Source organism: Enterobacter sp. DC1 (assembly GCF_000568075.1).
GTDB lineage: Bacteria > Pseudomonadota > Gammaproteobacteria > Enterobacterales > Enterobacteriaceae > Enterobacter > Enterobacter asburiae.
The window spans coordinates 631234-688064 of sequence record NZ_AZUA01000001.1 but is presented as its reverse complement, the minus strand read 5'-3'; the positions used below and the strand labels follow the sequence as shown (position 1 = coordinate 688064).

The window sequence follows — 56831 nt, the reverse complement described above, 5'->3', positions numbered from 1 at the left end:
GTGCTCCGCGGCCGCCATAATTGCGGCATCGTTTGCCATCCCCTGAGCAAGATTGCTGTCAACCTCGCTAATCAATATCACCGCGTTGCGTACGATCATCCCCGCCAGGGCGATGACGCCCAGCAGCGCGACAAACCCCATCGGCGTGCCGCCGGGCAGCATAGCCAGCACGATCCCCGGCAAGCCAAACGGGGCCATCAGGAGGGCCAGCAGCATCCGGGAATATCGCCGCAGCTGAAGCATCAGCAGCAACAGCATGAGGACCAGCGTCACCGGAAGAACGGTAAAGACTGAGCTGTTCCCCTTATCTGATTCGGCAACCGCGCCGCCCTCTTCAATGCTGTAACCTGCGGGCAGGCTCGCGCGCAGCTTGTCGACCGCCGGACGAAGCGCCGCGGATACCGCTTCAGCCTTCAGCCCCGGAGCAAGATCCGTTTGCACCGTGATAAAGGGCACGCGCTGGCGACGCCAGATGACCGGGTCGTCCACGCCCCAGACCGGCGTCGCAACGGCGCTGAGCGGAATTTTTTTACCGTCATTCCCCTGAATCGTGAGCGAGGAGAGTGTGGCGGTGCTGTGACGCGCATCGTCCGTGGCCCGCAGCACCACGTCGACAAGGCGGTCGTTATCCCTGATAGACGTGACAACGCTGCCGGACCAGACGGTGTTCAGCGTGCGGGCGAGGCTTTCTGACGATATTCCCGCCGCCCTGGCCGCCGTCTGATTCACCTCAAGGGTTATGACCCTCTCCGGCTCTCCGGCCGTCTGGTTAACGTCGCGTGAGAACGGGGACTGGCCAATCGCGTCCGTGAGACGGTTCGCCAACGCCCGGACCTGCAGATAATCTGGCCCGCTCACCCGGTATTTGATGGGCCAGCCGACGGGCGGCCCCAGCTCAAGGGGCGACACGCGCGTGATGATGTCGCTAAACTGCGTCGCCAGGATCCTGTTGAGCTGCGCATGCAGACGATCCCGCGCCTCAAGATCCTTAGCCACCACGACCATCTGGGCGATATTTTCATTTTCCAGCAGCACGTCCATCGGCAGGTAAAAACGGATGGCGCCCGACCCGACGTACGTCGAATAGCGATTGATGTTGCCGTTGCCGGCCAGCGCCTTTTCCAGCTTTTCCACCTCTCTTAACGTTTCCGGCTGCGACGCGTTGGCCGGAAGCGTCAGGCTGACCAGCAGCTCAGGCCGGTCCGAAGCGGGGAAAAACTCGCCCTGCATAAACGTCGTGCCGTACACGGACAGCCCCAGCGCGGAAAGAGCGAGCAGCACGGTAGCGGCCCGTTGACGCAGTGCCAGACGTAAAAGCCGTCCGTACCCGCGCGCGATCCTGCCGGGTCCCGCCGCGTGATGTCTGACTTTTTCCGGCAGCAGCCACGTGCCCGTCAGCGGCGAAAACAGGATCGCGACAGCCCAGGAGCAGAGCAGGGCAATGAGCACCACCGCAAACAGGGAAAAACAGTATTCACCGGCGCTGGAGGCCGCAAAACCAACGGGAATAAAGCCGGCAATCATCACCAGAGTACCGGTGAGCATCGGGAAGGCCGTCGTTTTGAATGCATGGGTAGCCGCGTGCCGACGGGAATCCCCCGCCTCCAGCCGGGAGACCATCGTTTCGACGGCGATCATGGCGTCATCCACCAGCAGGCCCAGGGCAATAATCAGCGCCCCGAGCGAGATACGCTGAAGGCCAATACCTGCGAGCATCATCCCGGCAAACGTCATGGCGAGCACCAGCGGGATGGCCGTCGCCACCACCAGTCCGGCCCGTAAGCCCAGTGAGACAAATGAAACCGCCAGCACGATAATAACGGCTTCGATAAGCACCCGGATAAACCCGCTTACCGCGTCGCTGACCACCGCTGACTGATCGGCGACTTTCACCATCTCGATACCGTGCGGCAGCCCGACGCTGAGGGCCGCCATTCTGGCGTTCAGCGCCGCACCGAAACGCAGCATGTTGCCCGTTGGCGCCATCGACACCGCCAGCCCGATAGCCGGCTTGCCGTTCACCCGGTAGGCCGGGGCCGGTGGCTCGGCGATTTCCCGGGTGACGGTGGCAATGTCGGTCAGCGGAATGTAGCGATTGTTTACGTGCAGCGTGACGGCCCGTAAACTCTCTTCGGTCGTGAGCGCCCCGCTGACCTTTATTGCCATGTTCTCCTGCCCGGTACGCAGTGTTCCTGCCGGAACAACCGCGTTTTGCGCCCGGAGGGCGTCAGCAATCTCCTGAATATCGAGCCCCATCCCGGCCAGGCGCGCCGGAGAAAAGGCGAGGACCCACTGCTCCTGCTGTTCGCCCAGCTGGGTGGTTTTGCCCATATCCGGCAGGGACATCAGCTCGCGCCGTATTGTCTCTACGCGATCCCGCACCTCCCGCAGGGTGAAGCCCTCGGGAATAAAGGCATAAATTGTGCCGAACGTGTCGTCAAACTCGTCGTCCACGGCAGGGCCCTGCACCCCTTCAGGCAGGGACGGCGCGATGTCCTGCATTTTTTTGCGAACCTGATACCAGATATCCTGCACGCGTTGCGGGGGCGTATCGTCACGGAGGTTGACGTGGATAACGGTGCGTCCGGCCCGGGTTTCACTTTCGAGATAGTCCAGCCAGGGCGTTTCCTGCAGCTTTTTTTCAAGCGTATCGGTCAGCAGGCGGGTGGTATCCGCCACGGAGGCTCCCGGCCACTGCGCGGAGACGACGGCCGTTTTAATGGTAAAAGCCGGATCTTCGTTACGCGGCAGCTTCTCATAGCAGAACACGCCCATCGCAATCACCAGCAGCATAAAAAAGCTGACCATCTGCTGGTTCTTCAGCGCCCAGGCGGAGAGGTTAAATTTGGCTTCCTGTCCTGTGTTCATGGCTGAACCTCTCCGACCATCACCGGCTCGCCGGACCGCAATGTGCTCACGCCCGCCGTAATCACCCTGTCGCCCGGCTCAAGGCCGGAGGCAATCATGACGGAGGAGGCCGTATAGCTCGCGGGCACCACCGCGCGCAGCTGCGCCCGCGACTGCGGGGTAATCACAAAAACGGCCGGTTTGTCGCCAATGCGGGTCAGCGCGGACGCGGGAAGGGTGTACCCCTGCGGGGCTGACGATGGCAACGTGACGGTAACGCTGGCGCCCAGCGCCATGGCCGCGGGCGGGTTTTGCAGGGTGGCCCTGACGCGCCAGGTGCGGGTCTGAGGATCGGCCTGCGGGGTGATATCCCGCAGCACGGCAGACGCCTGTACCGACGGGTCGCTGAGGAGGGAAACCTGCAAAACCGCCTTATTCAGAGGCGGGATCGCATCCGGAGTGGCAATATCAAACGCCACGTCGCGGGCTTCACCCGTTGCCAGCGTCAGCACGGACTGACCGTCGCTGACAACCTGTCCCGCAGAGGCGTTCACGGCCGTGATGACGCCCGCCTGCGGCGCGATCAGGCGCGTCCAGCCGAGGCTTTCGCGGGCATTTCGCCGCGCGGCCTCGCTGCTTTTTAAGCGCGCGCTGGCGACAAGCCAGTCCGCACGGGCGCTGTCGAGCTGCGTGCGGGCTATCGCACCCGTTGGCATGAGCTTTTGCATTCGACTGACGTTAAGCGCGGCGACCTGCGCCGAGGCTTTGGCGCCTTCATAGTCGGCCTCAGCGCCGTCGAGCTGGTTTTGCCCGGTCGTGTTGTCAAGCGTGGCCAGCAGCTGTCCGGCGGTGACACCGTCACCAATATCGACGCTACGCGTCAGTATCCGGCCCCCGGTGCGAAAGCTCAGGGTCGTTTCATCGTGGGCATGGATCTCACCGGTTCTTTCCAGCGCGGGAAGGGTTTGGGCGGTGCCAACCACGACGTAGCGTACCGTTCGCACAGGATCGGGCTTATTTTCGTGTTTATCACCGCAGCCGGTCAGCGGAAAAATCGCCAGCGCAAGCAGGGCCAGGGGAAGAAAATGCAGCCAGGAAAGGGTGCGCGCCACGCCGTACAAATGATGCAGGCAGTGGCGGAGGGAGAGAAAAAATTCGTCTGACATAACGCCGCTCCATAAAGGGAATGGCGTTATTAAATGCGGGCTACGTCGAGAAAGATTCGATGTTCTGTCAAGGCTTTATCAAGAGTGGAGATTTTCATTACCGGACGGGTGCCAGGGCAATAAAATGCGCACGGCAAGGCCGCCGCTTTCCGGTAACGACGCGCTAATCTCACCCCCATGCGCCTGACAAATCGCCCGGGCGATGGACAAGCCGAGGCCGCTGCCGCCGGAATGCCGCGCGCGGGACTGCTCCTCGCGGCTAAAGCGTTTAAACATTTCCGGTAGGAACTGAGGCGATACCCCCGGCCCGTCATCGGTAAATTCGAGGGTGTAATGACCGCTGGCGTAGTGCAGCGCCACCTCAAGATGGCCGCCATCGCGTCCGTAACGTAGCGCATTTTCCATGAGGATGGTAACAACCTGGCCCAGACGGAACGCATCGCCTCTGAAGGGACAGGTGCGCGGGTTGCGAAGCGTTATCCGGAAATGATGCGCATCAGCCTCGGGCATGATCCAGGCAGCCCGCTCCTGAATCAGCTCATCGAGACAAAACGGCTGGTCCTCCAGCACGAGGTTACCCGCGTCGGCGAGCGACAGAAGGTGAAGCTCATCGGTGAGGCGGTTGAGGTGCTGGAGCTGTTTCATCACCATGCCCAGCTGCGCCGGGCTGGCATCAAACACGCCGTCTAACATGCCCTGCAGACGCCCGATGGCGGCCGTCAGGGGCGAGCGCAGCTCGTGCGCCATCGCGACGTGCGAGGCGCGGAGCTCTTTTTCATAGCGGGCGAGTTGCCCCGTCATGGAGTTAAAGTCGGTCGCAAAGCTGACCATTTCAGCCGGCGCATTCTTGATAAGTTCCGCCTGGCGGCCAAACTGCCCGTCGGCGACATCCTTTGCCGCATCGCGAAGGCGGCTGAACTGCAGCGCAAGCGGCCGGGCGTGTTTGAGCCCCATCACCACAATAAACGGGATCATCACCAGCACCAGCAGGGCCACCGTAGCCCAGTCGGCTGAGGCGATAGACGGCGTGGAATAGCTCAGGCCCCACCAGGTGTCCACAATCGAGTGGAAGCGGGCCGGATTGGCCTGCGGGTTCTGGCTGAGCGTCAGAAACTCCTGGCGGACCGCCGCTGGCATCCTGCCCATTATCCAGTAGTTCTGAACCGCATAGCGCAGCCACATGCAGGTGGCAATGACGATCACGCTGCCGATAGCCAGCGCCAGGATACGCGCGCAAATCCAGCGCCACAGAGAGGAGTGCTGATTTTTAATCATGGCTGTCTGAACCTGTAACCCACGCCGCGAACGTTGATCAGCACGCCGGAGATCCCCGCCGCTTCCAGTTTTTTACGCAGGTTATAAATATGGGTGTCCACCACGCGCTCCAGCGCCTCGCTTTCCGGCAAACAGTGCTCCAGTAAATACTGACGGGAAAACGGGTGCGCAGGAGAACGCAGCAGCGTTGCCAGAAGCGAGAATTCCGTTGGCGTAAGATCGAGCATCACGGGCGCGTCGCCGCCGTTATCCACGCTCGCCACAATGGCGGCCACGTCCACCTCCAGCGTTTGCCAGCGAAGGATTGCTTCGTCCGTCTCTTTTTTACTGCTGCGCCGCAGCACCGCCTGCACCCGAGCCACCACTTCTCCCGGATGATAAGGTTTCACAACGTAATCATCGGCACCGTACCGCAGGGCGCCAATACGGTCGGGGGTATCCCCCATGGCCGTGACCATGATCACCGGCACGTCGCTTTTACGACGCAGGCCTGCCAGCACCTCGGTGCCGTTAAGCCCCGGCAGCATCACGTCCAGCAGGATGAGGTCGGGCTTCCACCGCTGCGCCATATCCAGCCCGGAATGACCGTCCCCGGTAATGGTCACGTCGTAATTTTCTCGCCGTAAATAGGCCTCGAGCACGCCAGCCGCATCGGCGTCATCTTCAATAATCAGCACTCTTCTGGACAACATCCGTTCACCTTGACCATTTCTTAACACTATCCCGACGATTCATTGATTCAGCCAAATCATACTGCGCCAACGTTGTGTGGCCGCCCCCGTATCAGGAGGCGCCAGCGTCCGTATGGAGAGCAGTATGATAGCGATAAAAAAAGTCCTGTATATGTCCGTCCCGCTTCTGATGGCCGTGAGTTCCGGCGTGCAGGCGGATGATGGCGCCGCGTCCGATTCCCTCACCGTCGGGCTTGGGGGGCAGTATGCCCCGCGTTACTCAGGCTCAGACAAGCAGGTGTGGCAGGTGGTTCCGGTGCTGCAGGGTCGTAAAGGCGCTTTCTTTATTGATGCGCAAAAAGGGGTGGGATATGACCTGCAAAACGACAGCGGCTGGTATTTCGAACACTCGCTGGGCTACGACTTCGGAAGGGCTGAGAAAAATTCTGGCTGGCGTGAGGGCGCAAACAATCTGAAAGGGATGGGGGACATCGATGCCACCCTGAATACCGGCCTTGCCGTGGGCTGGCAGGCCGCGCCCTGGCTGAGTGTGGAAGGCAAAGCGACGCTGCCGTTAACGGACAGCCAGGGGGCAAGCTATCAGGCTTCCGTTACGCTGATCCCGGTACAAAATAACCAGGACACGGTCGCCTTTCAGTCTGCTGCTCTGTTTGGCGACGGCCGTTATCTGAATACCTGGTATGGGGTCAGCGAGCAGCAGAGCCGCCGAACCGGCTATCGCCGCTATTCTGCGCCGGGTGGATTTTACAGCGTCGACACCAGTCTGACCTGGAGCCATCAGTTCGATGCCCACTGGGGGACGGTGCTGAGCGCGGACTATACCTGGCTGGGCGATCGTGCGAATGACAGCCCGATCGTGATGCGGCGTAATGAAGGGTCTGCAACCGCCGCTATCACCTGGACATTTTAACCAGGAAAGGATCAGGCAAAGAGTCCCTTAATAAGCATCCAGAAAAGTGAGAGCAGGCAGAGGAGTTGTACGGTTCGCAATGATCAGAGCTGAAAACGCCATTGATACCGCTCCCGGGCATCGGCTTCTGCGATCGGGCCAGCGGCATCAGCAGCGTTTTTCCCTGGGCGGCGCAGAATATCATGGCACAGCCAGACCAGAAGTATGAGGCTAAGTATTCTCGTGAAAAGTAAACCGTAGGCGGTATAAAACATATCCCAGTAGCAGCGGAGGGTGTCCATGGCCTTTATCCTTTCCTGAGCCGCCCATACGGCAGGTACGGGCGGTGAAAGATTATTTCTTCTTATCCATCATCGCTTTTAAATCGGCAAACGGGTTAAACGTGGCGACGCCCACGTCTTTTTGCGCGTCTTCCCCTGCGACCACGGTGGTGCCGTACTGATCCGCTTCGGTGTATTTCGAATGCTCGTGGTCGTGGCAAAACAGGCACAACAGCTCCCAGTTGCTGCCATCTTCCGGGTTGTTGGTATGGTCGTGATCGATATGGTGAACCGTCAATTCACGCAGATTGGAATAGACGAACTCCCGCGAGCAGCGTCCGCAGACCCAGGGATAGATTTTTAATGCCTTCTCGCGATAGCCGCTTTCCAGCCGCGCGTAGTTTTTAGGGATCAGAGCCATTGCCGGTTTTACCTGCCATGAAAAAAGTGGGGGATATTATATCCCATTATGAGGCGGAATGACGAACCACGCTATTCTGTCAATTTATTTGATGCTTTCCGTTAAATAAACGCCATTTATTCTCACCCGGTAATGCGTAAAGTAGGTACAACGCAAAGCATTATCAGGACACAGGGTTATGAAAAAGATCGGGTTTTTATCCTTTGGCCACTGGACGCCTTCACCGCAGTCCGGCACGCGCTCGGCGGCAGACACGCTGCTGCAGTCCATCGATTTAGCCGTGGCGGCTGAAGAGCTGGGGGCAGACGGCGCGTATTTCCGCGTGCACCACTTTGCCCGACAGCTTAGCTCGCCGTTCCCTCTGCTGGCGGCAATAGGCGCAAAAACGAAAACCATCGAAATCGGTACCGGCGTGATTGATATGCGCTATGAAAATCCGATGTACATGGCCGAAGATGCGGGCGCGGCGGATCTGATTTCCGGCGGTCGTCTGCAGCTTGGCATCAGCCGCGGCTCGCCGGAGCAGGTCATTGATGGCTGGCGTCATTTCGGCTATGTCCCGCAGGAAGGGGAAGACGAATCGGATATGGCGCGCCGTCATACCGAGGTGCTGCTTGAGGTGCTGCGCGGTGAAGGGTTTGCCAAACCTAACCCACAGCCTATGTTCCCGAATCCGCCGGGGCTGCTGCGCCTGGAGCCGTATTCTGAAGGGCTGCGCGAGCGTATCTGGTGGGGCGCCGGTTCAAATGCGACGGCCGTATGGGCCGCAAAGCTCGGAATGAACCTGCAAAGCTCAACCCTGAAGGACGATGAAACCGGCGAGCCGTTCCATATTCAGCAGGCAAAACAGATCCGCGCGTACCGTCAGGCCTGGAAAGAGGCAGGGCATACGCGCCAGCCGCGGGTGTCGGTCAGCCGCAGTATTTTTGCGCTGATGGACGACCGCGACCGGATGTATTTCGGTGCCAGCCGCAACGACAGCGATAGCGTGGGCTACCTCGATGAGAAAACGCGCGCCATCTTCGGACGCAGCTATGCGGCGGAGCCGGACAAGCTGATCGAACAGCTGAAAAAGGACGACGCGATCGCCGAAGCCGATACGTTATTACTGACCGTGCCGAACCAGCTGGGTGTGGATTATAATGCGCACGTGATTGAGTCTATTCTCAAACATGTCGCACCGGCAATGGGCTGGCGCGAGTAGTCGTTCCGCTATCAGCCGTGAGATCGTAATGGAAAATCTGGCCCTCCGGTATCGCCGTTTTGGCGAGCCAGAAACCGTTCTGCAACCTGAAACCGCGCCGCTGGGGGCGCTTGCGCCGGGTCATCTTCGCGTGCAAATGCTGTTTTCTCCGGTGAACGCGTCCGATCTCATTCCCATCACCGGCGCCTACCGCCACCGAACCCCGCTACCGGCGGTAGCGGGGTATGAAGGTGTCGGCGTTGTCACCGACGCGCCCGCGTCGTTTGCGCATCTGCTGGGTAAACGCGTCCTGCCGCTGCGCGGTCAAGGCACCTGGCAGCGCTATGTTGATTGCCCGGCAGAGTACGCCATCTCCGTTCCGGACGCTGTTGACGCACGTCTGGCCGCGCGGGCCTATATCAACCCGCTGGCGGCGCAGATGATGCTTACCCGCTATCCGCCTCAGGGTAAGCGGGTGCTGCTGACGGCTGCCGGGTCGGATTGCGCCATTCTGCTGGGGCAGTGGGCGCGTCAGGCGGGAGCGGAAGCGGTGTACGGAATTCACCGTTCCGCCGTTCACGCTGAACGGCTGGAGGCAATGGGGATCATTCCCGTCGCGCAGCATGACGCGCAGCGGATTGGCGCCGTCGCCGCACGTACCGACGTCGTCTACGATGCCACCGGCGGGCCGCTTGCGGAAGCGATCCTCAGCGTGATGCCCGAGCAGGGCATGTTTGTCTGCTACGGGCTGCTCTCCGGGCAAACGTTCAGACAGCAACGGCCCGCGCCGCGCGTGGCGTGGTTCCATATCCGAAACGGTCTGGATGCGCTCAGCGCTGAGGCGTGGCGCGCGGAGTTTGACCGCATCTGGCTTAATTTGCCCGCCAGCGGGTACAGCGACGTTACGGTGTATCCACTGGCGGAATGGCGGAGGGCGATCGGTACGTATCGCGAAGGGGGAAGGACCCGCAAGCCCCTCCTGTCGATGGCGGACTGACCGCTATTTGTGGCTCATATCGCTCAGCAGCACGGCGATGGTTTGCCCGCCCGCCGTCTGTTCAAGGCCAATCTTGACGATAATGGTCAGCGGGACGGAGAGCAGCATCCCAACGGGCCCGAGCAGCCAGCCCCAGAAAATCAGGGACAAAAAGACCACCAGCGTGGAGAGTCCCAGCCCTCGTCCCATCATGCGTGGCTCAAGAATGTTGCCGAACACCAGGTTGATGACCAGATAGCCGGCCAGCAGGATCAGCGCGTCATAAAGCCCGCTGAAAACCAGCACCTGAAGGATAGGGGGGATCGCCGCCAGCACGGAGCCGATGTTGGGAATGTAGTTAAGCGCAAACGCCAGTAACCCCCAGACAAACGCAAAGCGAACGTCCAGCGCCAGAAGCATCATCCAGACGACGCCGCCCGTGACCAGGCTAATCGCCGTTTTCAGCACCAGATAGCGGGAGACGCTGTCCAGCGCGCGTTGAATCGCTCCCATGCCTTCAACCGGACGGACCATCATCTGCTGCAGCTTTGCCGGCAGCTGCGGCACCTCCAGCAGCATGAACACCACCGTTAAAAACAGCAGGAAAATGGAGGTCATGGCATTGGAAAGCTGCGCCAGCAGGCTGGTGACGATCGTCATGGCCGCGTTGGGGTCGATATATTTCAGGAGCTCCTCAACCGAGACTTCGATACCCGCGCGCTGCAGCCAGGGTTCCAGCTGGAGCAGCGGTATCGCCAGCGAAGAGCGGTATTTCGGCAGCGTTCGCGCCAGCTCATTGAGCGAGGTCCCCAGATACGCCACCAGCAAGACCATCGCCACAATAATGATGCTGATAAGCAGCGTGATGGCCAGCACGCGCGGGATGCGCAGGCGCGTCATGCGCTGTACCAGCGGGTTAAGGATCACCGCAACAAACAGGGCCAGAATAAAAGGCACAATAATGTCGGCGGCAAAACGAACGCCTGTCAGTATGATCACCAGCATGCCCAGCATGATGACAATTTTTAACCCGTTCAGGGTAATAATGGGTTTAGCCATGGTGACTCCGAAATTTTCTTTATATTTATAATAAAGGTGAAAGGCATTGCAATAAACTAACCAAAATCAAACGGGATGGGTAAAGAATTGCAAAGACTTTGAGTAAAATCCTGGCTTATGGTACAAATCTGGTGTGTTTAACTACTGAGGACAATTTTCATCCGCAAAGACGAGAAGCAACAACGCGGATAATTGTAATTTTATGGACAATATGTTCAGGACGTACTCTTCAAACAATACCGCTGTATACTCCACCTCCTTCTGCCTGCTTTCTGGTGAGCAACACTGGCGCACCGCACTATAGTCATTTCTTCTGCCTGAGCTGGCGCTAAGCGCTTAGCTGTCTGATTTCAATTCGTATTTTTTGGTTTGCTGCACGCAGCGGGCCACGATGGATTATATTCTCAAGCAGGAGAAAAACATGTTTTACTGGATCCTATTAGCGCTGGCAATTATCGCTGAAATTACCGGCACGCTGTCTATGAAGTGGGCAAGCGTCAGCGATGGCAACACCGGTTTTATTTTGATGCTGGTGATGATTTCGCTTTCTTATATTTTCCTCTCGTTTGCGGTGAAAAAAATTGCGCTGGGCGTCGCGTATGCACTGTGGGAAGGGATCGGTATTTTGTTGATTACGCTGTTCAGCGTGCTGATATTTGACGAAACATTAACAACAATGAAGGTCGCCGGATTAACGACGCTGGTCGCGGGTATTGTGCTGATTAAATCGGGTACCCGTAAGCCTGGCAAACAGCAGAAGGAGCAGAACCATGCAACAGTTTGAATGGGTTCATGCGGCCTGGCTGGGGCTCGCCATCGTGCTGGAAATCCTGGCGAACGTTCTGCTGAAATTCTCGGATGGTTTTCGCCGTAAACTGTACGGCCTGATGTCGATTGCCGCGGTTCTGGGGGCGTTCAGCGCCCTGTCCCAGGCCGTAAAAGGGATCGATCTGTCGGTGGCCTATGCGCTGTGGGGCGGTTTTGGTATCGCCGCCACGCTGGCCGCAGGCTGGGTGCTCTTCGGCCAGCGCTTAAACAACAAGGGCTGGATGGGCCTCATCCTGCTGCTTGCCGGCATGATCATGATAAAACTCGCCTGACAGACCTCTCGCCATGATTTACAGGCAGCGAAATTCGCTGCCTGTATTACGCTTAGAAAAGCAAAACATGAAGAGGATGGCTGATGTATCACACATTAAGCTGGCGCAATATTCCCAATGCGAGAACGTTGTTTGCCATGGTCTTCATGGCGGGGATCGGCTTAATCATCTCCATCGTCGCACTGCTCTATCTTTCCCTGCATCTTATCAGCACCAAAACCAACGAAATTGATGAACACCGCACGGCGCTTTCCGTGCAGGGGGCCATTCAGACCTCGGTTAACCGCGTCTCTTCTCTGGTCCTTGATAACGCCGTCTGGGACGATGCGGTGCGGGAGGCCTACCGTCCCACGCTCGATACCGACTGGCTGTACAACACCTGGGGTGCCGGCTTTAAAATCAATAACCTCTATGACGGCACCTTCGTACTGGATGAGCATTTCAACGTCCTCTGGGGATCGTTTCAAAGCCGGCCCTTTAACGAAAAAAACCTCGATTTCTTTGGCAAAGGCCTCAAAGCGCTTATCGACCAGCACGGGCGCGCGCTCGTGGGTGAAAAAAATATCTATGCGGGGATCAGCCAGACGCGCACCGGCGTGGCCTTTGTCGGCATTGGGCTGATTCGCCCGATGGTCGGCAGGTTACAGGTCCACGACGGAACCCGCCGCTATCTGGTGATTACCCGCCATCTGAACGCCAAAATCTTATCTGACCTGGGCGGCACTTTTCAGATCGATAACCTCAATTTTACTCCAGACAAAATTAACGAGCGCAGTATGCCGCTGCACAGTGCCGCAGGGGAGTTGGTCGGATTTCTGAACTGGCAGGCGCGGCTTCCGGGCGCGCAGGCCGCCCGGGCGGCATCTTCTGATATCAGGCAGATTGTGGTGCTGGCGTCGGCGCTGATCCTGCTTTTCATTCTGGTGAGCAGCGTGGGGCTGTACAAACTCGCGCGCGGCGAAAGCCAGGCGCGTCTGGTTGCAAGAACGGACTGGCTAAGCCATTTGCCTAACCGGCGTGCGCTCATCGAGGCGCTGGATCGGGTGCGTTTACGCGGTGATACCGACGTCAAAAGCGTGGTGTTTATCGATCTCGATGGCTTTAAGGATGTGAATGACATCTACGGCCACAGCGTCGGTGACGATCTCATCGTGGCGATAGCGAAAACGCTGAATGAACGCGTGCCGCCCGGCGGGATGCTGGCGCGCTTGGGCGGGGATGAGTTCGCCATGACCATCGGCGGTGATGACGCAGAGGCGCAGGCTACCGCCTTTGCCGTTTCCGTGCTGGATTTTCTCACCACCCCGGTTCTGCTGGGGGAACGCACAATCCATATCGGTGCCAGCATCGGTATCGCCAGCGGAACCCTGACGGAATGCAACAGCTCGGAACTGTTTCGCCGCGCCGATATTGCCATGTATCACGCTAAAATGAGCGGGAAAGGGCGTATCACCCACTACGACGCGGAGCTTAACAGCGTCCGGGAACGCAAGCTGGCGATTGAAAATCAGATTCGTGACGGCCTGGAGCGCGATGAGTTTGAGGTCTGGTATCAGCCGATTATTGACGCCCGCAGCCAGACAATGAGCAGCGTCGAAGCGCTGGTCCGCTGGCCGCGTCGCCCGGAGGGGCCGCTGGGTCCGGATACCTTTATCGCCATTGCGGAGACCAGCGGTCTGATATACAAACTGGGTCAGTTTGTGCTGCAGCGGGCCTGTGAGGATCTGCAGCCGTACGGTGAATTAAAGCTCTCCGTTAATATCTCTCCCGCGCAGTTTCGCGATCCTGCCTTCGAAGAAAAAGTGGCCAGCGTGCTGGAGAGCACCCGTTTCCCGGCCCACCGGCTACAGCTTGAGGTCACGGAGAGCTATGTGCTGGAGAATCCGGAGCGTGCCCGCATGGCGATAGCCAATCTTAAAGCGCTGGGCACCGCGGTGGCGCTGGATGACTTTGGTACCGGCTATTCCAGCATTGGCTATTTGCGGCGTTTTAACTTCGACACCATCAAGATCGATAAATCCCTGGCCGGGCTGGTGGACCACGATGAACAGGCGGCTGCGCTGGTGAGCGGTACGGTGCGGATCGCCAATGCGCTGGGCATGGCGGTGGTGGCAGAAGGGGTGGAAACAGAGAAGCAAATGAAACTGCTGCGGCTGGCTGGCTGCGATCAACTGCAGGGTTTCTGGTTCAGCCAGCCTATGCCGATTGAGTCAATCAAAGCGTTACGTAAGGTCAGACGTTGCTGATTTACTGCTGCGCCAGCGCTTCCAGCTGGTCGCGGAAACCGGTAACGGACAGGGCCCGGTTATCGGCGCGCCACCGGTCTTTTGCCGCCGGCGCAGAGCTCTGGACACCAATCAACTGCCAGCCATTGTCGGTTTTCAGCATCAGCGGCGAACCGCTGTCACCCGGCAACGTATCGCACTGATGCGAAAGCACGCTGTTTTGCGCCCAGCCCGTCACAATACAGTCGCTGTGCGTATAAAGCGTATCCAGATGATCGACAGGATAGCCTGACTGCGTCACCTTTCGGTCGGCGGCTTTCAGCGCGGCGGTGAGGGCGGCTTTGTCGCCGTCAAATAACGGCAGTGGCGTAATGCCCGAAGGCGGGTAGCGTAAAACGATCAGGCCAAAATCCCACGAGGCGGCCGCCGGTGGCACTATCCAGCCGTCGCCATCCGGCTTCAGGCGTTTGCCGAGAGACGGATCGACCCGTCCTTCAATGCCGTGGATTTCATAGCGCCAGGTCCCTTTTTGCGACACAAACCGCAAGGCAACCGCTTTATCCGGCTTGCCGTTTGGCGGCGTTAACAAGCAGTGGCCTGCCGTCAGGGCAAGCTGCGGGGTGATCAGCGTCGCGGTGCATAAGTTACCGCTGGCGGTTTCCAGTTGACCTATAGCATCCCAGGGGGCCTGGGTGGGATCGGCGACGCGCGTACGATCGTCATGACCGAAAAAAAGCGTCTTTAGCTCTTTCGCGCTAATGGTGTCATCACCGCCATCATCCGCATGTGAGAATCCAGAAAAAAGACCAAACGTTCCCAGTAACAACACAACAGATTTACGCATATCACACTCTGGTGGGGGTAATTATGATTATTAAAAGTGAACCCTATGAAAATACTATAGACGGGACAGCGCTAAAGTGGGAGTAAAATCAGCGTGCTACAATCAGGAAAGATAAAAATGGCTGGCGATGAGCGCGCATAAAATAAGCAGGATCAGAATCAGCTCAAACCGATAGCGTCGCAGCATACGCCCTCCGGAAATAAAAAAACGGCGCGGAACCTGTTCCGGTTCAGCGCCGGTTTACCAACGTGCCCCGAAGGGCACGGTTAAGCTTGTACTCTTACGCAGCTGGCTGTGCAGCTGGTTTAGCAGCTTCGTGTTTTACTGCTTTTTTGTGATGCTTTTTAGCAGCCTGAGCTTTCTGTTCTACAGCTGGTTTGGTTGCTTTTTTGTGGTGCTTTTTAGCAGCCTGCGCTTTCTGTTCTACAGCTGGTTTGGTTGCTTTTTTGTGGTGCTTTTTAGCAGCCTGCGCTTTCTGTTCTACCGCTGGTTTAGCGGCTTTTTTGTGGTGCTTTTTGGCAGCCTGAGCTTTCTGCTCGGTTGGTGCTGCGGTTGCTGGTGCAGCGGCTTCTTTTTTCGCTGCAGCTTTGTGATGTTTCTTATGGTGAACCGCTTTTGCTGGCGCAGCGGTGGTGGTTGCAGCAGGCGCGGCAGCCGGTGCAGCAGTTGCGGTAGTGTCAGCAGCAAATGCAGCAGAAGACAGACCCATAGCAGCGGCAACAACCAGAGCTAATACTTTATTCATTCTCATACCCTCGAATTTGGTTTTTCATTTAACCCCACTGCGGGGCCGTTGAAATAACTATATCCCTGTAAATTCGAGGTTTCCGTGAGTGATTGGTATCGGCGTGTAACGGAATGTACAGCGGGGAGAAAAGTGTACGAACAGGCCAAACGCAGCTGCTCGTACGGGGCTCTGTTATTTGTTAAGTGTGGCCAGAATAGCCGCCGGAGACTGACTGCCTATAATCGTCCGTGATTCAGGCTCGATCACCACCATTACCGGGGTGATGCTAATGCCCAAACGTTCTGCCAGAGCAGATTGCCGCGCGATCAGATCGGAGCAGGCTGTGGTGGTGTCGTTATCCGGTAAAAATCCCGCCATCGCTTGTTGCAGGCTTTTGACCTTATCGGTTGAACACCAGACGCGCCCCATATCCTCAATTACCGAGTCGCGAATGGCGTTGGGCGCAACGGTCACAAACGACATCGTCAAACCGGCATCCGTATATTGCTTAACGTTTTTCACTACGTTGCTGCAGTAAATGCACTGATTATCAATAAACACCAGCAGCTTATATTTTTCAGCAGGAGCCTGAAACGTGATGGGCTGGAGGTCTGCAAGAGAGCGGGTAATATCGTTGAACGCGTCTTGCGGGGTATTATCCGTGGCTGCGAAAGTACTTAAACTGGTCGCACACAGAATGGCTAACATCGTTTTCATTATGCCTTTCATCATTCATCCCTTTATTTTTTTAATCCTGACCTGATGGCAGTCTAATTGTGTCGGAAGGACACGCATTCATACACCCGACGCAATCATGACAACATGTGCTAAATCATATTCTTATTGAAAAGGGGGAGAAGAGTGCCGGAGCAGGCTCCGGCAGAGGGATTAAAGATAACGTGAGGTCAGATGTTCGCGGAAGTAACGGATATTCAGATCCTCGCCCGTCGCCTGGGTGATTAACTGCGACGTGCTGAAGCGGCTACCGTGCTGCCAGATGTTCTGACGCAGCCACTCAAAGAGTGCGGAAAAATCACCTTCGGCGATGGAAGCCTGCAGACCCGGCAGTGCGGTTCTGGCGGCATGGAACAGCTGCGCGGCATACATAGCGCCAAGCGTGTATGACGGGAAATAGCCAAAACCGCCGTCGGTCCAGTGGATATCCTGCATACAGCCGTTGCGGTAGTTGTCTTTGGTGGATAGCCCGAGCCAGGCCTGCATTTTCTCATCCCACAGCGCGGGGATATCGTCCACCTCTATCTCGCCGTTGATCAGCGCGCGCTCAATCTCATAGCGCAGCACCACGTGGGCCGGGTAGCTCACTTCGTCCGCATCGACGCGGATATAGCCAGGCTTCACGCGCTGGTTCCAGGCAATAAAGTTCTCTTCGCTGAACGCCGCCTGGCTGCCAAAGCGGGCGTGTACCGCTGGGAGGAGATGTTTGAGGAAGGCTTCGCTACGCCCCAGCTGCATTTCAAAGAACAGGCTCTGTGACTCATGGATCGCGGTTGAGCGCGCCAGGGCAATCGGCTGTCCGGCCCACGCGCGCGGCAGGTTTTGTTCGTAGCGGGCGTGTCCGGTTTCGTGGATCACGCCAAACAGCGCGCTGAGCAGCTCATCTTCGTCATAGCGCGTGGTGATGCGTACATCTTCCGGGACGCCGCCGCAGAACGGGTGCGCGCTGACGTCCAGGCGGCCGCCGTTAAAATCGAAGCCGAGCATCTTCATAGCTTCCAGGCCCAGCTCACGCTGGGTTGCGGTCGGGAAGGGGCCCTGCGGGGGAATAAACGACCGCTGAGCCTGTTTTTCCACCACGTTTGCCAGCAGCTCCGGTAGCCAGGACTTCATATCGCCGAACAGAACGTCCAGACGCGCGCTGGTCATGTCGGGTTCAAAAATGTCCAGCAGCGCGTCGTAAGGCGTACAGCCTTTGGCTTCAGACCGCAGGCGAGCCTCTTCGCGGCTGAGTTTGACCACCTCTTTCAGGTTGGCAGAAAAACCCTGCCAGTCATTGGCGGGGCGCTGAGTACGCCAGGCGTGTTCACACCTGCTGCCTGCCAGGGATTTGGCTTCCACCAGCGATTCCGGCAGCAGGGTAGCCTGCTGGTAGTGGCGCGTCATTTCGCGCAGATTGGCCTGTTCGACATCATTCAGATCTTCACCTGCCGCCGCCGCTAACAGGTCGCCGACTTTTTTATCGGTCAGGATCTGGTGCTGCAGGACGCTCATCTCCGCGAGTGCTTCACCGCGCGCGGCGCTGCCGCCCGGCGGCATCATGGTGAACATGTCCCAGCTGGCGATGGAGGAGAGGTGCGAGAAGCGGGAGAGGCGCTGGAAGGTTTTCACAAGTGACTGATAGGCAGATGTTTTTTGCAATTCTTATTTCCTCTTGTCAGGGATGTGTTTCAGGGAGCATACAATGAAACAGATCAAATTCCCCAACATTTCCCACACGGAGGAAATCAATGCCGATCTCCTCCGTTGAAACCGTCGCCGGCATTCCGGCAGACGGTTTTCGGTGGGCACTTAGTCCTTATCACGCATAACCTGTTGCAAGATCGCCAGCGCCTGGGTGAACTGGGCATCCGGAATGGTCAGCGGATAAAGGAAGCGGATCACGTTGCCGTACTGGCCGCAGATCAACAACAGCAGGCCCTGGGCGAGCGCCTTTTGCTGGATCGCCTGCGCGATGGCGGCCGAAGGTTCGCGGCTCTCGGGATCAAAAAACTCCGCCGCAATCATCGATCCTCTGCCCCTTATCGCCACGAGCGCAGGATAGCTGCCCTGAATCTCCTCCAGCGTGGCTGTCAGTCGTTCGCCCAGATGACGGGCGCGCGCGCACAGTGACTCGCTGTCGATAATATTCAGCACCGCGTGCGCGGCGGCCACCGCAAGTGGGTTGCCTGCATAGGTTCCCCCCAGACCACCGGGCGCCGGCGCGTCCATGATCCCGGCGCGGCCCACCACGCCGGACAGCGGCATTCCGCCTGCCAGGCTTTTAGCCATCGTCATCAGGTCGGGCTTGTCCGCGTAGTGTTCCATGGCAAACAGTTTACCCGTACGGGCGAAGCCGCTCTGCACTTCGTCGGCAATCATCACGATCCCGTGCTCATCGCAGATACGGCGGATGGCGGCCACCAGTTCAGGCGGGGCGACGTTGAATCCGCCTTCACCCTGAATGGGTTCAAAAATAATCGCCGCCACCTGTTTCGCCTCAATATCTGCTTTGAACAGGCGCTCAATCGCCGTGATGGCATCCTGCGTTGTGATGCCGTGGAGCTCGGAGGGATACGGCACGTGATAAACCGACCCCGGGAAGGGGCCAAATCCCAGCTTATAGGGCGCGACCTTGCCGGTTAACGCCATGGTCATATAGGTTCGGCCGTGAAAGCCTCCCCCGAAGGCAATCACACCCGGTCTGCCGGTGTGGGCCCGGGCGATTTTAATGGCATTTTCCACCGCTTCCGCGCCCGTTGTGAAGAACGCCGTCTTGGCCGGGCTCTGCACCGGGGCCAGCTCGTTAAGCTTTTCGGCCAATGAAACGTAGTTTTCATACGGCACAATCTGATAGGCCGTATGGGTGAACTGGTGAAGCTGTTTTTCCACTGCGGCCACCAGTTCAGGGTGACGATGGCCGGTATTCAGTACCGCGATCCCGGCGGCGAAATCAATATAGTCGTTGCCTTCCACGTCGGTAAGCGTGGCATTCTCCGCCGTGCGGGCGAAGAAATCACACATTACGCCTACGCCGCGCGGGGTGGCAGAAAGTCTGCGCTGATGAAATTCCTGGTTATTCATGTCAGATACCCTTTTGTCGAAACGATCATACGCCAAGACGATCGCGCAGGCTGTAATACGCCGCGCCCATCGCCGTGAATGGGATCCGCAGGCTGCGACCGCCCGGGAAGGGGTAGTGCGGGAGTTTGGCAAACGCATCAAAGCGCTCGGCGTCACCGCGCAACAGTTCAGAGATAAGCCGTCCGGCCAGGTGGGTGCAGGTCACGCCGTGGCCGCTGTAGCCCTGCATGTAATAGATGTTTTTATCCAGACGACCAAACTGCGGCATACGCGACAGGGTCAGCAGGAAGTTGCCCGTCCAGCGGTAGTCGATTTTGACGCCTGCCAGCTGAGGGAAGGTTTGCAGCAGCTTTGGCATCACCAGGCGCTCGACATCGTCCGGATCGCGCGCGCCATAGACGACGCCACCACCGTACAGCAGGCGGTTGTCGGCGGTGAGGCGGTAGTAATCCAGCAGGTAGTTGCAATCTTCCACGCAGTAGTTATTGGGGATCAGCGTGCGGGCTACCTCCTCCGGCAGCGGGGCGGTGGTCACCACCTGGGTGCCGCAGGGCATGCTGCGTTTTGCCAGTTCCGGCTCTATCTTATCGCCCAGATAGGCATTCCCGGCGACGATCACGTAACGGGCCGTCACCTGGCCATGCTGCGTGCTCACCACGGCCGGGCTGGTGTGCTGAATGGCGGTCACCGGGGACTGTTCATACACCCGCCCGCCGTTCAGGCGAATGGCGTCCGCTTCGCCGATCGCCAGGTTCAGCGGATGAATGTGCCCCCCGCTGCGGTCCAGCAGCGCGCCGGTATAGCGCTCGCTGTCGACTTCCCGGCGGATGGCGCTGGCGTCCAGCAGCTCCAGCTGCGTGTTGCCGTAGCGTTCCCAGTTGGCTTTTTGCTCCTCCAGCGTCTCCATCTGCTTATGGTTTAACGCCACAAACAGCCCGCCGGGACGATAGTCGCACTGGATCTGATAGCGCTGGATACGCTCCCGGATGATCTCTCCGCCTTCAAACATCATGCTCCCGAGGACTCTGGCGGCGTCGGGTCCGTAGTTTTTCTCAATCACGTCGATATCGCGGCTGTAGGAGTTAACCAGCTGGCCGCCGTTGCGTCCGCTGGCGCCGAAACCGATGCGCGCCCCTTCAAGGAGCACCACGTCGTAGCCCATTTCGGCGAGATGAAGCGCGGAGGAGAGGCCGGTATAGCCGCCGCCCACCACGCACACGTCGCAGCTGATCGACTCGCTAAGCGTCGGGAAAGGTTCGTATGCGTTCGCGCTGGCCGCGTAGTAGCTGGTGGTATGTTCGGTCATGATTGAGGCTCCAGGGCAATCCAGATGGTTTTCAGTTCGGTAAATTTTTCCAGCGCGTGCAGGGACTTATCGCGACCGTTGCCGCTCTGCTTATAGCCGCCAAAGGGTACGGTCATATCACCGTCGTTATAGTTATTGACGAAGACCGAGCCTGCTTTCAGGCGGCGGCTCATGCGGTGTGCGCGGGAGAGATCGCGAGTCCATACCGCCGCGCCAAGCCCATATTCACTGTCGTTGGCCAGCGTTAAGGCTTCCTCTTCGGTTTTAAAACGGGTGACGACCAGCACCGGCCCGAAAATCTCTTCCCGGCAGAGCGGGGAGGCGGGGTCGATGTCGACAAAAATGGTTGGACCGACTGCGGAAGGCCATGATTGTTCCCGCCCGTCCAGCAGCAGCGTGCCTTTTTGGGTTCCCTCGCGAATAAACGTGTGGACGGTATCGGCGTGCGCAGCGTCGATGAGCATTCCCATCGTGCTGTCGGGATCGAGCGGATCGCCCGGCTGCCAGTGACGGGCCTGCGCTTTCAGCTTTGCCAGGAAGTCATCAGCGATGCTGTCTTCGAGCAGCAGGCGGGTACCGGCGATACAGACTTGCCCCTGGTTATAGAAAATCCCGGCGGCGGTCGCGCTCACTGCCTTGTCCAGGTCCGGACAGTCGGCAAAGATAATGTTGGCGCTCTTGCCGCCTGCCTCCAGCCAGACGCGCTTCATGTTGCTTTCACCCGCGTCCTTCAACAGCTGCTTGCCGGTACGGGTAGAGCCGGTAAACGTCAGCACCTCGACCTCAGGATGCAGCGCCAGCGCCTGGCCCGCTTCGTGGCCGTAACCGCTTATCACATTCAGCACGCCGTCCGGCAGGCCCGCCTCTTTCGCCAGCCCGGCCATGCGCAGGGCGGTGAGCGGCGATTTCTCCGACGGTTTCAGTACCACGCTATTGCCCGCGATCAGCGCCGGGCCCAGCTTCCAGCAGGCCAGCAGCAGCGGGAAGTTCCAGGGGACGATGGCCGCGACAACCCCGATCGGCTCGCGCACGATCATCGCCAGCTCGCCCGGACCCGTAGGCGCCACTTCGCCGTAGACTTTATCCGCCGCTTCGGCGTACCAGCGAATGGCGCGCGCTGCGCCGGGTATATCGTCGCGCAGGCTGTGGCGGATGGGTTTACCGGTGTCCAGCGTTTCCAGTAAGGCCAGCTCTTCGACGTGGCGTTCCATCAAATCGGCGAGCTTATGCAGCACGGCCTTGCGCTGTATCGGAGACGCCTGCGACCAGTCACCGCGTTCAAATACCTCACGCGCGGCCTGCACCGCACGGTCCACGTCCGCCTGCTTGCCCCGGGCCACATTCGCCAGCGTCTGCAGGGTGGCGGGATTGACGGTTTCAAACGTGGTATTATCGGCGGCATCACAATAGGCACCGTTAATAAATAGCCGGGTCTCAATGGCGCTGTTTTTTGCTTTATCCTGCCAGTAAGTCAGGTGCTTAAAATGCATATTCACTCCTTTCTTTCGCAATCAGATAAATAAAGGCATGGCCGTTTCAGGCAATACGAAGCCGTGAGGCATCCCGGGAATTAACCCGTTGAATGCCGACATTGATCGTTTTTTATTTGTCCCGGCGTAAGCGCGCTTACGCCGGGACCGAGTGGTAATTAGAACGTGGTGGGGGTGTGGGCACTGATAATGCGGCAGATGCCTGCCGAGGTGTTGCTGAAGCTGTGCGGTATGCCGGTATTGATGGCATAGCTCTGCCCCGCAACCAGGTGATATGGCTGGCCATTAATGGTCAGCACTATTTCACCTTCCAGTATCGTACCGATCTCCTCACCCTGATGTTTGATCCTCTCTCCGGTCGTGGTTCCAGGCTGGTAAGTTTCAAAAATCATCGCCAGCGTACGGTTCGGATTTCCGTTATGAACCAGCTTCATCGAAACACCCTGACTGCCTATTTCGATAAGGTCTTCCTGATTAATAACCACCTGCGGTTCATCAGGTTTTTCCGGTTCCGAAAAGAATTCCGAGAGCGACAGCCCATAAACTTTCAGCAGCTTTTGCAGCGTACTGATGGCAGGACTGACTTTATCCTGCTCAATGGTGCTGATGGCACTGTGTGTTAACCCAGACAGTTCGGCGGCACGCCGCTGCGAGAGACCCAGCTGCTGGCGGATCTCTGACAGACGTTTCCCTGGCGCCAGTCCGTCATCGCTCATAGTTGCATTTCCTTTACGATAGTGGTCAAAGCCGTTGCTTCTCGGCAACGTGGCTTTGACAGGCGGTGATAAAACCTTCAAACAACATGCGTGACAGGGCGTACTCGCTGCTGTTCCATTCGGGGTGCCATTGCACGCCGAGGGCAAAAGGGTGGTCATGAACGCTAACCGCTTCGACCAGCCCGTCCGTCGAACGGGCCTCCACGCGGAGCCGTGGTCCTAACGTTCGTGCACCTTGCCCGTGTAACGAGTTTACCCAAAATTTGTTGCAGCCTGGTATTAATTGAGACAGCAGTCCTCCCTCCTGAACCTGAACCTCATGAGAAGGGGCGTATTGTAGCTCAACCGGCAGTTCAGCATCCTCCCGGTGTTCAAGCAGGTCGTTCTGCTCGAACAGGCGGCGATACAGCGTCCCTCCCGTCGCAACAACCAGTTCCTGCAGCCCCCGGCAGATGGCGAAAATGGGGATGCGCCTTTCGAGCGCGGCGGCAATCAGCGCCATACTCAGAAGATCTCGCCCGGGATCGGCGTTAGGCTCATCGCCGTTTTCACCATAAAGGTGCGGCTGCACGTTACTTGGGCTGCCCGGCAGGTAAATTCCGTCCAGGGTTGGCAGCAGAGCGGCCATTAGCTCAGGCTCCGCCAGCGCATGCGGTAAGGCAATAGGTAAGCCCCCCGCGTTAATAACGGCATTCAGGTACTTTTCTTGCAGGGTCTGGGTCTCATGACCCTTAAGCCTGTTTCTACACATCACCACGCCAATAACTGGCTTGTTCATTATATTTTCCATGATCGCCCTCACAAAGTGGACTAAATTTAGGCCATTCTCACCTCTGGAACGGCCTTTTCGTTCAATATTTTCTCAATCTAGCAACGGGATCTGCCTTTTGCAAACTTAATTTAACATTTGACAAACAATTTGTTTGCATACAAATTCGATAGGGTGGACATTATATTTGACAGTCCAGAGCAGCGAACGCAAATCCCAAAAACGGTGGTAAATCATGGAAACCAATATCGTAGAAGTTGAGAACTTTGTGCAGCACACGGATGAGAGGCGGGGCAGCGCCTTTACGCAGGAAGTGAAGCGCTATTTAGAAAAGTATCCTGACACCCAGTTTATTGATGTCCTCCTGACCGACCTGAACGGCTGTTTTCGCGGCAAACGTATCCCGGTTGCCGGACTGAGCAAACTTGAAAAAGGCTGCTATTTCCCGGCATCGGTTTTCGCCATGGACATTTTGGGTAACGTCGTGGAAGAGGCGGGCCTGGGGCAGGAGCTCGGCGAGCCGGACTGTATCTGCGTGCCGGTACCGGGCACCCTGACACCGTCCGCCGCCGACCCGGAATACATTGGTCAGGTGCAGCTCACCATGGTCGATGAAGATGGCGCTCCCTTTGACGTTGAGCCGCGGAACGTACTCAACCGACTCTGGCAGCAGCTGCGCCAGCGCGGTCTGTTCCCCGTGGTAGCGGTAGAGCTGGAGTTCTATTTGCTTGACCGTAAACGCGATGCCGAAGGCTATCTGCAGCCACCCTGCGCGCCGGGCACCGACGTGCGTAACACGCAGAGTCAGGTCTACTCGGTTGACAACCTCAACCACTTTGCTGACGTGCTGAATGACATTGACGAGCTGGCGCAGCTGCAGTTGATCCCCGCCGACGGGGCAGTGGCCGAGGCCTCTCCGGGCCAGTTTGAGATTAACCTGCACCATACGGAAAACGTACTTGATGCCTGCGATGATGCGCTGGCGCTAAAACGTCTCGTCAGGCAGATGGCGGAAAAACATAAGATGCACGCCACGTTTATGGCAAAGCCGTATGAAGAGCATGCGGGCAGCGGGATGCATATCCACATCAGCATGCAAAACAACAGAGGCGAAAATGTGCTCGCAGACGCCAGCGGCGAGGATTCCGCGCTGCTGAAACGCGCGCTGGCCGGGATGATCGACCTGATGCCGGCGTCCATGGCGCTGCTGGCACCGAACGTCAACTCCTACCGCCGTTTCCAGCCGGGAATGTACGTGCCGACGCAGGCGTCATGGGGACACAACAATCGCACGGTTGCCCTGCGTATCCCCTGCGGCGATCGCCATAACCATCGGGTCGAGTACCGGGTGGCGGGAGCAGACGCGAATCCGTATCTGGTGATGGCGGCAATTTTTGCCGGCATTCTGCATGGGCTGGATAACGATTTACCCCTGCAGGAAGAAGTTGAAGGCAATGGTCTGGAGCAGGACGGACTGCCGTTCCCCATCCGTCAGAGCGATGCGCTGTGGGAATTTATGCAAAACGATCGTCTTCGCGAGCGGCTGGGCGAGCGTTTCTGCCACGTCTATCACGCCTGCAAAAATGATGAATTACTGCAGTTTGAACGCCTGATCACCGAAACTGAAATTGAGTGGATGCTGAAAAACGCCTGATAACGTGCCCCGGTAAGGGGCCGCTTTGTTTCATCGCATACGTATCATCCAACGGCCTGCGCGGAGCCTGGCCTAACTGTTTGCTGGCACGCCAGCTATCTCCCGGGAGTCGCGTTATGGAGCGCAGGCGGCACAGGGATTTTCTTAACGACACTGTGTGACGAGGTAAGAAATGATGCAGATGTTCAACTATCCGCAGGGCGAAGGGGGCCAGTCAGGCGCCTGCTGTGAGTGCGAGCCAGAGACGGTGCGCTGGTACGATGGCGTGTATTCTTTACAACTTCCCCCTTTGCTAAGCAGGTTTGCGTCAAGGTCAACGCAATTGCAAACCACGGTAAGCATGGGGGGGACGGTTTATGGCGACTAACACCTCTCTTGACTCGCCGGGCATGGCCGGAAGAACCCGGCTGCGCAGTTCCCTCAAGCTCTGGCAGGTGGTCATGATGGGGCTGGCTTACCTCACCCCCATGACCGTGTTTGATACCTTCGGCATTGTGTCCGGTATCAGCAATGGCCACGTGCCCGCCTCGTATCTCCTGGCGCTGGCTGGCGTCATGTTTACCGCCATCAGCTACGGCAAGCTGGTACGACAGTTCCCGGAAGCGGGCTCTGCGTACACCTACACGCAGAAATCGATCGGACCCCACCTCGGTTTTATGGTCGGCTGGTCTTCGCTGCTGGACTATCTCTTCCTGCCGATGATCAACGTGCTGCTGGCGAAGATCTACCTTTCCGCGCTGTTCCCTGAAGTCCCTCCGTGGGTCTGGGTGGTGGGGTTTGTGACGATACTGACGCTGGCGAACCTGAAGAGCGTTAATTTAGTCGCCAACTTTAACACCCTGTTTGTGCTGGTGCAGGTCGCTATCATGGTGGTGTTTGTCATACTCGTGGTGCATGGCCTGCACAAGGGTGAGGGCGTCGGCACCGTCTGGTCGCTCCAGCCGTTTATCAGCGAGAACGCACACCTGATCCCTATTATTACCGGCGCGACGATCGTCTGCTTCTCTTTCCTCGGCTTTGACGCGGTCACCACGCTGTCGGAGGAGACGCCAAACGCGGCGCGGGTGATTCCCAAAGCCATTTTCCTGACCGCGCTGTATGGCGGGCTGATATTCATTGTTGCCTCGTTTTTCATGCAGCTCTTTTTCCCGACGATCGCGCGCTTCAAGAACCCGGACGCCGCGCTGCCGGAAATTGCGCTGTACGTGGGCGGGAAGCTTTTCCAGTCGGTGTTTCTGTGTACCACGTTTGTGAATACGCTCGCTTCAGGACTGGCCTCGCACGCCAGCGTCTCACGCTTGTTGTATGTGATGGGGCGTGACAACGTCTTTCCGGAGCGGGTGTTTGGTTACGTGCATCCGAAATGGCGGACTCCGGCTCTGAACGTCATTATGGTAGGGATAGTGGCGCTGTCGGCCCTGTACTTTGACCTCGTGACCGCGACGGCGCTGATCAACTTTGGCGCGCTGGTGGCGTTTACGTTTGTTAATCTCTCGGTATACAACCATTTCTGGCGGCGTAAGGGGATGAACAAAACGTGGAAAGATCGGTTCCACTATCTCCTGCTGCCGCTCATTGGTGCCGTAACGGTTGGGGTGCTTTGGATAAACCTCGAAGCGACGTCCCTGACGCTTGGCCTCATCTGGGCGGCACTGGGGATCCTTTACCTGACATGGCTAACGCGCCGTTTCCGCAAACCGCCTCCGCAGTTTGAAGCCGCTAAGATAGAGCAGGCCTGGGATTCCTGAACGATAAACGGCACCAGTACGCTGGTGCCGTTTATCGGGATCGGGAATCAGCCCGCAGGCTTATTATCTCAGACGTTTATGAAGACTTGCCCCCACCAGCAGCGCCGCGCACAGCATCAGCGCAATAAACCCGCCCACGCCGTTCCAGCCGTAGCTATGCCAGAACACGCCGCCGAGAGTCCCGGCGATGCTGGAACCCAGGTAATAGCTAAACAGATACAGCGACGACGCCTGACCTTTGGCGCGACGCGCGCGCGGGCCAATCCAGCTGCTGGCGACCGAGTGAGCGGCGAAGAACCCCGCGGAGAAGAGCAGCATTCCGGCAAAAATCAGCCACAGGGAAGAGAAGAGCGTCAGCAGCAGGCCGACCAGCATCACCGCCGTGAAGAAGAGCATGACCGGGCCGCGTCCATAGCGAGCGGTCATTGCCCCGGCCTTCGGTGAACTCCAGGTTCCGGTTAAATAAGCAACCGAGAGTAAACCGACGATAGCCTGGCTCAGATGCCACGGCGAGAGCATCAGGCGGTAGCCAATATAGTTAAACAGCGTGACAAAGGACCCCATCAGCAGAAAACCCATCAGGAACAGGCGCGGCAGCCCTTTATCACGCCAGTGCAGGCGGAAGTTGATAAACAGCGTTTTTGGGCGCAACGAGGTCGGGCGGAAATGGCGCGATTCCGGCAGAATTTTCCAGAACATCAGGGCTGATGCCAGCGCAAAACACCCGATGACCGCCAGCGCAATACGCCAGCTAAAGAAGTCCGTAAAGACCCCGCTCAGCAGGCGTCCGCTCATTCCGCCAATCGAGTTCCCGCTGATGTAAAGCCCCATCGAGAAGGCCACAAAGCTCGGGTGGATCTCCTCGCTGAGGTAGGTCATCCCAACCGCCGCCACGCCGCTGAGCGAGAGCCCAATTAGCGCGCGCATCACCAGAATGCCGTGCCAGCTGGTCATCATCGTCGAGAGTAACGTACAGACCGACGCCAGCATCAGTGCGGTAACCATCACCTGTTTACGGCCAATGGCGTCGGACAGCGGCCCGGTAAAGAGCAGGCCAATCGCCAGCATGCCGGTAGAAATAGAGAGTGAAATACTGCTGCTGGCAGGCGATACGCCAAACTCATGAGAGAGAACCGGCAGGATCGGCTGAACGCAATAGAGCAGGGCGAAGGTGGCCAGACCGGCGGAAAAGAGCGCCAGCGTGACGCGCATAAACTGAGGGGTACCACGTTTAATAAACTGCACCGGCTGTGATGCTGCAGGTAAATCATCAATATCATTTGCCGGAGTGATATCAATGGTAGTTGTACGACTCACACATGTTCCTTGCTTAAACATCCCCGTGATTTCTGGTGACGGGTATGACCACATGTTCAGGGTAGGAAAATGTAAATATTCTGTCTAATATATTAATAATCTCAAATGATACTTTAAAAATATGAATATCGAGCTGCGTCATCTTCGCTACTTTGTCGCCGTCGCCGAGGAGCTGCATTTTGGCCGCGCGGCGGCGCGGCTGAATATCTCTCAGCCACCGTTAAGCCAGCAGATTCAGATCCTGGAACAGCAGGTCGGGGCGCGCCTTCTGGCCCGCACCAACCGCAGCGTGAGCCTGACGGCGGCGGGGAAGCAGTTCCTGATCGACAGCCGACAAATTCTGAGCATGGTCGATGACGCCGCCGCTCGGGCAGAACGGCTCTATCTCGGGGAAGCCGGAGAGCTGCGAATCGGGTTTACCTCTTCCGCGCCGTTTATCAGCGCCGTCTCGGAGACGCTATCGTCATTCCGTCGTCGCTTTCCGGATGTTCACATTCAGACGCGCGAAATCAACACCCGCGAGCAGATTGCGCCGCTGAATGAAGGTTCGCTGGATCTGGGGCTGATGCGTAACACCCAGCTGCCGGACACGCTGGCTTGGGAGGTGATCCTGCGCGAGCCGCTGATGGCGATGATCCCACACGATCACCCGCTGGCGTCGCGTCCGGCGGTCTCGCTGGCAGAGCTGGCAAAAGAGCCGTTTGTCTTTTTTGACCCGCAGGTCGGGACGGGTCTGTATGACGATATCCTGGGACTGATGCGCCGCTACGATCTCGCCCCGGTCATCACCCAGGAGGTGGGGGAAGCGATGACCATTATAGGCCTGGTGGCGGCCGGGTTGGGCGTGTCTATTCTTCCTGCCTCCTTTAAACGGGTACAATTGCGCGAAATGCGCTGGGTGACCATCGCCGAAGAGGATGCCGTTTCCGAAATGTGGCTGGTCTGGTCAAAGCACCGCGAGCAGAGCCACGCCGCGCAGCGTTTCAAACAGCAGTTAATAAGCGCCTCTGCCGGGCGGCATTTTCAGTGAAAATAGGGCAAAAATGTGCGGTAAATCACATGGCTAAGTAAATATTTGACGACGGACATGGAAGTGCTTCACCATAGCAAACAGTTTATTTCGAAGCTCGAAAATAAGGGAGTACGAGGTGGTTGCTGATAGTCAGCCAGGGCACATCGATCAGATTAAGCAGACCAACGCTGGCGCGGTGTATCGCCTGATTGATCAGCTTGGTCCGGTTTCGCGTATCGATCTTTCGCGCCTGGCACAACTGGCACCTGCCAGTATCACCAAGATTGTCCGCGAGATGCTGGAAGCGCACCTGGTTCAGGAGACGGAAATTCAGGAGCCGGGCAGCCGTGGCCGTCCGGCAGTCGGGCTGGTGGTTGAAACGGAAGCATGGCACTACCTGTCACTGCGCATCAGCCGGGGGGAGATCTTCCTTGCGCTGCGTGACCTGAGCAGCAAGCTGGTGGTGGAAGACCGCCTTGAACTGCCGCTTAACGCGGAGGAACCGCTCCTCGACGCGATTGTCTCGCACATCGATCACTTCTTTATCCGCCATCAGCAGCGGCTTGAACGCTTAACGGCGATTGCCATCACCATGCCGGGAATTATTGATACCGAAAACGGTATTGTTCACCGTATGCCGTTTTACGACGACGTCAAAGAGATGCCGCTGGGCGAGGTGCTGAAAAATCATACCGGCGTGCCGGTCTATATTCAGCATGACATCAGCGCCTGGACAATGGCGGAGGCGCTGTTTGGCGCGTCGCGCGGCGCGCGGGATGTGATTCAGGTGGTCATCGACCATAACGTCGGGGCGGGCGTGATCACCGACGGACGTCTTCTCCACGCCGGAAGCAGCAGCCTGGTGGAAATTGGCCACACCCAGGTCGACCCGTACGGCAAGCGCTGCTACTGCGGGAACCACGGCTGTCTGGAGACCATTGCCAGCGTGGAAAGCGTGCTGGAGCTGGCGCAGGTTCGGCTGAGCCAGTCCATGAGCTCCTCGCTGCACGGACAACCCTTAACGGTGGATTCTCTCTGCGCCGCCGCGCGCCAGGGCGATCTTCTGGCGAAGGACATTATTACCGGGGTGGGGAATAACGTTGGCCGCATTCTGGCCATTATGGTGAACCTCTTCAACCCGCAAAAAATCCTCATTGGCTCACCGCTGAGCCAGGCGGCGGAGATCCTCTTCCCGGCGATCTCGGCCTGCATCCATCAGCAGTCGCTTCCCGCCTACAGCAAAAATATTGCGGTAGAAAGCACCCAGTTTTCCAACCAGGGAACCATGGCCGGCGCGGCGCTGGTCAAAGACGCCATGTATAACGGCTCGCTGTTGATCCGCCTGTTGCAGGGTTAACTCTTTTCCGCAGATGTAAGAAAAATTGCGCTATCTCAAGCCGGGTAGCGCACGCATCCCGTAGACTTCCTCCACTGAATTATTTACCTGGTTTATATTTTCGAAGCATACCCAAGAGGTGGAGTGAGTCATGCTTAAGCGTTTCTTTGTTACTGGTACAGATACCTCTGTCGGCAAGACCGTCGTATCCCGCGCATTGCTGCAGGCGCTGGCAGCAAGCGGTAAACGCGTGGCAGGGTACAAACCGGTCGCAAAAGGCAGTAAAGAGACGCCAGAGGGATTGCGTAATAAAGACGCCCTGGTGCTGCAAAGCGTCTCGTCACTGGAACTGCCTTATCACGCGGTCAATCCCATTGCGTTAAGCGAAGAGGAGAGCAGCGTAGCGCACAGCGGCCTGATTAATTATCCCCTGTTGTCCGACGGCCTGGCGAACCTGAGCGAGAAGGTTGACCACGTGGTGGTGGAAGGAACGGGGGGCTGGCGCAGCCTGATGAATGACCTGCGCCCGCTGTCTGAATGGGTCGTGCAGGAGCAGCTTCCGGTGGTGATGGTGGTGGGTATCCAGGAAGGGTGCATCAACCACGCGCTGCTGACGGCGCAGGCGATTGCCAATGACGGCCTGCCGCTGGTTGGCTGGGTAGCAAACCGCATCAATCCGGGCCTGGCGCACTACGCGGAGATCATCGACGTGCTGAGCACCAAGCTGCCCGGACCGCTGGTGGGCGAGCTGCCTTATCTGCCACGCGCCGAGCAGCGCGAGCTAGCGCAGTACATCGATCTCTCTGCCCTCGGTGGCGTGTTGACCGTAGATCGAGTCGTGGCGTAACGTCCGCGACAGCACGGACGCCACCACGCAGGCGATCAGCAGGCCGGGCAGTAAAAAATACTGCCCGGTCATTTCACAGACCATCAGCGCCGACATAATGGGCGCATGCGTGGTCGCGGCAAGTAGCGTTGCCATCCCCGCCAGCCCCAGCAGAATCGCCGTCTCAGAACCCGGCAGCCACAGCGCGAACAGCTGCGCAAACAGCATTCCCGTCGCCATACCGACAAACAGCGTGGGCGTAAACACCCCGCCCGGCGCGCCCGATCCGCTGCTTGCCAGTACCGCCAGCAGCTTACAGATGAACACCCCGGCAATCACCGACAGCAGCGGCGGCGCGAGCAGAAAAGCCTGAACCACGCTGTAGCCATTCCCCCAAACCTTCGGCGTCAGGAGAGACAGCAGCCCGACGATCGCACCACCCAGCGCTAATTGCCAAGGCGGCGAAAGCTTGAGGCGCAGGAAAAGCCCGTGGCTGAAGTCCATCAGCCACATCAGCAGCGGTCCGCAAAGGCCCGCCAGCAGGCCCATCGCGACGAGAAGAGCATAATCGGCCGTGGTGAGGATGCCGCTCAGATGGACCGCGTAGAGCGTACCGGCGCCCGGTGCCAGAAGCTGCGTGGTGAGAAGCGCCACCACCGCCGCGATAACCACGGGGCCGAGCGAGGCCAGCATCAGCGTGCCAAACAGAATCTCAGCGATGAACAGGCTTCCGGCTAACGGAGCATGGTAGGCACTGGCCATCCCGGCGGCGGCGGCGCAGGCTATCCATAATTTCCATTCGGATTTGGGCGTAAAGCGCCGGGCGAAAAGGGAGGCGGCGAGGGCGGCAAGAAGGATCATCGCCCCTTCACGCCCGATGGCGCTTCCGCTGGCAACGACCAGCAGCGAGGCAAGGGATTTCACAAGGCTGGCGCCGTAGTCAAACTGGCCGTCACCGGTCTCCAGCGCTTCCATGTAATCGGTGGGGGCATGAGGCCGCTGCGCGGTCAGACGCTGCCATCCCCAGAGCAGCAGCCCGGCGGCCAGCCCGCCCAGCGCTGGCGTCAAGGCGCGCCGCCAGGGCGAGAGCGACGCAGCGGCATTCACCAGGCTGCCGCTGTCGTTGCTGAGAAGCAGCCATTCCAGCAGGTACATGCTGTGGCGGAATACCGCAACGGCCAGCGCGGCCAGCACGCCGGTGACGGTGGCAATCAGCAGTCGGCGAAACATCGCGCGGATGTCAGGGTAGGTATGGAGACGTAGCATGGGTCGCGATTAAACGGGGACGATACGATATTGTGGCGTGAAATCGTGGGGTTAGCAAAAGGTCTGCGTGCGAAAAGGCCGGGCGATGCCCGGCCAGAAAGGTTAGCTGTCGCTATGAATATTCAGCGCCCGGCGCGTACGCCCGGAGCTCAGGTACTCGGCAATATAGTCCTGCGAAATCTCGCCGTTGTAGCGACCATCCTCATCCACGATCGGCATCCAGCTGGTATTACTCTCATACAGACGTGAAAGCACCACGCGCAGGTTGTCTTCCGCCTTGCCGGTCATGCGGAACGGATGCAGGATGTCGGCGCAGGTACCGCTGGCGTTACGCGCTTCGCGACGTTTCACAAAGCCCAGCGGTTTGCCGTGCTCATCGACCACCGTAACGGCACGAATGTCATTATCATCCATGGTCGCAAAGGCGTCGGGAAGCGGAGTTGAGCCCCGCACCGTAATGGTCGGCTGCTGGTCGGTGACGTCGCCCGCCGATACCAGCAGCAGGCGCTTCAGCGTCCGGTCCTGGCCGACGAACGAGCCGACAAACTCATTCGCCGGTTTCGCCAGCAGTTCATCCGGGCTGGCGCACTGCACGATTTTCCCCTGACGGAACACCGCAATACGGTCGCCGAGCTTCAGGGCTTCATCGATATCGTGGCTCACCAGCATGACGGTTTTTTTCAGCTTGCGCTGCATCTCCAGGAACTGGTTCTGGATCACCTCACGGTTGATCGGGTCCACCGCGCCGAAGGGTTCATCCATCAGCAGTACCGGAGGATCAGCGGCCAGAGCGCGGATCACGCCGATACGCTGCTGCTGGCCGCCGGACATCTCGCGAGGGTAGCGGTTCAGGAACTTATGCGGATCCATCGCCACCATATCCATCAGCTCTTCGGCGCGGGTTTTGCAGCGTGCTTTATCCCAGCCCAGCATGCGCGGCACGACGGTGATGTTCTCTTCGATGGTCATGTTCGGGAACAGGCCAATCTGCTGGATCACGTAGCCGATGTTGCGGCGCAGGGTGACGGTGTCCATCCCGCTGGTGTCTTCACCGTTGATCAGGATCGTCCCGCTGCTTGGGGTAATGAGGCGGTTAATCATCTTCAGGGTGGTGGTCTTCCCGCAGCCGGACGGGCCGAGCAGGACGCACATTTCCCCTTCGGGCACGGTCAGGTTGACGTTGTCGACGGCCTTAAAGGTCTGGCCGTGCTTCTGTGAAAATTGTTTGGTGAGGTTTTCCAGTTTTATCATTATCGAATCCCCTTTGGAGTCAGAACCACCTGCAGACGGTGCAGCAGCCAGTCGAGCACAATCGCTAAAAGACAAATCATCAGCGCGCCCGCAATCAACATGCGAATATCGCTTCCGCCGATGCCGTTGAGCAGCAGCAGGCCCAGGCCGCCCGCGCCGATCACGGCGGCAATCGCCATCACGCCGATATTCATCACCACGGCGGTGCGGATGCCGCCGAAAATCACCGGTAGCGCCATCGGTATCTCGACCCAGCGCAGCCGCTGCCAGAAGGTCATGCCGATGCCGCGTCCGGCTTCGCGCAGGCCCGGCGGCAGGCTGTCGAGCGCCGTATGGGTGTTACGCACAATCGGCAGCAGCGAGTAGAGAAACACCGCCGTGATCGCGGGCAGGGCACCAATACCCTGACCGATCAGCGAAAACAGCGGGATCATCAGGCCAAACAGGGCGATGGACGGAATGGTCAGCACGATGGTGGCAATCCCCAGCACCGGCGTAGCCAGCCACCTGTGGCGGACAATCAGAATACCCAGCGGTACGCCGATGATGATGGCTAAACCTACGGCCAGCGCCACCAACCACAGGTGCTGAAGGGTGAGGGTTAAGAGGTAATCCCAGTTGTCCAGAATGTAGTGAATCGTCTCCATAGCGCCTCCTACAGCAGCTGTTTGCTACGCAGGAAATCGCGGGCGACCTGCTGCGGTGACTGATGGTCGATATCCACCTTCTTGTTCAGCTCGGTGATAACGTCGTTGTTGAGCTGGGCCGAGAGGGTGTTTAGCGCCTCTTCCAGGCCGGGGTTGGCCTCCAGCGTGTCCTTACGCACCACCGGCGTCACCGCGTAGCTCGGGAAGAAGCCTTTATCATCTTCCAGCACCTTGAGGTCGAAGCCTTTCACGCGCCCGTCGGTGGTGTAAATCAGGCCGGCGTCAACGAAGCCGTCGCGCACCGCGTTATAGACCAGACCGGGGTCCATCTGACGGATTTGCGGGCGGTCCAGATCCATCTTGTAGGCCGCCTGCAGCGGCTTCATGCCGTCGCTGCGTCCGGCAAACTCCAGGTCCAGGCCCAGCAGCCAGTTTTTGTCGGGGTTGGTTTTACGGATCTGCTCAATTTTCGCCACCATCTGCGACATGGTGTTGATATGTTCCGCCTCGGCGCGCTTGCGCTGCATGGCGAAAGCGTAGGTGTTGTTCATGTCGGCGGGCTTGAGCCAGACCAGACCGTGCTTCGCGTCCAGGCGTTTCACCGTCTCGTAAGACTCCTGCGGCGACATGCGCTTGTTGATGTGGTTAAAGATGATCAGCGACGTGCCGGTGTACTCCCAGGTCATGTCAATCTGCTTGTTGATCATCGCGTTGCGGGAGATCACCGTGGCAATGTTGGTTTGCGGCTGGACCTGAAAACCTCTCTTTTGCAGGTACTGCACGGTCATCGCCGAGAGAATATGCTGCTCGGTAAAGCTCTTGGTCGCCAGAATCAGCGGGGCCGCCATCGCCTGGCTGGTGAACAGCGCCGCGGCACACAGCGCCGTCAGGCCGGAAAACAGTCTCATAAAAGCTCCTTGTTATTGTTATCGAGCAAGATGGGGACTCATCGCGCGACCCAGCGCCGCCAGCAGGGTATCGAGGATCAGGGCGAACAGGGCGGTGGCCGCCGCGCCGAGGATCAGGGTCGGGAAATCGTTCAGGTAAATACCGGGGAAAATCAGCTCGCCGTAGCTGCTGGCGCCAATCAGGAACGCCAGCGGTGCGGTACCGACGTTAATGGCGGTGGCGATGCGGATCCCTGACAGCATGACCGGCCAGGCGGCTGGCAGCTTAACCTGACGCAGGCGCTGCCATTTGGTCATCCCGATGCCGTTTGCCGCTTCCAGCAGCGACGGCGGGACCGAGCACAGCCCGGCGTAGGTGTTACGCACGATCGGCAGCAGCGAGGCTAGGAACAGGGCGATGATGGCGGGCGTATCGCCAATGCCAATAACCACCATCGCCAGCGCCAGAACGGCCAGCGGCGGCAGAGTGTTGCCGACGTTGAAGATTTGCATCACATATTCGGCGATACCCCGCGCGGCCGGACGGCTCAGCAGAATACCAGCTGGGATGCCCACCAGCAGGGCAAAAAACATGGATGAGAAAACCAGAATCATGTGCTGTTGCCCGAGATAGACTAGGTCAACCTGACGCGCCTTTATCGTCTCCAGCCCAATGCCCCAGACGAGGAGGGCGAGGACCACGATAATGGCGCCGACAAACAGCAGCGAACGTTTGAGTAATGGGTGCATTGCGGTGTGTCTCCCTGTGCGCATGCGTTATAGCAACCACCGGTTGCCTGTTGTTATGCCATGTTTCGGCAGGGGTATTTCACCTATAGCAAGCGTTTGGGAAGGGTTCCAGCGAAGGGGTAAAATCAGTAACCCTATGAAAACAGTGACAACCTGGTGTTAAGCCTTATGGCGTAAGGGCTGATTGAGGGACGGGCAGAATAGTCCTAAAGACGAGAATTGAAAGTGACGTTGTCACGAATAGGGGCCGCACCTGTGACGGTGCGGCAGCACAGCTAAGCTGTTTTGCGCGCTTTTGATCTCCATTCCTGCCAGATATTCTCAAGGCCCTGCCGGTATGAGGTAACGGGGAAGTCGGGAAAATGCCGCTTAAACTTCGTCGAATCAAACAGGTTATCAACGTCGTACCTGGGGAACAGCTCACGCATTTCGCGCGCGCCCTGCGAAAACAGCGCCGTCGCGGCGAATGCCAGCTTGCCCAGCACGGCGTAGTCCGCCTTCTGGCCGAAGATACCGCAGGCGAGAGTGACAAACTGTTGATAGGTCAGCCTTTCGTCGCAGCAGGGCAAATGCCACGTCTGCCCGTAGGCCTCAGACGTATTGCCCAGCAGGGCGAGCGCGCGGCTGGCATCCGGCGTCCAGATGAGGGTGCGAAGCGTATCGTCACGTACCGGAACGCGCGGGCGTTTGTGCTGCTTCAGCCTGTCGAGAATGAGCGTATTCGTGAAGCTCTGCGTTCTCTCAGGCCCGTAAAACTCCGGGGCCCGGCCGATGAGGACGGGAATGTCGCCCCGCTGCATTTCGGCAAGCACCCGGTTGGCCATCAGTGCACGCACGTTGCCTTTCCGTCCCCGGGGCGCAAAGCGCGTCTCTTCCGTTTGCGGCTCGTCGCTCTGGGGATACATGTAGGTATTGTCAAAATAGACGAATTTTGCACCCGCCTTTCGCGTGGCCTCCAGCGCATTTTCCAGCATGGTTGGGAACTGACGCTCCCACAGCGCGGAATCCGGCGGCAGACCGGCGGTAAAATAGACCGTATCGCTACCGTTAACCGCCTCCTGCGTCTGCTGCGCATCCAGAAGATTGGCCGCAACCAAAATATCGCTGTCGTGGACTTTCTGCGGATGGCGGCTAACCAGCCTGATATCGTCGGTATAGGCGCGTTTTAATTCGCGGGTCAGTTCACGGGCGATTTGCCCGCTGGCACCCAGAATAGTTTGCATATGAGCTTCCTGATGAGATGACGATCCGGTTGACCGTATAAAAAGTTTAAGCTTAAAGTTAACTTTAAGGTCAAGACGTAAGAGCAGATCAAATGAGAATTGGCGAGCTGTCGAAAATGACGGGTATTTCCCCGTCGCGCATTCGGTTCTATGAGGCGGAAGGTTTACTGCCGCGACCCGTCAGGCAGGGGAACGGCTACCGGTCGTATTCTCAAGAGGCGGCAGCGCTGCTGAACATCATCGACAACGCGCAGCGTACCGGGTTCTCACTCGAGCAAATACGCCGCTTCCTGCCGCAGCCGCAGCCGCAACAGCGCTGGGATCATGAGGGACTGATCCAGTCCCTGAAGACGCGTATTGCCGAAATAGAAGCGATGCAGAAGCAGCTTGAGGAAAACCGCCGGGAATTGCTGACGCTGGTCGCGAGTATCACCAACCGGCCGGATGGGATCTCCTGCGACGACAACATGCAGCGCCTGCTGGGGCAGCTGCAACGCTCAGACGGTAGCGCGAACCCGTCGAACCCGCGTCGAGACGGTGATAATTGAAACGATAGCGACCACGGCGAGCATCAAGCCGAGCGCCAGCATGGCGTTAAACCCGATCCATCTGAACAGCAGTAGCCCCGCGATACCGCCCGTTATAAACGAGAAAAGGGTGGTTAAGTGGGTTTTCAGCTGACTTTTTTGTGCCGCCGTATCTTTGGAGTAATCCCTGCGCAGCATCGCCACCAGTACGGAGGCCAGGGATATCCCCGCGTCCGTCAGCGTGCCGGTAATATGCGTCGATCTCACCCGTCCGCCGGAAAGCTGCGTGGAGGTGGAATTATGAATGCCCATCAGGCCGCACAGAAAAAGAATAATCTCGCGGTTGCTGGTGAGGGCATGAAAATACATCTCGTAGAACGAGACGCCGGTCAGCAATATCCCCTCGACAAACAGGATCTGGCAAAAAACCAGCCTGACGTTATGGATAATGCCCCATATTACAATCATACGGGCAAGAATAGCGCCTGCGACAAAGGAGAGAATAATCGAGCCGAAGAAAATAATATCGCTGAGATCGGTGGAGGAGACTTCGCTGGATAACTGTGAGGTGTTGCCGGTCATGTGTGAGGGGAAAAAACCAAATGCGCCAAGGGCGATGGCATTCAGCAAACCTGCCGAGGTCGCCAGCCAGAGAGCAAGCCGGCGATCCTCCTTATGCGTTCGTTCTTTCTTGAGTCGAATCAGCAAGAATACCTCCGGGTTGAGCTTTGCCTGAATAGTCAGGCTAGCAAAGCGGTGCAGCGGGCTGTCCAGGATATGGCTTAATTATTATTCCCTCTGGCGACTTTCAGGGTTAAGTAATTAAATAAAATATCCTTACTCAAGATAGAGGCGAGAAGACTTTACACCATGCCGTTATTGCCGTGACGCAAAAACGCCGGGCGCTGGTTAAGACGTTCAAACCAGGCCTCAATCGCCGGCACGTCGGGCTTATCAAACGGCGTCATCTTCCAGCGATTCACCGACAGCCCAAGCACCACGTCCGCAAGGGTAAACGTCTCGCCTGCCGCAAACGCGCCGGTGCGCTGCAGCTGGTTTTCCAGAATGGTGATGCAGTGGTTCCACTCTTTTATTCCCGCCGCAATGCGCTCAGGGTCGTTAAAGTCCGGGTTTTTACGCCCCAGCGCCGGGAAAACATAGCGCCAGGCGTTATTGAATTCGGTTGCCTGCCAGTCCATCCAGCGCTCGACATTGGCGCAGGCCTGCGGTTCTGCGGGCAGCAGATCGTGACGCTCGGCATTGCGCGCCAGATAACGGCAGATGGCGTTGGACTCCCACAGCACGAAATCGTCATCCATCAGCACCGGCACCATGGCGTTGGGGTTCAGGGCGCGGAAGGCATCCGTTTCCGTTGACGCAAAACCGCTGCCGTAATCTTCCTGTTGATACGCGAGGCCTGCTTCTTCGCAGGTCCAGAGCACTTTACGCACGTTGATGGAGGTGGTTTTGCCGAGGATCTTGAGCATAGTGCTGGTGTCCTTTAAGGTATGAACGATCTAAAACAATACACCAGCTTGAACAGAATTTAACCTCCAAAACTCGGGTGTTTTCACTCCAGGTCTGTCACAAAAGGACTGATATGGTTGGATAACCAAAATTTATCCGTCGATGAACTGAAGAAACCGCAGCATGCGTCGCGTTTCATACAGGAGGCACAAACAGGGCTCCAGCTATTCTTAAAGTCGCTGATACTCTGTTTGCAATAGGCTTGTGTGTCTTCGTTAACAATGCATAAAGGAAGGTTAAATACCCTTACATCAATACCATATAACTGAAAAATCTCGATGGTGGCGGATAGCGTATCCTTATACTCCCAGGGATCGATAAATACGGCTTCCCGGTTCAGCTTTGCATATCCCATGTTCTCCATGCCCATAAGCGCAACATGCTTAACGAAAAAGAGATTTCGGGAAATAAATTCTGCCAGCGCAGTCAAATATTTTACCGTTACTTTGTTCAGTACAACGCGCAGTTCAATGTCAATGCCGTGTTTGTAGCAATTTAACAAACCGGCCATTGTTTGATCAAATGCCCCTTCGCATTGAACAACATAGTCGTGAATCTCTGAAACATGACCAAAGAGAGGGATGCCAGCCAGCAACTGATGTTTACTTTTCTGTGCCAGAAGCGCCGTATAGTCCTCCTGACTTAAGTAGCGGCCATTCGTCAGCAAGTGTATTAACGTCTGTTGGTTTCTCTCTGAAATTGCCTCAATAATATTAAGCAGTCCTTCGTTTAACATTGTCGGTTCGCCACCCGTAATACAGAGTGCTTCCGGAAAGTGCTTATCATCAATCAGGGCAAGAGTTTTTAGGATCCGTTGCTCAGTATCACCCTGGTTAACTGCTGATTCCGGTTTAGGAGGCTGCGGGCACATGACACAGAGGTTGTTGCAAACTTCAGTCACCAGGAATGCATTGTTCCGAGAGCTTGCACGAAATAAGCGATGGATCCGCCCCCGCTCGCTGATTGTTATTACATCGCCCTCACTGAATACAGTTTCTTCTGAAACGACGATAACCGGTGTCTCCACCTGTGCGATTAAGGCTTCAAAGTTCGGATTGTTCTTTGTACAAATGATTGCGCGTACAGAGGGCAAGGCTGACAGTGGTATCGATTTGCCGGGGGTCAGAAAGAAAATGCTATCCGCTGCGATTTCATTTAATTCGACAGCGACTTTACCAAATAGCGCTGCCTTAAGGCGCCAGATGCTTTCTGCCTGAGTAGAAAGAAAAAGCGTATCGTCAGTGCATCGTGTTTTCATTTCATTCCCCATTGCATCAGAATACGACGGGTCTCGCGATCGCCTTCAACAAATCGTTTAATAACCATCGAAATAATACCTTTGTTTTTCAAACAGAAATCGTCTTTACCCGGATGACCATAAACTGAACCTGTTACCTGATAGCGGCGTACTGGGTCTGCGCCGCAGTAGGGGGCAAATGCACAGTCAGAACAGACGGGCAGGCAGTCATTGACTCCTGCAGAGGCGAGTTCTTGCATGACTGAGCCAAAGAAAAGTTCTTCTGGGCTATTCTCATAAACACTACCCATCTTGAAGTGCTGATCGCCTGTTTCGGCCATCATTCGGCTTTCATCGCTTGGGTAGATGTTTCCATCATAGTTATACAGTGTGACCCCAAAACCAGATCCGCAGGGGGATTGAAGATCCACAAAGCCTGTTGCCCAAGGTGTCATGAGCTTTTTCATGATCAATGCAGCATAGGATTCGCGAAATGCAATTCCATCGTGATTAATGCGTATGATGTAATCGAGACACTTCTCATAAAAAGCCAGAAATTGTTCCGTGGTATAGCCGATTTTATGGAAGTACTTCTGTGCGAAGCCATAAGGATTAAGTTCGCGGATGAAAATACTGCGAAATCCCTGGCTTACATATTCATTTATAATCTCTTCAGCCATATCAAGGCTTGGCCGGGTCGTTGTCATCAGTGCGCTAACTCTGTCAAATGCATCACGCCGTTTGAGTTTATTTAGCGTTGAAATGAGCGCACTCCATGCACCTGATTTTGCATATTTACGGTTTGCATCATGCAAAGCCTGAGGGCCATCAAGCGATGTGCTGATTGAAAAGTTATGCTCTAGCAAAAAGTCGAGATCTTCGTCAGTCAACTCGCACAAATTTGTACAAACCACGAATTGAATGTCTTTCCGGGTATTTTTCCTGTTGACCGCGGCGACGGCCTGACGGATGAGGCTCATATTCAGCGTGGACTCTCCACCCTGAAATTCAAGCGTAAGTTTGTCCGAAGGCATAGATAAGAATAAATCAATACTCTTTTCAAGGGTCTCCGGACTCATATCATAACGAGATTGATCGGACTGGCAGCTCTTACGAGAGGCCTGACAATAGACGCAAGAATTGTTGCAGCGAACGGTGAGGACAAAAATATGGAGCTGAGAAAAATTTTCCAGAAATGATTTCTTTGTTCTGTATCGTGAGGAGAGTAAAGCGATCTGGTTGTCATCAATTCCGTTACTGACCATGTGCTTGGCCTTCAGCTCATACCAAAGCGTTTCATCTTCAATCTTCTCCTTATTGATGAGCGTAGTGAGTTGTGAAGGGCTGATACACATCCACTCGCCATAATCAGTCGAAAGGAAATAGTTTCCGTCATCCAGTTGGCTGAATCTGAATGGAAGGAGTTGATATGACTGAGAAGCAAACTCAGCGGGAGATTTAAATCTAATGCTCATTGTGCATGATGTCCTGTATACTGAGATCAAGGATGTTAGTCAGGAAGGTATTGATAATGAGATGTGCATCTGAGAGATATTCTTCATTGGTATTAATCCTCAGACAGAACGCCTCTTTAATGGTAAACTCCACACTCAAATATTCATTGAATTGTTGAGCTATATTCTCTATAGCGCTCTGAGTATAAAAAAGTGGATCAAGCTTGATTATCATTGACTTATACTACCGATTTTAAAATATATTGAGTATCAGCCTGTACCCGATTTTCAACAAACACGGCGGCCGGGGAGAATGCTTTCCTGACGATCTCTTCATGTAAGACTGAAGTTTCATCATGAATGATTTGACGCATCTGATTTTCATGAAGTAAATGTAAAAAGTGCTTTGCTACGGTATTCATATCATTAACGCTGTCGCTTTTTTGGTAGATATAGATACCAACATCTTCATTTTCCGATTTGACGGCATGAATGAAGAAATCATCCGTAAACGCGTAGCATGTTTTCATTATAGCTTCACGGCTATAGAGTGTTTTGTTTAGGGACAACAAAAAATATTCCCCTAATTCATTCTTTCCATGTTTGAGGTTATCCATGAGCATTTCCTTCCAGAATGGCCAGCCTGCAGCTGGCCTTGAGTGTTAGCACGTAGAGCCTGGCGTGCAGGAATAGTGGCTGGAATGGCTTGCATGACTTGAGTGGCTGTAATGCGCCGCAAATGCTTGTCCATCCAGTGAAGGCTTAGCCAGTAAAACAGACGTACCAGGTTGCTGTACGCTGTTGCTGGTGGCAACCCTGGAGTGTGTTGGTGCAATTGTTGGTGTATTGCTGCTGGCGAACGCTGGCGCACTCGCACCCGCTATCACCCCAGCAACAATACCCGCAACGGCAGGTACGATACTTTTACCTGAAAGTTCGTTGACAGAGCCTTTTACGACTTTTGGCAATGCTTTCATCTGTAATCCTTATCATAGAACGAGAGATAACAGGATTGTTATCGTGAATATGATAAGGCACTGTGATATTCGATAATTATAAAATTTATGTTTATTATTTGATTTTAATCATACAGCAGGTAATTAGATTGATTTCAAATCGCACGTTAAGAGTAATCATGTAAACATTAAATATGAACCCAACGGAACTAATTCATTTTTTATATGAATAGCCTGCTATCGATAATGTTAATTTTAGCCCGAGACGGAACATTCAATTAACGGCAGGCTAATATATACATTAAAAAATCATATCTCTCTATTTTCGGTCCACTCATCGTATCGCTCATTTTTGACGCGATGTGATAAACGTTAGCACCACAGCACACAGCAGCAATATTCCGCTCATTGCAAACGTGCTCTGCCAGCCGAGATGGTCGAATACCATACCGCCCGCCGTTGAACCCAGCGCAATAGAAAGCTGGATCACGGCGACCATTAACCCGCCACCGGCTTCGGCATCTTGCGGCAGCGTTCGCGCAATCCATGTCCACCATCCCGTGGGTGCCGCAGTCGCCAGCATCCCCCAGAAGCCTAACAGCAGGGCAACGATCCACACGCTGTGACCGGTCAGTATTAACACGCCTGCAATGACGGCCATCAGCAGGGGTATGGCGATTAACGTCAGGTAAAACGCGGCGTTCAGAACAATGGCAACGAGCAGTGTACCAACAAAACCCGCGACGCCGATGGTGAGTAAAATCAGCGATAAGCCGGAGGGGGTGACCTGCGTGACGGTTTCGAGAAACGGACGCACATAGGTAAACAGCGAAAACTGTCCCATAAAGAACAGGCCGCAGGCCAGCAGACCAATGTAAACCACCCGTTGGCGGAATAGCCGAAAGACGGATGGGCGTGACGCCGTATTTTTATTGTCGTTCATATCGGGCAGGCTAAAGCGTTGCCAGAGGAAGGCCACTATCGCCACGGGAACCAGGCACAGGAAGGCGCCGCGCCAGCCAATGGTGGCGCCGAGATAGCTTCCGAGCGGGGCGGCGACTACCGTCGCCAGCGCGTTCCCTCCGTTGAATATCGCCAACGCGCGCGAGACCTGATGCTGCGGAACAAGGCGAATGGCCGTTGCGGCAGACATGGACCAGAACCCGCCTATAGCGATACCGATCATCGCGCGGCCGGTCATGTAAACCAGATAGTTTGGAGCGAAAGCGATAATCGTTCCCGAGAGCGCCATCAGGAGCGTCATGCCCAGCAGAAGGTGTTTGCGGTTCATATTCCCGGCAAGCCGGGAAAGGAAGAGGCTGGTCAGAACCGCCAGCGCGCCGGAAATTGCGATCCCCTGGCCAGCGAGCCCCTCCGTTACGCCCAAATCTCTGGCAAGAGGCGTGAGCAGGCTGACGGGCATAAATTCCGAGGCAATCAGGACGAATACGCACAGGGTCATGGCAAAAATACCGCCCCAGTGCGCGCGTTCCTCATTCTGTGAGGTGGTAGGGTTCAGAGTGGACATAGTCATCTTTCACGAAGGGCCGCCCGCTAAACACGGGCGGCGGAGAAGTTTATTTCAGGCTGGTTTTGAAGAACTGCTCAAACTGACCGAACGGGATCTTCCCGGCAGCATTGTCGTAGAGATCGACATGGTTTGCGCCCGGAACTATCACCAGTTCCTTCTGCTTGCTGCCGACCGCTTTAAACGCATCTTCTGCAAAGTAGCGGGAGTGTGCTTTTTCACCGGTGACGATGAGCGTCGGGATAGTAATTTCCCCGGCGTAGCTCAGCAGCGGCATATTCATAAAGGATAATGGAGTGGTCGCGGTCCACGCGCCGGTGGAGTTGACCGAACGCGCGTGGAAGCCGCGCGGCATGCGGTAGTAGTCATAGAACTCCTTCAGCACCGGGTGCGGGTCTGCTGGCAGCGCCTCTGGCAGAATACGTTCAGCCGCCGTCACCTTGCCGTTCTCATCGACATAAATGTCATGGCCGCCGTGCGCGAAGGTACCGTTCTCTGCATCTTTCCAGCGCTGTGCGTTCAGATACTGCAGAACGGCGCGGCGGTCAGACGTTGAATAGCGATCTTTCCCGTCGCCCACGCCGTGGCCCATCGCCCGGCTCATGTCGTACATCACGCTGGTGGCGACCGCTTTCACGCGGGTGTCCATGGAGGCCGCATTCAACGCCATACCGCCCCAGCCGCAGATGCCGAGAATACCGATGCGGTTACGATCAACCTCTTTCTGTAACCCCAGGAAATCCACCGCCGCGCTGAAGTCTTCGGTGTTGATATCCGGAGACGCAACGTTGCGCGGCTGGCCACCGCTTTCGCCCGTATAGGACGGATCGAACGCCAGGGTCACAAACCCATTTTCCGCCAGGGTCTGCGCGTACAGGCCGCTGGACTGCTCTTTGACCGCGCCAAACGGCCCGCTGACCGCAATCGCCGCCAGCTTGCGGTCGCCGCTGTTTTTAGGAAGATACAGATCGCCCACCAGGGTGATCCCGTACCGGTTCTGGAAGGTCACCTTGCGGTGATCGACTTTGTCACTTTCGGCGAAGGTTTTATCCCATGTAGTCACCATCGAAACGGGTGCGTTTGGGTTGGTAGTTTCTGCATAACTCATTGTTGTAACTCCACTTAATGATGCGCATAGCAGCATCGCAACGGACAGTTTTTGGGTGAATGTTTTCATGAAAATAGACCCTGTGGTGTTGTATTGCGGACATTATAGTTAGCAGAAATAGTGCTGATTAGAGGCCGAAAGCTGCTAGGATTCATATCATATTGTTATAAATTGGAGGCGTGATGGCGAAGCGGGAAAACTACAATGAGCTGTACCTGTTCATGCAGGTGGTGCGGGAGGGGAGCTTCACGGCGGCTGCGCAGCGGCTCGGGCTGGCGCAATCCGGGATTAGCCGCTCGGTTCGCGAGCTGGAAGAGCGGTTGGGCGTTCAGCTTCTGGTCCGCACCACGCGCAAGCTGTCGCTAACCCACGCCGGGGAACAGCTTTACCGGACCGCCGAGTCCGCGTTCGATACGCTCGATACGGGCCTGGCGACCCTGGCACACTATCGTCAGACGCCGTCCGGCACGGTACGCATTAATGCCAGCCAGCACGCTATCGACAAATGTCTGCTGCCCAAGCTCGCCATTTTTAAACAGCGTTACCCGGACATCAGGCTGGAACTGATGAATGAAAGCCGCTTCGTCGACATTATCGCCGAGCGGTTCGATGCGGGTGTCAGACTGGGGCCGGAAGTGGGGCAGGGAATGATTGCAGTGCGTATCACGCCTGATATGGAAATGGCCGCAGTGGCTGCCCCGGAACACTTCAGACGCTACGGTTTTCCCCAGACGCCTGCGGATTTAGTGGCGCACCCCTGCATTGCCTACCAGCTTGCCGACGGTAGTGACTATCAGTGGGAGCTGGTGCAGGATGGGAAAAAAATCACCCATCGGCCAGAGGGGCAATGGGCGCTGTCTGACAGCTACATGGAAGCCGAAGCCGCCCGGCTGGGGCTTGGGCTGGCCTATGTCCCGGTGGAGCTGGTGGCTGACGATCTGGAGCGCGGAACGCTGATCCGGGTGTTGCAGCGCTATAGCCTGCGAATGGACGGGTTGTACCTCTATTATCCGCACCGTAACGTGTCGCCTGCGCTTAGAGCGGTGATTGATACGCTGAAAATTTAGGGGCGGCGTTGTCTTTCTGGAAGGCGCCTCGCAAACTGAAAATTAAGCGCAGGAAATCCCTGGAAAATAATTTTCTGCAATTGACATCCTTTATTGGACACAAAACAACTCCTACATTACAGCCTGTTTCTCTAATATCATCTATATTCATTTATATTTATAATTGATACGATGCCTCAGCCAAAAATAAGAGAAGTGATACTTTACGAGCCTCGGCCACTATTTCGAAATGTGGCAAAAAACAGCATTCAGGTCGCTGACGGCGCCCTACTGGTGATTGAACCAAACGCACTGATAGAGGAGGTAACCCCCTTTACCGAACAAACGTCGCTATTCGCGGCAGGCCTCAGCGGCGCCGGTGAAGAAATATATGCCCTATTACGGCTAATTCATCATTTAATAATGCAGGGAAAAGAAATTATTGTCTGGGTCGCAAAACGAGATGTACTTCTTACCAGGTTGATGTATGAGCTTGGTGTACAGACGCTGCTCTGCGAGAATTATTTAGAAGAGGAACTCGCTCAGCGCATGGGATCCACAACTTTCAGATCAGGATATTTGCCTTCACGTCCCATGCTAATAAATAATATGAATAAAAAAAATAGGCTCTCACACTCTGAGCTTAATATTCTAATCGACTTCGCTCGAGGTCTAAATGCGTATGAAATCGCCAGTCTGCGCCATATGGGATATAAAACAGTCTTCACCCATAAACATAACATCCGTTTGCGTCTGGGGCTGCAAAAGTCAGCCAGTTGGCTGGATCTGCTTAACCGTTTGGATCAGATCTATTCAGTCTGAGCATCTGGAGGTCTATGTTTACTTTTACTGTTTATTCCCGTGTGGTTCATCCGACTTTACTTAATGGATTTCTCTCCAGCCTGAAGGCTTTTCGCGAACTAAATCCAGAATGGAATTATGAAGTTATACGGCATGATAAAGCACATCTGACTTTGCTTGATTTCACTGCATATGACATGCTTACTGATATCTCCGCCGCGGAGTACGAAGGTCTCTGCCGGCCAGGTGAAGGAACTGCTCTGGTTATGCTCTCTGCATGTCAGGAGAAGCTAGCGCATCAGCTCATGAGGTCATACCGGTGTTCACTGTTTTGTGTTGATGAGCGCCAGCTGGAACTACGTGAGCTGATAAAACAAAGTATGAAAAAACAACGTTATATCAGTGCTCACTTCCTGCGACTACAGGAGCAGGCCAATAATATAGCTGAAGGTATGTTTTTTACCGATACAGAAAAAAAAGTACTTAGTGGCCTGAAAAATGGTAAAACCGGAATTGAATTATCACGCGAAATGTTTCGAAGCCAGAAAACGATCAGTACCCATAAGCGAAAGGTTATGTTAAAGCTGGGAGTCAAAAATGATCTTGAACTGCGCAAAGCGATACAGAAGCTCCAGCTGCCGCATTGATGCGGCAGCTGTTCTTTCGTCAGGTAATTTATCATCTGGCACTCGTTATCTAATATAACGACCCTGCGTTAATTACCAGTTAATGCGTTTAATATTTTTCAAGTAGTTTGTTGATTTTTTTAAGAATGCCTCGATTGATCTCTATATAACCACCGATACGTAAATCGCCCAGTATCTTCATAACACGGCTGCGTGAAAGTCGGGTTTTTTCCAGAATATAATCACTGACGTTGACATGATCGCTAAGCGCTTCATCCTCATTCATCAGAGCAATCAAATTCAGTCGTATCAGCTCATAGGTTGAGAGCCCGACGGATGAATAGTGGGCGAGGAGCAGTTGACGGACGGCATACATATAGCAGTATGAAGCATCTTTCCATAATTCCTGCGTACTGATGATATCAAGCATCTCTTTTGTTGGCAGGGTCTCATAGCTAACGCTTCTGTAGGCTTTCATAAAAATGCCGGTGTTGGTGTCAATTAATTCGTTCATACCAGTAATCATCGGGGCTCTGATATATTTGATTAGAAGCCGATCGCTGCTTCTGTATATCGCAACGATTCCCTCATGCAGGATAAACGTTACTGGCTCTGTTTGCTTCTCAAGCGTAATGAGTTGCCGTGGCTTAGCACTCTGAATCCGCCTGGTGTCAGAGGCCGCCTTGATCAGTGCATTAAAATGTGTTTCAGGTTTCATACTTTTGGTTACCAAAAAATAATAATTCTTAATGTATGATAGAAGAGTTTTTGAAAAGATGATAAAAATTCCGAATCAGAACGTATCGGAACAATCGTTCTGGAGGTTTATAAGGCTCTGAACAGAATATTGGATTGGGAGGATTAGCTTCATCTGGACATCCTGGGGAGGAAAAACAAATATGAAACCGCCTACCGATAGCGGTTTTACGTACGGAGCCTGACCTTAGTGGTATGCAAATGACATGCTAAAAACAGGACTGATTTTACGGGGTGTGGTGCCAGCGCCCATACTCAAAGGGCGAGTATGCATCTGAAACGTCGGTGTGCTATCGACAGCCCCCGTTTTCCCATCGCTTTAGGCGTCATTAAAAGCCCTTCAAGCCGCTCTCCTGTAACATGTCTGTTGAGTTTTTCGATCTGTTTATCTGAGTCGGCATCTTTAAGCGCGTCAGAACGATTGATAAGTTTGATACTAGAGGAGGCGGTAATCTGTTGGGTATCATTTTTCCGAGACGCAGACGGGATCGCCTTGACGCAGAGCCTGTGCATGGACCCTTTATCCTGTGAAAGCGTGCCTGCAATCATAAGGCGCATTAGGTTCTCTTTAGCCTCCGGGTTGCGCACGCTTAATGATAATTCTTTTTTAGCCGCTTCAAGTAAAAAACGGATGCCGCCAATATTGACAGTGTCATTGATATTATAGGTAAGGGCAATTGCATAGCAGCCAGTTAATCTACGTAATGTGACTTTCAATCCTGATCCCACAATAAATAATTGAAATAAACCCCGTGAAATTAACAAATTAATATCTGGAGTGTCTTGCAGATATTAAAATATGATACTGGTGAAGTTAAGAAAAGTCTCTTTTTGTATGTCCTTAAAAGGATTGTGTGCTCGTTGTTACATCAGAGTTAATCTTTTTAATTATCCGCTATTATTGTAAAGCCGCGTTCATGAATTAACCATTCTGATGTATCCGCAGACAGAATAGAGATTTTAGACGTTATTACACTGGCTTTTGCCTGGTAGCAGGATTGCACTATAACTACGAAAGTAATGTTGATTTTTCTTTAATAAAAAGAAAATAAAAAGAAAAATACCGTTCTGTATAGAATAAATGGTGTCTATGATTCCCGGGAGCATTATGGCATCTATTATTATGTACCCGGGAAAGGGAGATGTTTAAAGCTGGCACCCTGACCGCTGCGCCAATCCTACATGCCGTACTTACCGATTGGCACAGGCTGGAAGAACACATACAGGAACTGCTAATTAAATGGCGTGGTTTATAACCTACAGCGCAGCATTCGAGTCCGGCATGTGGGACGAACGAACGCTCAAACAACCAAAATCCTTAATATCAATCAGCTGTGGATCCCTGCTGACAGCTAAAAAAGCCGTAAGCAGTTATCTGCTTACGGCTTTCGGATCGTGATGATTTTTCTGACAATCAGGCCGCTTTCACCGCCCTGATTTTTTTCGTGTCAGCCGCGTCGGATTCTGTTTTATCCGTTGCAGCCGGAGCATTGAGATCGGGAAGCTTGCTGGTACGCAGAATATGCTGCACGGTTTCTTTCTGTTCGGCGAGATACAGGCCAAGATTTTCAGCCTGCGTTTCATCCATCTGCATTCCGCTTTGCAACAGCCAGTCGGTGAACGCGTCTGCCATATCGAGCAGCTTGTCGTGAGCGTCAGCCTCTTTCTTACTGGCAAATGTCATTTTCTCTTCACCTTTTCTTACGACAACAAATTTTGTTTCAACAGCCATTTCGCGCACCTCACACTGTAATTATATACAGTATAACAGCTCCGGGGTTATGTTGCAGCTAAAAATTGCTCACATTTCTAGCGAGCAGGGGGCACATTCGAAAATCGTGCGCTGATCGCATCACGTTCATAGCCCTGCGGCTGCGTCAGTATCTGGTATAAATCAGGGCGGCGACCGTGGATCCAGCGGCGTCCGGTGCTCATAGCAAGCAGGCTTAAATCGAGTTCAGCGCCCACCATCGCATCTTCAGCCTCCCAGGTTTCGTTCACGATCCTGCCATAGGGGTCGAGGATCATGGCATTGCCCGTGCGCACTTCGTCATCATCGGCACCGACCCCGTTGCTGAAGAGAAGAAATAACCCGTTGTCATGCGCGCGGGCAGGCAGCCAGCGCATGAGCCATTCCCGACCGCTTGGCCCTTTGAATGCCGCGGTAATTTCTTCCTTGCGCGTTTCCCGCTCCTCCCAGAGCGCCAGCGGAATAGGCTTCATCCCGTGAGGGCTGCGGGAATCGGTACCGCCTGTTTGATGCGGAGCGAGAAGAATATCGGCACCCAGAAGCGCCGTCGCGCGCACGTTTTCGACCAGATTATTGTCCCAGCAAATCAGGATACCGACCTTCACGCCCCACGGCGTATCAAAAACGGTAAAGCTGTCCCCGCTGCTGATGGCCGGATGTTCAAAAGCATGAAGTTTACGATGCGTATGCATCGAGCCGTCCGGCATGCAGGCAACATACGCATTGTAGAGTCGGCCATCGTCGGCGCGTTCAATAAGCCCGGCGCCAATCAGCATTTGATGTTTTATCGCCAGGGAACGAATGAGCGTCAGGGAAGGGCTGTCTGCAATCGGCTCTGCCAGCGCAGACACCTCCGCTGCGGTGAGCTTAGGGACATGCCAGTAGCCGGTGATACACATTTCAGGGAAAGTGAGAATGTTCACCTGCTCAAGCGCTGCCTGTTCAATAAATTTCTCCATTATCAGGAGATTGTATTTTTTGTTACTGGCCTGATGCTGAAACTGTACGGTGGCCGCCTTTAAGGATGTCAGTTCGTTCATGTTGCGTCTCCGGTTGTCATCGAGACTGAATTACATAACGATTGCCGATAACTGTATAATCAAAACATTTCCGAATTCGATAACCATCTGGAATGAAAAAATGAACACCCGGTTGCTAAAGGCTTTTTTGATGCTGGCGGAAAAAGGTAATTATGCCGATGCGGCGCGGGCGCTGTTTATCTCGCAGCCGGCATTGACCAAACAGATTAATCTCCTCGAATCCCTGGTGAGTATGTCTCTTTTTTCACGAGGTCGTCACGGCGCAATACTGACGGCCAGCGGCAGGCATTTGCTGCCAGAGGCTGAGAAGGTGGTCAGGCAGACCCGGCAATTTATGCAGCATGCTGAGCGGGTATCGAAAGGAGTTGAAGGGCATATCGCCGTCGGGTTCGGACTTTCAAGCTTTTATCTGGCGCCACGCTGTATCGCTGACTTTCGTCGGGATTACCCGGAAGTAGAAATGTCATTGACGGATCTGCCTTCCTTCCAGCAGTACGAGCGATTGCAAAACGATGAGCTACAGGTCGGTTTTGTCAGGGTTCCTCCCCCCGTGGCGCTTGAATACCTGCCGTTATTTACCGATCGGCTGGTTCTGGTTGCGCACGCCGCGTCGCCGACACTGTCTGTTGGAGAGTGGCTGACGAAACGCCCTCTGTTGCGGCTGTATGATGAGCGAGGGCGGGGCTTAAACGCGCAGATTGACCGCTTCCTGCACGACAACGGTCTTTTCGTCTCATCGACTCAGCTGACTGACGATATCCAAACTATCGTCGCGATGGCGGTTGCGGGGATCGGTGTGGCCATTCTGCCCACCAGCGTGACGCATATCGCGCCGCCGGAGCTGGCGATTATTCCGCTCACGGGGGAGTCAATCAGCTGGAAGGTGGGCATCGCCTGGGACGCAGGCAGGGAAGATGTCATCCGTGACAACTTCATTACTAGCGTAGCTGCTGCGTTTCCGGGCCAGCCATGCTCCGCCGCCATGCCCCAGGCGCCTGACCATACTGACGCTTAAAGCTGCGGTTGAAGGACTGCTGGGAGTCAAAGCCCAGCGCGATCGCCACGTTCAGAATCGGTTCATCGCTGCGGGTTAAGCGCTCAACCGATTTTTGCAGCTTTTGCGCGCGAATATAGCCGGCGAGGGGATAGCCCGTATGCTCTTTGAACAGGCGCTGGAGGTGCCATTTAGAGTAGCCGGATCGCCTGGCGACGGACTCAATGTCCAGACGGCTATCCAGGTTGTTGTCGATCCAGTCGAGTAAATCATGCATAAATGCGCCAGTGTTCATCTGGTTACCCCCACGCTGCCTGTCTAAAAGTATCTTTGTCTGTTGCATTAAAAGGTGGCGCGTTTTTGTATTAATTGCAAGTTTTATTGTTGCATTTAAAACCCTCACCGAAACGGGTCTTTTCACATCCGCTCAAATAGCACATAAAGTGCAACAATTATTCTTGCACTTAGTTAAGCGCCTTCCTACAATCGCCGCGATAGTGTATTCGCAACTGTTACAGTTTTGTGGCGATGAACGACACAAATGGCCTTAAGACAGCCACCGGACAAAGGAAGTGGCGCGGTGCCTCCTGCTGCGTCTTGCCCGGCGGCGACAATTACCGGAATAAAAATAATGAGCCTGCAAAAAACCTGGGGTAACTATCATCTGAACGCGCTGGGGGTCATGTTGCTCTCCGTGCTGCTCGTCGGATGCGATAACAGCGTCGCGCAAAATGCCGCGCCGCCTGCGCCCGCCGTCAGCGCTGCTGACGTGGTGGTGAAATCCATTAGCCAGTGGGATAGCTTTAACGGCCGGATTGAAGCGGTGGAGAGCGTTCAGCTCCGTCCGCGCGTTTCCGGCTACATTGATAAAGTGAATTACACCGACGGCCAGGAAGTGAAGAAGGGCGAGGTGCTGTTCACGATTGATGACCGAACCTATCGCGCGGCGCTGGAACAGGCGCAGGCGAACCTGGCGAGAGCCAAAACGCAGGCCAGCCTGGCGCAAAGTGAGGCTAACCGTACCGATAAGCTGGTCAATACCAACGTTGTCTCCCGCGAAGAATGGGAGCAGCGTCGTTCGGCCGCCACTCAGGCGCAGGCCGATATTCGCGCTGCGCAGGCGGCAGTGGACGCCGCGCAGCTCAACCTGGACTTCACCAAAGTCACCGCGCCTATCGACGGTCGCGCCAGCCGGGCGCTGATCACCAGCGGGAACCTGGTGACTGCTGGCGACACCGCCAGCGTCCTCACCACGCTGGTCTCGCAGAAAACCGTTTACGTCTACTTTGACGTGGACGAGTCGACCTACCTTCACTACCAAAATCTGGCCCGCAGCGGGCAGGGGGCGTCCAGCAATCACACGGCGCTTCCGGTTGAGATTGGCCTGACGGGCGAGGAGGGCTATCCCCATCAGGGCAAAGTGGACTTCCTGGATAACCAGCTAACGCCGAGCACCGGTACCATCCGTATGCGCGCACTACTGGATAACGCGCAGCGTCAGTTCACGCCGGGACTTTTTGCCCGCGTGCGCCTGCCGGGCAGCGCGGAGTTCAAAGCCACGCTTATCGACGACAAAGCGGTGCTGACCGATCAGGATCGTAAATACGTTTATATCGTGGATAAAGAGGGGAAAGCGCAGCGTCGTGACATCACGCCGGGCCGTCTGGCAGACGGTTTACGCATCGTGCGGCAGGGGCTGAACCCTGGCGATAAAGTCATCGTCGAGGGGTTACAAAAAGTGTTTATGCCGGGTATGCCGGTTAACGCGAAAACCGTTGCCATGACCGCCGCCAGCGCCCTCAACTGATCCCTTGACCTGAGAATCCAACCCATGGACTTTTCCCGCTTTTTCATCGACAGGCCGATTTTTGCCGCGGTCCTGTCGATTCTGATTTTTATCACAGGGTTAATCGCCATCCCGCTGCTGCCGGTGAGCGAATACCCTGACGTCGTGCCGCCAAGCGTGCAGGTGCGCGCGGAATACCCGGGCGCCAACCCGAAAGTGATTGCCGAGACCGTGGCGACGCCGCTGGAAGAGGCGATCAACGGCGTTGAGAACATGATGTACATGAAGTCCGTCGCGGGTTCCGATGGCGTGCTGGTGACCACCGTCACCTTCCGTCCGGGAACCGACCCGGATCAGGCGCAGGTTCAGGTGCAAAACCGCGTCGCGCAGGCCGAAGCGCGTCTGCCGGAAGACGTGCGGCGCCTGGGAATTACCACCCAGAAACAGTCCCCGACGCTGACGCTGGTGGTGCATCTGTTTTCGCCCAACGGCAAGTACGACTCCCTGTATATGCGTAACTACGCCACGCTGAAGGTGAAGGACGAGCTGGCGCGCCTGCCCGGCGTCGGCCAGATCCAGATTTTCGGCTCGGGTGAATACGCAATGCGCGTCTGGCTGGATCCGAACAAGGTGGCGGCCCGCGGGCTGACCGCTTCGGATGTGGTCACGGCGATGCAGGAGCAGAACGTACAGGTGTCCGCCGGGCAGCTTGGCGCCGAGCCGCTGCCGAAAGAGAGCGATTTCCTGATCTCCATTAACGCCCAGGGGCGTCTGCATACCGAAGAAGAGTTCGGCAATATTGTCCTGAAAACGACGCAGGACGGTACGGTCGTCCGACTGCGCGACGTGGCGCGTATCGAAATGGGGTCCGGCAGCTATGCGCTGCGTTCCCAGCTGAACAATAAAGACGCGGTCGGGATTGGTATCTTCCAGTCTCCTGGGGCAAACGCCATCGATTTGTCTAACGCGGTGCGTGCGAAAATGGACGAACTGTCCACGCGCTTCCCGGCGGACATGAAGTGGGCGGCACCTTACGATCCGACCGTTTTCGTGCGCGACTCCATCCGCGCGGTGGTGCAAACGCTGCTGGAAGCGGTGGTTCTGGTGGTGCTGGTGGTGATCCTGTTCCTGCAAACCTGGCGCGCGTCGATCATTCCCCTGATCGCGGTGCCGGTTTCGGTGGTGGGGACCTTCAGCATTCTCTACCTGCTGGGCTTCTCGCTGAATACCCTGAGCCTGTTCGGGCTGGTGCTGGCCATCGGTATCGTGGTCGATGACGCCATCGTGGTGGTGGAAAACGTCGAGCGAAACATAGAAGAGGGGCTTGCTCCGCTTGCGGCGGCGCATCAGGCGATGCGCGAAGTGTCCGGGCCGATTATCGCGATTGCGCTGGTGCTGTGCGCGGTGTTTGTGCCGATGGCGTTTCTCTCGGGCGTTACCGGTCAGTTCTACAAGCAGTTTGCGGTGACGATCGCGATTTCTACGGTCATCTCCGCCATTAACTCGCTGACGCTCTCTCCGGCGCTGGCGGCACTGCTGTTAAAACCGCACGGCGCGCCGAAAGATTTCCCGACCCGGCTTATCGATCGTCTGTTCGGCTGGATTTTCCGTCCGTTTAACCGCTTTTTCCACCGCAGCTCGAACGGCTATCAGGGGCTGGTGGGCAAAACGCTGGGACGACGCGGCGCGGTATTTGTGGTGTATCTGCTGCTGCTCTGTGCCGCAGGCGTGATGTTTAAAGCGGTGCCCGGCGGGTTTATTCCGACGCAGGACAAGCTGTATCTGATTGGCGGCGTGAAAATGCCGGAAGGTTCGTCGCTGGCGCGCACCGACGCGGTGATCCGCAAAATGAGCGAAATCGGGATGAATACCGAAGGCGTGGACTACGCGGTGGCGTTCCCGGGGCTGAACGCGCTGCAGTTCACCAACACGCCGAATACCGGGACGGTGTTCTTCGGCCTGAAGCCGTTCGACCAGCGTAAACATACTGCGGCGGAAATAAACGCGGAGATTA

The 56831-nt window shown here is 56.0% G+C and carries 55 protein-coding genes and 1 pseudogene (2 of these 56 only partly in view); 20 read left to right on the top strand and 36 right to left on the bottom strand.

The window, feature by feature from the left end; translation table 11 throughout:
- The 4 genes from P346_RS18160 to P346_RS18175 all read right to left on the bottom strand — a co-directional run.
- Nucleotides 1–2868 carry the 5' portion of an efflux RND transporter permease subunit gene (locus tag P346_RS18160; RefSeq protein WP_032657631.1) on the bottom strand. It extends 210 nt beyond the left edge of the window, so 2868 of the gene's 3078 nt are visible here — the first part of the coding sequence; its start codon is at nt 2866–2868; the stop codon falls past the left edge of the window.
- The gene (locus P346_RS18165; RefSeq protein WP_032657629.1) at nt 2865–4013 is read right to left on the bottom strand and encodes an efflux RND transporter periplasmic adaptor subunit; all 1149 of its coding nucleotides are present in this window, start codon (nt 4011–4013) and stop codon (nt 2865–2867) included. Before P346_RS18165 ends, P346_RS18160 begins: the two co-directional genes overlap by 4 nt.
- A 78-nt stretch (nt 4014–4091) precedes the next feature.
- Nucleotides 4092–5288 (bottom strand): sensor histidine kinase, encoded by a 1197-nt coding sequence (locus tag P346_RS18170; protein WP_032657626.1) that lies wholly within the window; start codon nt 5286–5288, stop codon nt 4092–4094.
- Nucleotides 5285–5980 carry a response regulator gene (locus P346_RS18175; RefSeq protein ID WP_029739347.1) on the bottom strand — a complete coding sequence of 232 codons (696 nt, stop codon included), beginning with the start codon at nt 5978–5980 and terminating at the stop codon, nt 5285–5287. The genes P346_RS18170 and P346_RS18175 overlap by 4 nt, the downstream gene beginning before the upstream one ends.
- Nucleotides 5981–6104: 124 nt before the next feature.
- On the opposite strand from P346_RS18175, the gene P346_RS18180 reads away from it, so the two are divergent.
- Nucleotides 6105–6890 carry a MipA/OmpV family protein gene (locus P346_RS18180; RefSeq protein WP_032657623.1) on the top strand — a complete coding sequence of 262 codons (786 nt, stop codon included), beginning with the start codon at nt 6105–6107 and terminating at the stop codon, nt 6888–6890.
- Nucleotides 6891–6973: 83 nt separating this feature from the next.
- On the opposite strand, the gene P346_RS0121430 is transcribed toward P346_RS18180, so the two are convergent.
- Both P346_RS0121430 and yajD read right to left on the bottom strand, forming a co-directional pair.
- Nucleotides 6974–7171 carry a hypothetical protein gene (locus P346_RS0121430; protein WP_233456510.1) on the bottom strand — a complete coding sequence of 66 codons (198 nt, stop codon included), beginning with the start codon at nt 7169–7171 and terminating at the stop codon, nt 6974–6976.
- A gap of 52 nt (nt 7172–7223) precedes the next feature.
- Nucleotides 7224–7571, bottom strand: a complete 348-nt coding sequence (gene yajD, locus P346_RS18185) for an HNH nuclease YajD (protein ID WP_003857471.1) — start codon at nt 7569–7571, stop codon at nt 7224–7226.
- Nucleotides 7572–7749: 178 nt separating this feature from the next.
- Between yajD and P346_RS18190 the strand changes: the two genes are divergently transcribed.
- Together P346_RS18190 and P346_RS18195 are read left to right on the top strand one after the other, a co-directional pair.
- Nucleotides 7750–8775: an LLM class flavin-dependent oxidoreductase gene (locus tag P346_RS18190; protein ID WP_032657621.1), complete on the top strand. Its 1026-nt coding sequence runs from the start codon at nt 7750–7752 to the stop codon at nt 8773–8775.
- 28 nt (nt 8776–8803) lie between these two features.
- Nucleotides 8804–9751: a zinc-dependent alcohol dehydrogenase family protein gene (locus tag P346_RS18195; protein ID WP_032657619.1), complete on the top strand. Its 948-nt coding sequence runs from the start codon at nt 8804–8806 to the stop codon at nt 9749–9751.
- 3 nt (nt 9752–9754) lie between these two features.
- Here P346_RS18195 and P346_RS18200 read toward each other — a convergent pair whose 3' ends face one another.
- Nucleotides 9755–10789 carry an AI-2E family transporter gene (locus tag P346_RS18200; RefSeq protein WP_032657616.1) on the bottom strand — a complete coding sequence of 345 codons (1035 nt, stop codon included), beginning with the start codon at nt 10787–10789 and terminating at the stop codon, nt 9755–9757.
- Nucleotides 10790–10922: 133 nt separating this feature from the next.
- Here P346_RS18200 and P346_RS23705 point away from each other — a divergent pair.
- The 4 genes and pseudogenes from P346_RS23705 to P346_RS18215 all read left to right on the top strand — a co-directional run bounded on the left by P346_RS23705 (nt 10923) and on the right by P346_RS18215 (nt 14135).
- Nucleotides 10923–11093, top strand: a pseudogene (locus P346_RS23705) (protein YdgV).
- 117 nt (nt 11094–11210) lie between these two features.
- The gene (mdtJ, locus tag P346_RS18205) at nt 11211–11573 is read left to right on the top strand and encodes a multidrug/spermidine efflux SMR transporter subunit MdtJ (protein ID WP_029739354.1); all 363 of its coding nucleotides are present in this window, start codon (nt 11211–11213) and stop codon (nt 11571–11573) included.
- On the top strand, nt 11560–11889 hold the full coding sequence (gene mdtI, locus P346_RS18210; RefSeq protein WP_024909144.1) for a multidrug/spermidine efflux SMR transporter subunit MdtI: 330 nt from the start codon (nt 11560–11562) through the stop codon (nt 11887–11889). Before mdtJ ends, mdtI begins: the two co-directional genes overlap by 14 nt.
- 83 nt (nt 11890–11972) lie before the next feature.
- The gene (locus P346_RS18215) at nt 11973–14135 is read left to right on the top strand and encodes a bifunctional diguanylate cyclase/phosphodiesterase (protein WP_032657614.1); all 2163 of its coding nucleotides are present in this window, start codon (nt 11973–11975) and stop codon (nt 14133–14135) included.
- Nucleotide 14136: 1 nt separating this feature from the next.
- Here the strand turns inward: P346_RS18215 and P346_RS18220 are convergent, their stop codons facing one another.
- The 9 genes from P346_RS18220 to puuD form a co-directional block, all read right to left on the bottom strand.
- A complete protein-coding gene (locus P346_RS18220; protein ID WP_032657612.1) occupies nt 14137–14958 on the bottom strand; it encodes a trypsin-like serine peptidase in 822 nt (273 codons plus the stop codon).
- A gap of 280 nt (nt 14959–15238) precedes the next feature.
- A complete protein-coding gene (gene asr, locus P346_RS0121425) occupies nt 15239–15703 on the bottom strand; it encodes an acid resistance repetitive basic protein Asr (protein ID WP_032657610.1) in 465 nt (154 codons plus the stop codon).
- Between the two features lie 174 nt (nt 15704–15877).
- The gene (locus P346_RS18225) at nt 15878–16402 is read right to left on the bottom strand and encodes a thioredoxin fold domain-containing protein (protein WP_233456511.1); all 525 of its coding nucleotides are present in this window, start codon (nt 16400–16402) and stop codon (nt 15878–15880) included.
- 171 nt (nt 16403–16573) lie between these two features.
- Nucleotides 16574–18061: a carboxypeptidase M32 gene (locus P346_RS18230; RefSeq protein ID WP_032657604.1), complete on the bottom strand. Its 1488-nt coding sequence runs from the start codon at nt 18059–18061 to the stop codon at nt 16574–16576.
- Between the two features lie 150 nt (nt 18062–18211).
- Nucleotides 18212–19483, bottom strand: coding sequence for a 4-aminobutyrate transaminase (gene puuE / locus P346_RS18235; RefSeq protein WP_032657602.1), 1272 nt, complete (start codon nt 19481–19483; stop codon nt 18212–18214).
- A gap of 25 nt (nt 19484–19508) precedes the next feature.
- Entirely contained in the window at nt 19509–20789 is a 1281-nt protein-coding gene (locus tag P346_RS18240) for an NAD(P)/FAD-dependent oxidoreductase (protein WP_032657599.1), read from the bottom strand.
- The gene (puuC, locus tag P346_RS18245) at nt 20786–22279 is read right to left on the bottom strand and encodes an aldehyde dehydrogenase PuuC (protein ID WP_032657597.1); all 1494 of its coding nucleotides are present in this window, start codon (nt 22277–22279) and stop codon (nt 20786–20788) included. The genes P346_RS18240 and puuC overlap by 4 nt, the downstream gene beginning before the upstream one ends.
- Before the next feature lie 158 nt (nt 22280–22437).
- Nucleotides 22438–22995 carry an HTH-type transcriptional regulator PuuR gene (puuR, locus tag P346_RS18250; RefSeq protein ID WP_013096835.1) on the bottom strand — a complete coding sequence of 186 codons (558 nt, stop codon included), beginning with the start codon at nt 22993–22995 and terminating at the stop codon, nt 22438–22440.
- Nucleotides 22996–23020: 25 nt separating this feature from the next.
- The gene (puuD, locus tag P346_RS18255) at nt 23021–23785 is read right to left on the bottom strand and encodes a gamma-glutamyl-gamma-aminobutyrate hydrolase (RefSeq protein ID WP_029739361.1); all 765 of its coding nucleotides are present in this window, start codon (nt 23783–23785) and stop codon (nt 23021–23023) included.
- Nucleotides 23786–23999: 214 nt separating this feature from the next.
- Between puuD and P346_RS18260 the strand changes: the two genes are divergently transcribed.
- The 3 genes from P346_RS18260 to P346_RS18270 all read left to right on the top strand — a co-directional run bounded on the left by P346_RS18260 (nt 24000) and on the right by P346_RS18270 (nt 27166).
- The gene (locus P346_RS18260) at nt 24000–25418 is read left to right on the top strand and encodes a glutamine synthetase family protein (RefSeq protein WP_032657576.1); all 1419 of its coding nucleotides are present in this window, start codon (nt 24000–24002) and stop codon (nt 25416–25418) included.
- Nucleotides 25419–25590: 172 nt separating this feature from the next.
- A complete protein-coding gene (locus P346_RS23700; protein WP_032657574.1) occupies nt 25591–25785 on the top strand; it encodes a YmjE family protein in 195 nt (64 codons plus the stop codon).
- Nucleotides 25775–27166 (top strand): APC family permease, encoded by a 1392-nt coding sequence (locus P346_RS18270; RefSeq protein ID WP_032657571.1) that lies wholly within the window; start codon nt 25775–25777, stop codon nt 27164–27166. The genes P346_RS23700 and P346_RS18270 overlap by 11 nt, the downstream gene beginning before the upstream one ends.
- A gap of 63 nt (nt 27167–27229) precedes the next feature.
- On the opposite strand, the gene P346_RS18275 is transcribed toward P346_RS18270, so the two are convergent.
- Complete coding sequence (locus P346_RS18275; RefSeq protein WP_032657569.1) at nt 27230–28483, bottom strand: MFS transporter; 1254 nt, start codon at nt 28481–28483, stop codon at nt 27230–27232.
- 121 nt (nt 28484–28604) lie between these two features.
- Between P346_RS18275 and P346_RS18280 the strand changes: the two genes are divergently transcribed.
- From P346_RS18280 to bioD, 3 genes are all read left to right on the top strand, one after another.
- Nucleotides 28605–29513 carry a LysR family transcriptional regulator gene (locus P346_RS18280; RefSeq protein ID WP_032657567.1) on the top strand — a complete coding sequence of 303 codons (909 nt, stop codon included), beginning with the start codon at nt 28605–28607 and terminating at the stop codon, nt 29511–29513.
- A gap of 118 nt (nt 29514–29631) precedes the next feature.
- The gene (mlc, locus tag P346_RS18285) at nt 29632–30852 is read left to right on the top strand and encodes a sugar metabolism global transcriptional regulator Mlc (RefSeq protein WP_023311510.1); all 1221 of its coding nucleotides are present in this window, start codon (nt 29632–29634) and stop codon (nt 30850–30852) included.
- Between the two features lie 130 nt (nt 30853–30982).
- A complete protein-coding gene (gene bioD, locus P346_RS18290) occupies nt 30983–31678 on the top strand; it encodes a dethiobiotin synthase (RefSeq protein ID WP_024909130.1) in 696 nt (231 codons plus the stop codon).
- Here the strand turns inward: bioD and clcB are convergent.
- The 6 genes from clcB to P346_RS18320 all read right to left on the bottom strand — a co-directional run bounded on the left by clcB (nt 31613) and on the right by P346_RS18320 (nt 37681).
- Nucleotides 31613–32923 carry a voltage-gated ClC-type chloride channel ClcB gene (gene clcB, locus P346_RS18295; RefSeq protein ID WP_071995949.1) on the bottom strand — a complete coding sequence of 437 codons (1311 nt, stop codon included), beginning with the start codon at nt 32921–32923 and terminating at the stop codon, nt 31613–31615. The genes bioD and clcB overlap by 66 nt on opposite strands.
- Nucleotides 32924–33025: 102 nt before the next feature.
- Complete coding sequence (gene osmV, locus P346_RS18300) at nt 33026–34174, bottom strand: osmoprotectant ABC transporter ATP-binding protein OsmV (protein ID WP_029739367.1); 1149 nt, start codon at nt 34172–34174, stop codon at nt 33026–33028.
- Complete coding sequence (osmW, locus tag P346_RS18305) at nt 34174–34821, bottom strand: osmoprotectant ABC transporter permease OsmW (RefSeq protein ID WP_023311514.1); 648 nt, start codon at nt 34819–34821, stop codon at nt 34174–34176. Before osmW ends, osmV begins: the two co-directional genes overlap by 1 nt.
- Nucleotides 34822–34829: 8 nt before the next feature.
- Nucleotides 34830–35729: an osmoprotectant ABC transporter substrate-binding protein OsmX gene (gene osmX / locus P346_RS18310; protein WP_032657562.1), complete on the bottom strand. Its 900-nt coding sequence runs from the start codon at nt 35727–35729 to the stop codon at nt 34830–34832.
- An 18-nt stretch (nt 35730–35747) separates the two neighbouring features.
- Nucleotides 35748–36458 (bottom strand): osmoprotectant ABC transporter permease OsmY, encoded by a 711-nt coding sequence (gene osmY / locus P346_RS18315; RefSeq protein ID WP_032657559.1) that lies wholly within the window; start codon nt 36456–36458, stop codon nt 35748–35750.
- 275 nt (nt 36459–36733) lie between these two features.
- Nucleotides 36734–37681, bottom strand: coding sequence for an NAD-dependent epimerase/dehydratase family protein (locus tag P346_RS18320; protein ID WP_032657556.1), 948 nt, complete (start codon nt 37679–37681; stop codon nt 36734–36736).
- Between the two features lie 92 nt (nt 37682–37773).
- Between P346_RS18320 and P346_RS18325 the strand changes: the two genes are divergently transcribed.
- Nucleotides 37774–38229, top strand: a complete 456-nt coding sequence (locus P346_RS18325) for a MerR family transcriptional regulator (RefSeq protein ID WP_050597615.1) — start codon at nt 37774–37776, stop codon at nt 38227–38229.
- Here P346_RS18325 and P346_RS18330 read toward each other — a convergent pair.
- From P346_RS18330 to P346_RS18360, 8 genes are all read right to left on the bottom strand, one after another.
- A complete protein-coding gene (locus P346_RS18330; RefSeq protein ID WP_032657553.1) occupies nt 38179–38916 on the bottom strand; it encodes a YoaK family protein in 738 nt (245 codons plus the stop codon). The genes P346_RS18325 and P346_RS18330 overlap by 51 nt on opposite strands.
- Before the next feature lie 155 nt (nt 38917–39071).
- Entirely contained in the window at nt 39072–39695 is a 624-nt protein-coding gene (locus P346_RS18335; RefSeq protein ID WP_032657550.1) for a glutathione S-transferase family protein, read from the bottom strand.
- A gap of 83 nt (nt 39696–39778) precedes the next feature.
- Nucleotides 39779–40993 (bottom strand): His-Xaa-Ser system radical SAM maturase HxsC, encoded by a 1215-nt coding sequence (gene hxsC, locus P346_RS0121420; RefSeq protein WP_050597614.1) that lies wholly within the window; start codon nt 40991–40993, stop codon nt 39779–39781.
- Nucleotides 40990–42447 (bottom strand): His-Xaa-Ser system radical SAM maturase HxsB, encoded by a 1458-nt coding sequence (hxsB, locus tag P346_RS18340; protein ID WP_032657547.1) that lies wholly within the window; start codon nt 42445–42447, stop codon nt 40990–40992. Before hxsB ends, hxsC begins: the two co-directional genes overlap by 4 nt.
- A gap of 218 nt (nt 42448–42665) precedes the next feature.
- Nucleotides 42666–43043 (bottom strand): His-Xaa-Ser system protein HxsD, encoded by a 378-nt coding sequence (gene hxsD / locus P346_RS18350; protein ID WP_032657543.1) that lies wholly within the window; start codon nt 43041–43043, stop codon nt 42666–42668.
- Between the two features lie 45 nt (nt 43044–43088).
- Nucleotides 43089–43403: a hypothetical protein gene (locus P346_RS23085; RefSeq protein WP_152537843.1), complete on the bottom strand. Its 315-nt coding sequence runs from the start codon at nt 43401–43403 to the stop codon at nt 43089–43091.
- Between the two features lie 325 nt (nt 43404–43728).
- On the bottom strand, nt 43729–44910 hold the full coding sequence (locus P346_RS18355) for an MFS transporter (protein ID WP_032657540.1): 1182 nt from the start codon (nt 44908–44910) through the stop codon (nt 43729–43731).
- A gap of 49 nt (nt 44911–44959) precedes the next feature.
- Nucleotides 44960–46087 carry an alpha/beta hydrolase gene (locus tag P346_RS18360; RefSeq protein ID WP_071995948.1) on the bottom strand — a complete coding sequence of 376 codons (1128 nt, stop codon included), beginning with the start codon at nt 46085–46087 and terminating at the stop codon, nt 44960–44962.
- Nucleotides 46088–46200: 113 nt separating this feature from the next.
- Here P346_RS18360 and P346_RS18365 point away from each other — a divergent pair, with 113 nt between their 5' ends.
- The 3 genes from P346_RS18365 (at nt 46201) to P346_RS18375 (ending at nt 48512) form a co-directional block, all read left to right on the top strand.
- Complete coding sequence (locus P346_RS18365) at nt 46201–47085, top strand: LysR family transcriptional regulator (RefSeq protein ID WP_032638201.1); 885 nt, start codon at nt 46201–46203, stop codon at nt 47083–47085.
- Nucleotides 47086–47358: 273 nt separating this feature from the next.
- The gene (locus P346_RS18370; protein WP_152537842.1) at nt 47359–47886 is read left to right on the top strand and encodes a helix-turn-helix transcriptional regulator; all 528 of its coding nucleotides are present in this window, start codon (nt 47359–47361) and stop codon (nt 47884–47886) included.
- A 14-nt stretch (nt 47887–47900) separates the two neighbouring features.
- The gene (locus tag P346_RS18375; protein WP_032657534.1) at nt 47901–48512 is read left to right on the top strand and encodes a helix-turn-helix transcriptional regulator; all 612 of its coding nucleotides are present in this window, start codon (nt 47901–47903) and stop codon (nt 48510–48512) included.
- 88 nt (nt 48513–48600) lie between these two features.
- Here P346_RS18375 and P346_RS22125 read toward each other — a convergent pair whose 3' ends face one another.
- From P346_RS22125 to P346_RS18390, 4 genes are all read right to left on the bottom strand, one after another.
- Nucleotides 48601–49209, bottom strand: coding sequence for a helix-turn-helix domain-containing protein (locus tag P346_RS22125; protein WP_050597613.1), 609 nt, complete (start codon nt 49207–49209; stop codon nt 48601–48603).
- 293 nt (nt 49210–49502) lie between these two features.
- Nucleotides 49503–49964 (bottom strand): fimbria/pilus periplasmic chaperone, encoded by a 462-nt coding sequence (locus tag P346_RS18380; RefSeq protein WP_032657532.1) that lies wholly within the window; start codon nt 49962–49964, stop codon nt 49503–49505.
- 697 nt (nt 49965–50661) lie between these two features.
- A complete protein-coding gene (locus tag P346_RS18385) occupies nt 50662–50979 on the bottom strand; it encodes a YebG family protein (RefSeq protein ID WP_032657529.1) in 318 nt (105 codons plus the stop codon).
- A 77-nt stretch (nt 50980–51056) separates the two neighbouring features.
- Nucleotides 51057–52037 carry a nitrilase family protein gene (locus P346_RS18390; RefSeq protein WP_032657526.1) on the bottom strand — a complete coding sequence of 327 codons (981 nt, stop codon included), beginning with the start codon at nt 52035–52037 and terminating at the stop codon, nt 51057–51059.
- Between the two features lie 100 nt (nt 52038–52137).
- On the opposite strand from P346_RS18390, the gene P346_RS18395 reads away from it, so the two are divergent.
- Nucleotides 52138–53052: a LysR family transcriptional regulator gene (locus P346_RS18395; protein WP_084492143.1), complete on the top strand. Its 915-nt coding sequence runs from the start codon at nt 52138–52140 to the stop codon at nt 53050–53052.
- Here the strand turns inward: P346_RS18395 and P346_RS18400 are convergent.
- Nucleotides 52976–53326, bottom strand: coding sequence for a helix-turn-helix domain-containing protein (locus P346_RS18400; protein WP_029739383.1), 351 nt, complete (start codon nt 53324–53326; stop codon nt 52976–52978). The two genes, P346_RS18395 and P346_RS18400, sit on opposite strands and share 77 nt — an antisense overlap.
- A 336-nt stretch (nt 53327–53662) precedes the next feature.
- Here P346_RS18400 and P346_RS18405 point away from each other — a divergent pair, with 336 nt between their 5' ends.
- The gene (locus P346_RS18405) at nt 53663–54838 is read left to right on the top strand and encodes an efflux RND transporter periplasmic adaptor subunit (RefSeq protein WP_032657523.1); all 1176 of its coding nucleotides are present in this window, start codon (nt 53663–53665) and stop codon (nt 54836–54838) included.
- Between the two features lie 24 nt (nt 54839–54862).
- Nucleotides 54863–56831 carry the 5' portion of a multidrug efflux RND transporter permease subunit OqxB gene (oqxB, locus tag P346_RS18410; protein WP_032657520.1) on the top strand. The gene runs 1187 nt beyond the window's last position, so only the first 1969 of its 3156 coding nucleotides appear in the window; it begins with the start codon at nt 54863–54865; its stop codon lies off the right edge, out of view.

What these genes read in the sequence shown, in the direction of transcription:
- P346_RS18165 (WP_032657629.1), bottom strand. Translation starts at nt 4,013, where the DNA reads ATGTCAGACGAATTTTTTCTCTCCCTCCGCCACTGCCTGCATCATTTG.
- P346_RS18170 (WP_032657626.1), bottom strand. Translation starts at nt 5,288, where the DNA reads ATGATTAAAAATCAGCACTCCTCTCTGTGGCGCTGGATTTGCGCGCGT.
- P346_RS18175 (WP_029739347.1), bottom strand. Translation starts at nt 5,980, where the DNA reads ATGTTGTCCAGAAGAGTGCTGATTATTGAAGATGACGCCGATGCGGCT.
- P346_RS18180 (WP_032657623.1), top strand. Translation starts at nt 6,105, where the DNA reads ATGATAGCGATAAAAAAAGTCCTGTATATGTCCGTCCCGCTTCTGATG.
- P346_RS0121430 (WP_233456510.1), bottom strand. Translation starts at nt 7,171, where the DNA reads ATGGACACCCTCCGCTGCTACTGGGATATGTTTTATACCGCCTACGGT.
- yajD (WP_003857471.1), bottom strand. Translation starts at nt 7,571, where the DNA reads ATGGCTCTGATCCCTAAAAACTACGCGCGGCTGGAAAGCGGCTATCGC.
- P346_RS18190 (WP_032657621.1), top strand. Translation starts at nt 7,750, where the DNA reads ATGAAAAAGATCGGGTTTTTATCCTTTGGCCACTGGACGCCTTCACCG.
- P346_RS18195 (WP_032657619.1), top strand. Translation starts at nt 8,804, where the DNA reads ATGGAAAATCTGGCCCTCCGGTATCGCCGTTTTGGCGAGCCAGAAACC.
- P346_RS18200 (WP_032657616.1), bottom strand. Translation starts at nt 10,789, where the DNA reads ATGGCTAAACCCATTATTACCCTGAACGGGTTAAAAATTGTCATCATG.
- mdtJ (WP_029739354.1), top strand. Translation starts at nt 11,211, where the DNA reads ATGTTTTACTGGATCCTATTAGCGCTGGCAATTATCGCTGAAATTACC.
- mdtI (WP_024909144.1), top strand. Translation starts at nt 11,560, where the DNA reads ATGCAACAGTTTGAATGGGTTCATGCGGCCTGGCTGGGGCTCGCCATC.
- P346_RS18215 (WP_032657614.1), top strand. Translation starts at nt 11,973, where the DNA reads ATGTATCACACATTAAGCTGGCGCAATATTCCCAATGCGAGAACGTTG.
- P346_RS18220 (WP_032657612.1), bottom strand. Translation starts at nt 14,958, where the DNA reads ATGCGTAAATCTGTTGTGTTGTTACTGGGAACGTTTGGTCTTTTTTCT.
- asr (WP_032657610.1), bottom strand. Translation starts at nt 15,703, where the DNA reads ATGAATAAAGTATTAGCTCTGGTTGTTGCCGCTGCTATGGGTCTGTCT.
- P346_RS18225 (WP_233456511.1), bottom strand. Translation starts at nt 16,402, where the DNA reads ATGAAAACGATGTTAGCCATTCTGTGTGCGACCAGTTTAAGTACTTTC.
- puuE (WP_032657602.1), bottom strand. Translation starts at nt 19,483, where the DNA reads ATGAATAACCAGGAATTTCATCAGCGCAGACTTTCTGCCACCCCGCGC.
- P346_RS18240 (WP_032657599.1), bottom strand. Translation starts at nt 20,789, where the DNA reads ATGACCGAACATACCACCAGCTACTACGCGGCCAGCGCGAACGCATAC.
- puuC (WP_032657597.1), bottom strand. Translation starts at nt 22,279, where the DNA reads ATGCATTTTAAGCACCTGACTTACTGGCAGGATAAAGCAAAAAACAGC.
- puuR (WP_013096835.1), bottom strand. Translation starts at nt 22,995, where the DNA reads ATGAGCGATGACGGACTGGCGCCAGGGAAACGTCTGTCAGAGATCCGC.
- puuD (WP_029739361.1), bottom strand. Translation starts at nt 23,785, where the DNA reads ATGGAAAATATAATGAACAAGCCAGTTATTGGCGTGGTGATGTGTAGA.
- P346_RS18260 (WP_032657576.1), top strand. Translation starts at nt 24,000, where the DNA reads ATGGAAACCAATATCGTAGAAGTTGAGAACTTTGTGCAGCACACGGAT.
- P346_RS23700 (WP_032657574.1), top strand. Translation starts at nt 25,591, where the DNA reads ATGATGCAGATGTTCAACTATCCGCAGGGCGAAGGGGGCCAGTCAGGC.
- P346_RS18270 (WP_032657571.1), top strand. Translation starts at nt 25,775, where the DNA reads ATGGCGACTAACACCTCTCTTGACTCGCCGGGCATGGCCGGAAGAACC.
- P346_RS18280 (WP_032657567.1), top strand. Translation starts at nt 28,605, where the DNA reads ATGAATATCGAGCTGCGTCATCTTCGCTACTTTGTCGCCGTCGCCGAG.
- bioD (WP_024909130.1), top strand. Translation starts at nt 30,983, where the DNA reads ATGCTTAAGCGTTTCTTTGTTACTGGTACAGATACCTCTGTCGGCAAG.
- clcB (WP_071995949.1), bottom strand. Translation starts at nt 32,923, where the DNA reads ATGCTACGTCTCCATACCTACCCTGACATCCGCGCGATGTTTCGCCGA.
- osmV (WP_029739367.1), bottom strand. Translation starts at nt 34,174, where the DNA reads ATGATAAAACTGGAAAACCTCACCAAACAATTTTCACAGAAGCACGGC.
- osmW (WP_023311514.1), bottom strand. Translation starts at nt 34,821, where the DNA reads ATGGAGACGATTCACTACATTCTGGACAACTGGGATTACCTCTTAACC.
- osmX (WP_032657562.1), bottom strand. Translation starts at nt 35,729, where the DNA reads ATGAGACTGTTTTCCGGCCTGACGGCGCTGTGTGCCGCGGCGCTGTTC.
- osmY (WP_032657559.1), bottom strand. Translation starts at nt 36,458, where the DNA reads ATGCACCCATTACTCAAACGTTCGCTGCTGTTTGTCGGCGCCATTATC.
- P346_RS18320 (WP_032657556.1), bottom strand. Translation starts at nt 37,681, where the DNA reads ATGCAAACTATTCTGGGTGCCAGCGGGCAAATCGCCCGTGAACTGACC.
- P346_RS18325 (WP_050597615.1), top strand. Translation starts at nt 37,774, where the DNA reads ATGAGAATTGGCGAGCTGTCGAAAATGACGGGTATTTCCCCGTCGCGC.
- P346_RS18335 (WP_032657550.1), bottom strand. Translation starts at nt 39,695, where the DNA reads ATGCTCAAGATCCTCGGCAAAACCACCTCCATCAACGTGCGTAAAGTG.
- hxsC (WP_050597614.1), bottom strand. Translation starts at nt 40,993, where the DNA reads ATGAAAACACGATGCACTGACGATACGCTTTTTCTTTCTACTCAGGCA.
- hxsB (WP_032657547.1), bottom strand. Translation starts at nt 42,447, where the DNA reads ATGAGCATTAGATTTAAATCTCCCGCTGAGTTTGCTTCTCAGTCATAT.
- hxsD (WP_032657543.1), bottom strand. Translation starts at nt 43,043, where the DNA reads ATGGATAACCTCAAACATGGAAAGAATGAATTAGGGGAATATTTTTTG.
- P346_RS23085 (WP_152537843.1), bottom strand. Translation starts at nt 43,403, where the DNA reads ATGAAAGCATTGCCAAAAGTCGTAAAAGGCTCTGTCAACGAACTTTCA.
- P346_RS18355 (WP_032657540.1), bottom strand. Translation starts at nt 44,910, where the DNA reads ATGTCCACTCTGAACCCTACCACCTCACAGAATGAGGAACGCGCGCAC.
- P346_RS18360 (WP_071995948.1), bottom strand. Translation starts at nt 46,087, where the DNA reads ATGAAAACATTCACCCAAAAACTGTCCGTTGCGATGCTGCTATGCGCA.
- P346_RS18365 (WP_032638201.1), top strand. Translation starts at nt 46,201, where the DNA reads ATGGCGAAGCGGGAAAACTACAATGAGCTGTACCTGTTCATGCAGGTG.
- P346_RS18375 (WP_032657534.1), top strand. Translation starts at nt 47,901, where the DNA reads ATGTTTACTTTTACTGTTTATTCCCGTGTGGTTCATCCGACTTTACTT.
- P346_RS22125 (WP_050597613.1), bottom strand. Translation starts at nt 49,209, where the DNA reads ATGAAACCTGAAACACATTTTAATGCACTGATCAAGGCGGCCTCTGAC.
- P346_RS18385 (WP_032657529.1), bottom strand. Translation starts at nt 50,979, where the DNA reads ATGGCTGTTGAAACAAAATTTGTTGTCGTAAGAAAAGGTGAAGAGAAA.
- P346_RS18390 (WP_032657526.1), bottom strand. Translation starts at nt 52,037, where the DNA reads ATGAACGAACTGACATCCTTAAAGGCGGCCACCGTACAGTTTCAGCAT.
- P346_RS18395 (WP_084492143.1), top strand. Translation starts at nt 52,138, where the DNA reads ATGAACACCCGGTTGCTAAAGGCTTTTTTGATGCTGGCGGAAAAAGGT.
- P346_RS18400 (WP_029739383.1), bottom strand. Translation starts at nt 53,326, where the DNA reads ATGAACACTGGCGCATTTATGCATGATTTACTCGACTGGATCGACAAC.
- P346_RS18405 (WP_032657523.1), top strand. Translation starts at nt 53,663, where the DNA reads ATGAGCCTGCAAAAAACCTGGGGTAACTATCATCTGAACGCGCTGGGG.